This is a genomic window from Pseudomonas sp. S2_C11 (genome assembly GCF_054668395.1).
Genome location: NZ_CP162765.1, coordinates 5,326,189 through 5,382,778 on the forward strand (window position 1 = coordinate 5,326,189; position 56,590 = coordinate 5,382,778).

Below are 56,590 nucleotides of genomic sequence, written 5' to 3' on the forward strand. Positions count from 1 at the left end.
GCCGAGCAAGACAGCGCTACCCGAGACGATTTGCTCAAGCAACTGGAAGCCGGCAAACCGCAGTTCGACGCGGTGCCGGCGAAGATTTTCTTCAATCTGCTGCTGCAAAACACCAAGGAAGGTTTCTTCTGCGACCCGATCCACGGTGGCAATAGAGGCATGGTCGGCTGGACCATGATCGGTTTCCCCGGCGCCCGCGCCGATTTCATGGATTGGGTGGAACGCAACGAGCAATACCCCTTCCCGGCAGTGTCGATTCGCGGCGAGAGGGCGTAAGCATGGCAACGGTAATGAAGAAGGTTGATGCAGTCATCGTCGGTTTCGGCTGGACGGGCGCGATCATGGCCAAGGAGCTCACCGAGGCGGGCCTCAACGTGCTGGCGCTGGAGCGCGGGCCGATGCAGGACACCTACCCCGACGGCAACTATCCACAGGTGATCGACGAACTCACCTACAGCGTGCGCAAGAAACTCTTTCAGGACATCTCCAAAGAGACGGTGACCATTCGCCACAGCGTCAACGACATCGCCCTGCCCAACCGCCAGTTGGGCGCGTTTTTGCCGGGTAACGGCGTCGGCGGCGCCGGTCTGCACTGGTCGGGCGTGCACTTTCGCGTCGACCCGATCGAGTTGCGTATGCGCAGCCACTACGAAGAACGCTACGGCAAAAGCTTCATCCCCAAAGACATGACCATCCAGGATTTCGGCGTCAGCTATGAAGAGCTGGAACCGTTTTTCGACTTCGCGGAAAAAGTCTTCGGCACCTCCGGCCAGGCCTGGACGGTGAAAGGCCAACTGGTCGGTCAGGGCAAGGGCGGTAACCCTTATGCGGCGGATCGCTCCAATCCGTTTCCGCTTGAAGCGCAGAAGAACACCGTATCCGCACAGCTGTTCGGCAAAGCGGCCACAGAAGTCGGTTACAAACCCTACAACCTGCCTTCGGCTAATACTTCGGGGCCGTACACCAATCCCTACGGCGCACAGATGGGGCCATGCAACTTCTGCGGGTTCTGCAGCGGCTACGTCTGCTACATGTATTCCAAGGCCTCGCCGAACGTGAACATTCTGCCGGCGCTCAAGCCCCTGCCGAATTTCGAGCTGCGGCCCAACTCCCATGTGCTGCGGGTCAACCTCGACAGCAGCAAGTCCAAAGCGACCGGCGTCACCTACATCGACGGCCAGGGCCGCGAGATCGAGCAGCCGGCGGATTTGGTGATCCTCGGCGCATTCCAGTTGCACAACGTGCGTCTGATGCTGCTGTCCGGGATCGGCAAACCGTACGACCCGATCAGCGGCGAAGGCGTGGTCGGGCGTAACTTCGCCTACCAGAACATGGCCACCATCAAGGCCTTCTTCGACAAGGACACCCACACCAACAACTTCATCGGCGCTGGCGGCAACGGCGTGGCGGTGGACGATTTCAACGCCGACAACTTCGACCACGGCCCGCACGGCTTCGTCGGCGGTTCGCCGATGTGGGTCAACCAGGCTGGCAGTCGACCGATTGCCGGCACCTCGAACCCGCCGGGCACACCGGCCTGGGGCAGCGCATGGAAACGCGCCACCGCCGATTACTACACCCACCAGGTGTCGATGGACGCCCACGGCGCGCATCAATCCTACCGTGGCAACTACCTCGATCTCGATCCGGTGTATCGCGATGCCTACGGCCTGCCGCTGCTGCGCATGACCTTCGACTGGCAGGAAAACGACATCAAGATGAACCGCTTCATGGTCGAGAAAATGGGCAAGATCGCCCAAGCCATGGGCCCGAAAGCCATTGCAGTGATCGGCAAGCAGGTCGGCGATCACTTCAACACCGCCTCGTACCAGACCACCCACCTCAACGGTGGCGCGATCATGGGCACCGATCCGAAGACCAGCGCCCTGAACCGCTATTTGCAGAGCTGGGACGTGCACAACGTATTCGTCCCGGGCGCCTCGGCGTTCCCGCAGGGCCTGGGCTACAACCCGACCGGGCTGGTGGCGGCGCTGACCTACTGGTCGGCAAAAGCGATCCGCGAGCAATACCTGAAAAACCCCGGCCCGCTGGTGCAGGCTTAAGGAGCGATGACCATGAAAACCCTCGTTATCGCCACCGTCGCCCTGCTCGGCAGCACTGCAATTTATGCGGCCGATGTTGATCAAAATCTGATCAAGCAAGGCGAATACCTTGCCCGCGCCGGCGACTGCGTGGCCTGCCACACGGCCAAGGGCGGCAAGCCGTTCGCCGGCGGTCTGCCGATGGAGACGCCGATCGGCACGATCTACTCGACCAACATCACCCCGGACAAGACCGGTCTGGGCGACTACAGCTTCGAAGACTTCGATCAGGCCGTGCGCCACGGTGTGGCCAAAAACGGCAGCACGTTGTACCCGGCGATGCCTTATCCGTCCTACGCGCGGGTCAACCAGGCCGACATGCAAGCGCTGTATGCGTATTTCATGCACGGCGTCGAACCGGTGGCGCAGGAGAACAAGGCCAGCGACATTCCCTGGCCGTTGAGCATGCGCTGGCCGCTGATGGGCTGGCGCTGGCTGTTTGCGCCGAAGGTCGAGGATTACAAGGCCACATCGGCCGATCCGGTGATCGATCGTGGCGCATACCTGGTCGAAGGCCTCGGCCACTGCGGCGCCTGTCACACCCCGCGTGCGCTGACCATGCAGGAAAAATCCCTGAGCGCGGCGGACGGCAGCGAATTCCTCGCCGGCAGTGCACCGCTGGAAGGCTGGATCGCCAAGAGCCTGCGCGGCGATCACAAGGATGGCCTCGGCAGCTGGAGCGAAGAACAACTGGTGCAGTTCCTCAAGACCGGGCGCAGCGATCGCAGCGCAGTGTTCGGCGGTATGAGTGATGTGGTCACCCACAGCATGCAGTACATGAGCGATGCCGACCTCACCGCGATTGCCCGTTATCTCAAATCACTGCCGGCCAATGACCCGGCGGATCAGCCGCATCAGTACGACGAGAAAGTGGCCAAAGCGCTGTGGAACGGCGACGACAGCCAACGCGGCGCGTCGGTGTACATCGACAACTGCGCAGCCTGCCACCGTACCGATGGCCAGGGCTACACCCGGGTGTTCCCGGCGCTGGCGGGCAATCCGGTGCTGCAGACGGATGACCCGACATCGCTGATCCACATCGTGCTCAAGGGCGGGACTTTGCCGGCAACGCACACCGCGCCATCGACCTTCACCATGCCCGGTTTCGCCTGGCGCCTGTCGGATCAGGAAGTGGCGGATGTGGTGAGTTTCATTCGTGGCAGCTGGGGCAACAAGGGTGCGCCGGTCAGTGCCAAAGATGTTGCACACCTGCGCAGTGAAGACATGCAAACCACCTCTGGTGATGATCTCGGCCAGGTCACCCAGCACAACTAAGAACTAACCCCCTGCATGATGTCTTCATGCAGGGGGTTTTATTTATGGATGTGTGGCAACTACTTCTGCTTATGGATTAATGATGGCCACATAAGCTTTGGCCAATGCGATCAACTCTGCCTTGTCATCGCGATCAATATCGCCGTCGCCATCGACATCTTTCTTGTTCGTGCGAATGGTGAATGTTTGGCCTTTGTCGGCAGATACCGCCACGACGTAGATCGAATCGACCAGAGTCTCGGTGGAAAGCTCTTGCTCCGCGTTCCAGCCCAGTTCCTTGCGCGCCAGCTGTAGCGAAACAATAGTGTTGGAGTCGGTGATGCTGGGCCGCGTCATTTGCAGAAAAACACCACGTTGATTCAAATAAGACATTCAATCAAATCCCTTTAATTAGTTGGCCGGAGTCTGTTGCCGGGAAGTCCAGAGCCTATATAGCGGATTTGAGTTCAGCAATTGAGCATCTGTATCTTCGATTGTCGTCAATCAGCGAAGATTATCTGACGAACAACTTTACCAACGAGCGGCACCGCAATTTCAATAGCGTCGCTGAACGGTACTGGATCATAGCGCACAGCCTCGGATACTGTATGCATATACAGAGCAGAGGTTCGTTCGATGATCACTTCAGTCCCGCCCCGCGGTCGCGGCACCGCAACCAACCCGCACAACCGCTTTGCGCCCAGTCGTTCGGTGGCCGAGGACGATGGCTGGTATCAGGAAGTGCCAGAGACGCAAAACACCGAAGTGATCATCGAGAAGGCCAAATCGATCATCAGCCGCAACACCTCGCCGGATCTGCCCTTCGACCGTTCGATAAATCCCTATCGCGGCTGCGAACACGGCTGTATCTATTGCTACGCACGCCCCAGCCACGCCTATTGGGACATGTCGCCGGGCCTGGATTTCGAAACCCGGCTGATTGCCAAGACCAATGCCGCCCAGATCCTTGAAGAACAACTGAGCAAACCCGGCTATCAATGTGCGCCGATCAATCTCGGCTCCAATACCGACCCGTATCAGCCCATCGAGCGCGAATACAAAATCACCCGTCAGACCCTGGAAGTGCTGCTGCGTTACCGGCATCCGGTGACCATTGTCACCAAAGGTTCGCTGATTCTGCGCGATCTCGATTTGCTGACCGAGTTGGCGCAGCAACGGCTGGTGTCGGTGATGATCAGCTTGACCACGCTGGATGATGAACTCAAACGCATCCTCGAACCGCGCGCCGCAGCGCCCAAGGCACGCCTGCGCGCGATCCGGGTCATGCGCGAAGCAGGCATTCCAGTAGGCGTGCTGTGTTCGCCGATGATTCCGATGATCAATGACAGTGAGATCGAAAGCCTGCTCACCGAGGCCCACGCCGCCGGTGCGCAAAGCGCTGCCTACATGATGCTGCGCCTGCCGCTGGAAGTCGCGCCGCTGTTCGAGGAGTGGTTGCAGGCGCACTATCCGCAACGTGCCGCCCATGTGCTGAGCCTGATCCGCCAGAGTCGCGGCGGCGAACTCTACGACAGCCGTTTCGGTGCGCGCATGCGCGGTGAAGGACCGTTTGCAGACCTGCTCGCACAAAGATTTGCCAAGGCCATCAAAAAGCTTGGCCTGAACAAACGCGAGGGCTATAACCTCGACTGCTCGGCCTTCTGTCCGCCGGGTCGCCAGATGTCGTTGATTTAGCGACAATTGGCTTTGGGTTGACGGGTTGGAATCCTTCCGCCGAAACACGCCAGTCACGTTTTTTGTGACCTGGAACACACGTTCTAGAGCGTTTGATTCAGTTTCAGTTAAGTTTCGGCGGCTACCTTGTTCATCGAGTGACTGACGGGTCGGGATGACCCGGATGGTTTAAACAGCCACTGGCTTCATACCGGAATACCGGGGAAGACTCCCTGAATCCGCACAAGAGGATGAATCATGAGTGACAAGGATAAACAGTCGTTGGCTGCCTCGGCGCAAAGCCCTGAAGCACAATCCGCCGATGCAGCACTGCGACAGATCGTTGATGGCTTTTTACGCTTTCACCATGACGTTTTTCCGCAGCAGGAAGAATTGTTCAAGAAGCTCGCCACCGCTCAGACGCCCAAGGCGATGTTCATCACTTGCGCCGACTCGCGCATCGTTCCCGAGCTGATCACCCAGAGCTCGCCGGGCGATCTGTTCGTTACCCGTAACGTCGGCAACGTGGTGCCGCCCTACGGTCAGATGAACGGCGGCGTCTCCACCGCGATCGAATACGCGGTACTGGCGCTGGGCGTGCAGCACATCATCATTTGCGGCCACTCCGATTGCGGCGCCATGCGCGCGGTACTCAACCCCGACAGCCTGGAAAAAATGCCGACGGTCAAAGCCTGGCTGCGCCACGCCGAAGTCGCGAAAACCATGGTGCACGACAACTGCAACTGCACCGACGAAAAAGAAAGCATGCCGATCCTCACTGAGGAAAACGTCATCGCCCAACTGCAGCACTTGCGTACCCATCCTTCGGTAGCCTCGCGCATGGCGAACGGTCATCTGTTCATCCATGGCTGGGTCTACAACATCGAAACCAGCGAAATCAAAGCTTACGACGCGGACCAGGGTCGTTTCCTGCCTCTCGACGGCAGCCATCCGATTCCTGTGGCGACGCCCAAAGCGCGCTTCTAAATCTTCCCAACAATCTGTGTGGTATGACGCCGGCCGCTGATTCAGCGGCCCGGCCTCGCCACGCCTGAAGAAAACTTCGGGAGAATCGCCATGCGTGCGGCTCAATTGAAAGCTGTGTTGCCACGGGAGCTGCTCGCCTCCGTGGTTGTGTTTCTGGTCGCCCTGCCGCTGTGCATGGGCATCGCGATTGCGTCAGGGCTGCCGCCGGCCAAGGGTCTGATCACCGGCATCATCGGCGGTCTGGTGGTCGGTTGGCTGGCGGGTTCGCCGTTGCAGGTCAGCGGTCCGGCGGCGGGGCTGGCGGTGTTGGTTTTCGAACTGGTGCGCCAGCACGGCATCGAGATGCTCGGGCCGATTCTGCTGCTCGCCGGTTTTCTGCAACTGGTCGCCGGGCGACTGAAGCTTGGCTGCTGGTTTCGGGTCACGGCGCCAGCGGTGGTCTACGGCATGCTCGCGGGCATTGGCGTGTTGATTGTGCTCTCGCAAATCCATGTGATGCTCGATGCCAAGCCGCAGCCTTCCGGGCTGGACAACCTCACGGCGTTCCCGGCGGCCGTGGCGCAGGCCTTGCCATCGTTTGGCTGGCAGGCGGGTCTGCTCGGCTTGTCGACGATTGCGGTGATGTGGCTGTGGGAAAAATTCCGTCCGCATTCGCTGCGCTTCATTCCCGGCGCATTGCTCGGTGTGGGTCTGGCGACGGTGGCGAGCCTGATGCTGGCGTTGCAGGTCAAGCGCGTTGAGGTACCGGCGAACCTGGCCGAAGCGATCGATTGGCTCAAGCCGGCCGACCTGATGAATCTGGCCGACCCGACACTGCTGATTGCCGCGTTCGCCGTGGCGTTCATCGCCAGTGCCGAAACCCTGCTGTCCGCTGCGGCGGTGGATCGCATGCACAGCGGCGTGCGTTCGGACTTCGATCGTGAACTGTCGGCGCAAGGTGTCGGCAACATGCTCTGCGGTCTGGTCGGCGCGCTGCCGATGACCGGAGTGATCGTGCGCAGTTCGGCCAACGTCCAGGCCGGTGCGACCACACGCTACTCGACGATTTTCCATGGCCTATGGCTGCTGGCATTCGTGCTGTTGCTGTCGAGCGTGCTGCAAAGCATTCCGGTGGCGAGTCTGGCGGGTGTGCTGGTGTATACCGGCTTCAAGCTGGTCGACCTGAAAGCCTTCCGTGGTCTGGGTCGATACGGGCGGATGCCGATGTTCACCTACGCCGCTACAGCGTTGGCGATCATCTTCACTGACCTGCTCACCGGTGTGCTGATCGGCTTCGGTCTGACAATGTTGAAGCTGGCATTCAAGGCTTCGCGCCTGAAGATCAGCCTGATCGACTTGCCGCAGGACGGCGAGATGGAACTGCGTCTGGTTGGTGCAGCGACGTTCCTCAAAGTGCCGGCGCTGACCCAGGTGCTGGGCAGCATTCCCCACGGTACGACGGTACATGTGCCGCTGAACAACCTCAGCTACATCGACCACTCGTGTCTGGAGTTGCTTGAGGAATGGGGCCGGGCGAATGCGGCGAAGGGATCGAAGCTGTTGATCGAATCGCGTGGGTTGAAGCGACGGCTGGAAGGCCGGGTGCGGACCAATACCGGGATTGGTGCGGCTGGCTAGATCTTCCTGCCTGAGCACAAACCCTGTGGGAGCGAGCCTGCTCGCGAAAGCGGTGTATCAGCCAACAGAGATGTTGAATGATCGACCGCATTCGCGAGCAGGCTCGCTCCCACACTGGATTTATGACACAAGAAAATCAGGCAGCAGGCTGATCCAGCTCAAGCCCCACACCCAACCGGCGGCTCATGCACGGCCAGCGTTTCCACGCCGCGCCAGTGTCCGGACTGCTGAGTTTTTCGCGGTAGGCTTCTACCGACTCCAAAGCAAAACTCTCTTCGTTGAGCATCTCGTCGATCGCGTGATGCACCGCTTCGTCCAGTTGGTTGGCGAATTCCTCACCGATCAATTGGTGAGCAATCAGGTTGGCGACCGTCATGTCCAAGGGGATCAATGGCTGGCCGAAATGCTTGATGTACAGGTCGTTGACCTCTTCGACAAAACGGTGTGCCAGATAGGCCTCGTCGAGCAGGCTGTCCAGGCCGACGTGCCCAGCCATGATCGCCGGCGGCTGGAGGAAATACTGCTCGGCGATCTTCAGCACCGGTTTGATCTGCGATTCGATTCCCGCTTCCCTGGCGACTTCATTGGCTGCATCCAGCAGGTCCGGCACTTCATCGATGTAGGCGGCGACAAAACGTGTCAGCACGCCCTGGGCGTCGGCTTCCGGCAACTGGATCGCCGGGTGCAGGTGAGGCAGCTTGCTTTCCAGCTGACGGGTCAGCAGGCCGGTGTCTTTTTCGTGCTGTTGGGCTTGTTGGATCTGCTCGCGCAATGCGGCGGTGTTCATGAAAACTCCAGGAAACAAGGCAATGAAATAGGGAAGACATAACTTAGCTGGCTTACGAAAAACGCTAAGACGCATTTGTCATAATTATTTCATCCTTGATGCAGCTGCGTTATATCCATTCGCCACCACTCGTCTGCATCCTTCTCCATTCGGGCACTTGAACGCAAGCGCCGGGTGTTTCAGCTCATTTACGTGCCCGGGTTGCAAATCCCGGGCGCTGTCTATACTCGCCAATGAATGGAGTTAGCTGATGACGCCCGACTGCACCCGCAGCAAGGCCCGGCGATTCAAGTTCGTAGTCTGATGCAGCCGCTCCCTTGCCGCAGGCGATACGCCGGCGGGATAACAAGAACGATAAGGGGAACCCGCAATGATGCGACATCCACATGTCTGGATGGGCCTCCTGTTGTGGTCGATTTTCAGCCCGGCCAACGCGGCCTGGACTGTGAATATGGCGCCTGGAGCGACTGAAATCAGTCACGCAGTATTCGACCTGCACATGACCATTTTCTGGATCTGTGTGGTGATCGGGATCATCGTCTTCGGCGCCATGTTCTGGTCGATGATGGTGCACCGCCGCTCTACCGGCCAGGTCGCGGCCAAATTCCACGAAAGCACCGGCGTCGAGATCATGTGGACCATCGTGCCGCTGCTGATCCTGGTGGCCATGGCCGTGCCGGCCACCGCGACTCTGATCAAGATGTATGATACCAGCGAGCCGGACATCGATATCCAGATCACCGGTTATCAGTGGAAGTGGCACTACAAATACCTGGGCCAGGACGTCGAGTTCTTCAGCAACCTGGCCACCCCCGCCGAGCAGATCCACAACAAGGAAGCCAAGGGCGAGCATTACTTGCTCGAAGTCGACAAGCCGCTGGTGCTGCCGATCGGCGCCAAGGTGCGCTTTCTGGTGACCTCGGCTGACGTCATTCACTCATGGTGGGTGCCGGCGTTTGCGGTCAAGCGCGATGCGATTCCCGGATTCGTCAACGAAGCCTGGACGCGCATCGACAAGCCCGGCCTCTACCGTGGCCAGTGCGCCGAATTGTGCGGCAAGGACCACGGCTTCATGCCGATCGTGGTCGAGGTCAAGGAACAGGCCGATTACGAAAAATGGCTCGCCGAGCGCAAGGCCGAGGCCGCGCAGCTCAAAGAACTGACCAGCAAGGAATGGACCCTCGACGAGCTCAAGGAACGCGGCGACAAGGTCTATCACACCACTTGCGTGGCCTGTCACCAGGCCGAAGGCCAGGGCCTGCCGCCGATGTTCCCGGCACTCAAGGGCTCGAAAATCGCTACCGGGTCGATCAAGGATCACTTGGGCATCGTCTACCACGGCAAACCCGGCACCGCCATGGCGGCGTTCGGCAAACAGCTGTCGGAAGTCGATATCGCAGCGGTCGTGACTTACGAACGTAACGCCTGGGGCAACAATAAGGGCGACATGGTCACGCCAAAAGAAGTGCTGGAGCTGAAACAGGCGGAAAGCAAATGAGCCGGTCAATTGCGTATTCAGTGAACCGGTCGGGGCAGCGCGCCCTGGCCTGCCCCGTCCACTTTCGTGAAGGAGACCGGCCATGAGCGCTGTCATCGATGACCACGGTCACGCCGACCACGCCCACGGCCCCGCCAAAGGCCTGATGCGCTGGGTGCTGACCACCAACCACAAGGACATCGGCACGCTGTACCTGTGGTTTGCCTTCTGCATGTTCCTGCTCGGCGGCTCGTTCGCCATGGTCATTCGCGCCGAGCTGTTCCAGCCCGGCCTGCAGATCGTCCAGCCGGAATTCTTCAACCAGATGACCACCATGCACGGTCTGGTGATGGTCTTTGGTGCAGTGATGCCGGCCTTCGTCGGCCTCGCCAACTGGATGATCCCGCTGATGGTCGGGGCGCCCGACATGGCCCTGCCACGGATGAACAACTTCAGTTTCTGGCTGTTGCCGGCAGCGTTTCTGCTGCTGGTCTCGACCCTGTTCACCCCCGGTGGCGGGCCGAATTTCGGCTGGACGTTCTACGCGCCGCTGTCGACGACTTATGCACCGGAAAGCGTGACGTTCTTCATCTTCGCCATCCACTTGATGGGCATCAGTTCGATCATGGGCGCGATCAACGTAGTCGCGACCATCCTCAACCTGCGCGCACCCGGCATGACCCTGATGAAAATGCCGCTGTTCGTGTGGACCTGGCTGATCACCGCGTTTCTGCTGATCGCAGTGATGCCGGTGCTCGCTGGCTGCGTGACGATGATGCTCATGGACATCCACTTCGGCACCAGTTTCTTCAGTGCTGCCGGCGGCGGTGACCCGGTGCTGTTCCAGCATGTGTTCTGGTTCTTCGGCCACCCCGAGGTGTACATCATGATCCTGCCGGCGTTCGGCGCGGTCAGCCAGATCATCCCGACCTTCGCGCGCAAGCCGCTGTTCGGCTACACCTCGATGGTCTATGCCACGGCGAGCATCGCGTTCCTGTCGTTCATCGTCTGGGCGCACCACATGTTCGTGGTCGGCATCCCGCTGGTGGGCGAGCTGTTCTTCATGTACGCGACCATGCTGATCGCCGTGCCTACGGGTGTGAAAGTGTTCAACTGGGCCAGCACCATGTGGCAGGGCTCGATGACCTTCGAGACGCCGATGCTGTTTGCCGTGGCGTTCGTCATTCTGTTCTCGATCGGTGGTTTTTCCGGGCTGATGCTGGCGATCGCCCCAGCGGACTTCCAGTACCAGGACACCTACTTCGTTGTCGCGCACTTCCACTATGTGCTGGTGCCCGGGGCGATCTTCGGCATCTTCGCCTCGGCCTATTACTGGCTGCCGAAGTGGACCGGGCACATGTACGACGAAACCCTCGGCAAGCTGCATTTCTGGCTGTCGTTCGTCGGCATGAACCTGACCTTCTTCCCGATGCACTTCGTCGGCCTTGCGGGGATGCCACGGCGGATCCCGGACTACAACCTGCAGTTCGCCGATTTCAACATGGTCTCGTCGATCGGCGCGTTCATGTTTGGCGCCACGCAGATCTTCTTCCTGTTCATCGTCATCAAGACCATCCGTGGCGGCGCACCGGCCCCGGCGAAACCATGGGACGGCGCCGAAGGGCTGGAGTGGAGCGTGCCGTCGCCGGCGCCGTATCACACCTTCACCACGCCGCCGGAAGTGAAATGAACACCTCCTGTTTTTTGCAATGTGTACAGAGGCACAGATCCCCAGTGGATGCTCACATATCTTCTGTGGATGTACACAGATCCCCCGTGGCGAGGGGATTTATCCCCGTTGGGCTGCGCAGCAGCCCCAAAATCTGCAATCGGGGTGTATCAGGCACACCGCATGCGCCGGGTTTACGACTGCTGCGCAGCCGGTCGGGGATAAATCCCCTCACCACAGCATCACCGGCCACCAGGGAACACGAGGGAGGCATGAACCATGGCTGACTCGATCTCGCTGGAGAAGCTCGTCACCCGCCTGCTGCTGGTGGTGGTGGCGATGTTCGTCTTCGGTTTCGCCTTGGTGCCGATCTACGACGTGATGTGCAAAGCCTTCGGCATCAACGGCAAGACCGGCGGCCAGTATGCGGGCGAGCAAGTAGTGGACACGTCGCGCCAGGTGCGCGTGCAGTTTCTCTCGACCAACACCGCCGACATGCCGTGGGACTTTTACCCGAAACACGACGAGCTGACCGCCAATCCCGGCGCGGTGAACGAGATGGTCTTCATCGCACGCAATCCCACCGACAAACCGATGAGTGCGCAAGCGGTGCCGAGTATTGCGCCGAGCAACGCCGCGGCGTTTTTCCACAAGACCGAATGCTTTTGCTTTACCCAGCAGGTGCTGCAACCCGGTGAACAGATCGAGATGCCGGTGCGTTTCATCGTTGACCGCGACATGCCCAAGGAAGTGAAGCACCTGACGCTGTCCTACACGCTGTTCGATATCACCGCCCGACATCCGCCGGTGGCTGTTAACACTGGCGGTTGAGCGTGGCCGATAAGGAGAACAATAAATGGCAACTCATGAGCATTATTACGTCCCGGCCCAGAGCAAATGGCCGATCATCGCCACGCTCGGGATGTTCGTCACCGTGTACGGCCTCGCCACCTGGTTCAACGATCTCAAGGCCGCACGCCCGGACTCCCACGGCCCGCTGATCTTTTTCGTCGGCGGCCTGCTGCTGGCGTACATGCTGTTCGGCTGGTTCGGTGCGGTGATCAAGGAAAGTCGCGCGGGGCTGTACAGCCCGCAGCTGGACCGCTCGTTCCGCTGGGGCATGAGCTGGTTCATCTTTTCCGAGGTGATGTTCTTCGTCGCCTTCTTCGGCGCGCTGTTCTATGTGCGCCATGTGTCCGGGCCGGCGCTGGGCGGTGAGGGGCCGAAAGGCATCGCGCACATGCTCTGGCCGAACTTCGAATTTGTCTGGCCGCTGCTGCACACACCTGATCCGAAACTGTTCCCGCCGCCAAAAGAAGTCATCAGCCCGTGGGGCCTTCCGCTGATCAACACCATTCTGCTGGTCAGCTCCAGCGTGACCATCACCATCGCCCACCATGCGCTGAAGAAAGGCCATCGCGGCGCACTGAAACTGTGGCTGGCGATCACCGTACTGCTGGGCATCGCGTTCCTCGGTTTCCAGGCCGAGGAGTACATCCACGCCTACAAAGAGCTGGGCCTGACCCTCGGTTCGGGCATCTACGGCGCGACATTCTTCATGCTCACCGGATTCCACGGCGCCCACGTAACCATCGGCACGATCATCCTGTTCGTGATGCTGATGCGGATCATGAAGGGCCACTTCGACAACGAGCACCAGTTCGGTTTCGAAGCGGCGAGCTGGTACTGGCACTTCGTCGATGTGGTGTGGATCGGTTTGTTCTTCTTCGTTTACGTCCTCTGACTGCTGGCGCTACCAGGGCGCATGGGACACCAACTGGCCGCTATAGAAACCCCAGGCCATCAGGCCGACGGTGACCACGGCCAGTGCCACCCGAACACTCAAGGCGATGACCAGGCGATTGGAGCTGCTGTCGTCCTTGACCAGGAAAAACAGGCCGCTGAACAGGCTGACGACCGTGGCAATCAGCATCAGGACGATCGCTGCTTTGAACATGGCAAGACTCCGGGAGACAGGCGATGCAATTGAGTATAGCGATCGCGATGACTGACTTTATGGCGCGCCCATGAAGCGCTTTCGCCCGGGCGTGATTCCCACTGTCGTGGTGGCGCTGTTGCTGCCGCTGATGGTTGCGCTGGGCTTCTGGCAACTGGGCCGGGGCGCGGAGAAAACCGCGCTGCTGGCCAGTTATGCCGAACGTCGCGTGGCCGAACCGCTGGCCAGCAGTGAACTCCTCGCCAGCGCCGACCCGGCTTACCGCCGCGTGCGCCTGCACGGCCAGTTCGACCCCGCCCATACCCTGTTGCTCGACAACCGCCAGCGTGGCGGCAAGGTCGGCGTTGAATTGCTGCAACCGTTTCAGGATCAACGCAGCGGTCTGTGGCTGCTGGTCAATCGCGGCTGGCTGCCTTGGCCCGACCGGCGTGTGCCGCCGCGATTTACAACACCCGCCGAGGCGCTGACGCTCGATGCCTGGGTCTATGTCGCCCCCGGCGCAACGTTCCAGTTGCACGCCGATCCGGTCAGCAGTGTCTGGCCGCAGACCATCACCGCCGTCGAGCCGGGCAAATTGTGGCAAACCCTGGAGCGCGACGGCTTCGCCTACGAATTACGGGCCGAACCCGGCCCGGTCAGCTATCAGACCGATTGGCCGGTAGTCGCGATGGGGCCGGAAAAACACCTCGGCTACGCCGTGCAATGGTTCGCCATGGCCACGGCCCTGCTCGGTCTTTACCTCTATTTGGGCTGGCACAACGCAAAGGAGAAACGCCATGGGAAGCGCCATGAATCCACCCAGCATGTCTGAGGCCAAACCCGTTCCCAGCCGCCGGCGCGGGCGCATTCAGTTGTTGCTGATCGTGCTTGGCGTGGTCGGGCCGATGCTGCTCGCGACCGGCATGTACAAATTGCAGTTCTGGGTGCCGGAAGGACGCAGCTATCACGGCGAGCTGATCGGCAACGGCCAGACCCGCGCCGACCTCGGCGTGCAGGCCGATGAGCAGCGCTGGCAGATTCTGGTCACGGCGCCGAAGGATTGCGCCGTCGATTGCCAGCAACTGGTTTATCTGGCGCGGCAGATCCAGATCAGCCTCGGCCGCGAAGCCGGGCGCGCCAGCCACGCCCTCGCCGCCGCGCAACCACTGAGCACCGATTACGCCGCCAAGCTCGACCGTGAATATCCGCAACTGCAGCGCTATCCGCTGGATGCCGTGGTGTTCAACAAGACCACCGGCTACAAAGCCGTGCCGCAGCTGTGGATCGTCGACCCACACGGCAATCTGGTGCTGCGTTACGAGCCGAATGTGAAGGGCAAGGATCTGCTTAACGACCTGCGGCATCTGCTGAAACTGTCGAACATCGGATGAGGGCATCGTCATGGCCAAACCTGGATTTCGCCTCGCGCTGTTTGCCACCTTGCTGGCACTGATTGTAGTGCTGCTCGGCGCCTACACCCGCCTGACCCACGCCGGCCTCGGCTGCCCGGACTGGCCAGGCTGCTACGGCTTTATCAGCGTGCCGAAAAGCGAGGCGCAACTGGCCCATGCCGAACTGCACTTCCCTGACGCGCCAGTGGAGGCGCACAAGGGCTGGAACGAGATGATTCACCGCTACTTCGCCGGCACCCTCGGTTTGCTGATTTCAGTGCTGGCCGGGCGCGCGTGGGTCAACCGGCGCCATCCGGGCCAGCCGCTGAAACTGCCGCTGTTTCTGCTGGCGGTGGTCATCGCCCAAGCGGCGTTCGGTATGTGGACGGTGACGCTCAAGCTCTGGCCACAAGTGGTCACCGGACATTTGCTCGGCGGCTTTGCCACGTTGAGTCTGCTGTTTCTGTTGACGCTGAGGTTATCCGGCGTGCTGCCGGCGCTGACGGTACCGAAGCGCCTGCAATATTGGGCGACGGCGGGGCTGCTGCTGGTGATCGGCCAGATCGCCTTGGGCGGCTGGGTCAGTTCCAACTACGCAGCGGTGGCCTGCATCGACTTCCCCACCTGCCACGGCCAATGGCTGCCGCCGGCGGACTTCGCCAACGGTTTCCACCTGACCCAGCACATCGGCCCGAATTATCTCGGCGGACAACTCGATAGCGACGCGCGCACGGCCATTCATCTGACACACCGCATCGGCGCTCTGCTGGTGACGGTCGTACTGCTCGGTCTGGCCTGGCAGTTGAAAGTGGTGGGCATGACCCGACTGGCCGGTTTGCTGCTGATCGCCCTTGCCGCGCAGATCACCCTCGGCATCAGCAACGTGCTGTTTCATCTGCCGCTGCCGGTGGCCGTCGCCCATAACGCTGGCGGTGCGGCGTTATTGCTGACGCTGGTACTGGTCAATTACCACGCCCGCACCAGCCTGCTGCGGGTGAGCCAACCGGTGCTGGCGCGCTGGCGCTTGAGTGCGCACAAACCTGCCGTCGCGCCCATCGCATTGAAAGGAGAAACGCCATGGCGAGTCTGATCGGCGAGCGTGCGGCGCAAGCGCTGTGGCGCGATTATCTGGAGCTGACCAAACCGAAAGTCGTGGTGCTGATGCTGATCACCTCGCTGGTCGGCATGTTCCTCGCCACCCGCGCGGGCGTACCGTGGACAGTGCTGGTGTTTGGCAATCTGGGCATCGCCTTGTGTGCCGGTGGTGCGGCGGCGGTCAATCATGTGGTCGATCGGCGCATCGATGCGGTAATGGCGCGCACGCACAAACGTCCCTTGGCCGAAGGCCGGGTTTCACCTGCGGCGGCGCTGACCTTCGCCTTGGTGCTGGCGCTGCTCGGTCAGGCGCTGCTGCTGACTTTCACCAATCAGCTGACCGCGTGGCTGACCCTCGCCTCGCTGCTCGGTTACGCGGTGGTCTACACCGGTTTCCTCAAGCGTGCGACGCCGCAGAACATCGTCATCGGCGGCCTCGCTGGCGCCGCGCCACCGCTGCTGGGCTGGACCGCCGCCACCGGTCATGTCAGCGCCGAACCGCTGTTGCTGGTGCTGATCATCTTCGCCTGGACCCCGCCGCATTTCTGGGCGCTGGCGATTCATCGCAAGGAGGAATATGCCAAGGCCGACATTCCGATGCTGCCGGTGACCCATGGCGAGCACTACACCAAAGTACACATTCTGCTCTACACCTTCGCGCTGCTGGCGGTGAGTCTGCTGCCGTACGTGATTCACATGAGCGGCGTGTTGTATCTGGTCTGCGCGCTGGCGTTGGGCGCAAGGTTTCTGCAATGGGCCGTGGTGCTGTACCGTGGCACTCGGCCGCACGCGGCGATCAATACCTTCAAGTACTCTATTTATTACTTGTTCCTGTTGTTCATCGCCCTGCTCGTAGACCACTACTTACTGTTGAACCTATGACCCGAACCCAGAAAACCGTCTTCATCCTCGTCGCCGTGATCGCGCTGATCCTCGGGCTTACCGTCAACAAAGTGCTCAGCGGCAAAGGCCAGGGCGACCCGACTGCGCTGATCGACGCCGGAATCATCCTGCTGCCGCAGAGCCGCAACCTGCCGGACGTGACCATGACCGATCAGGACGGCAAACCGGTTGCAATCAATGAGTTGAAAGGCAAGTGGAGTCTGTTGTTCTTCGGCTACACCTTCTGCCCGGACATCTGCCCGACCACCCTGGCGCAACTGCGACAGATCAAGAGTGAACTGCCGAAAGAGGCTGTGGATAAATTGCAGATCGTGCTGGTCAGCGTGGACCCCAACCGCGATACGCCGAAGCAGTTGAAACAGTACCTGGGCTACTTCGATCCGCAGTTCATTGGCCTGACGCCTTCATCTATCGAAGAGCTGCAGAAGGTGGCGAATGCGGTGAGCATTCCGTTCATTCCGGCTGATACCAGCAAGCCGAATTATACGGTGGACCATAGCAGCAATCTGGCGGTGATCGGGCCGGATGGTACGCAGCGTGGGTTTATTCGGGCGCCGTTGAACAATGCCAAGCTGGTGGCGCAGTTGCCGGCGATGCTTGAGCGCAATTGACAGTTCAAAAGCTAAAAAGCCCCTCACCCTAACCCTCTCCCAGAGGGGAGAGGGGACTGGCCGAGGTGTTTATTCGAATTGCGCCGACCTCCAATTGTGAGTCGAACTCAGGCTCGAAAAGCTTGAAGGTCGGCCCCCTCTCCCTCGGGAGAGGGCTGGGGTGAGGGGCAGCTTCAAAGCAGGTCCAAAGCCAGACACCAGACACAAAAAAGGGGACGCCATTGGCGTCCCCTTTTTCATCGCAGCCATCCAAATCAGAACGCCGGCAATACCGCGCCTTTGTACTTCTCGGTAATGAACTGCTTCACTTGCGGGCTGTGCAGCGCAGCCGCCAGTTTCTTCATCGCATCGCTGTCCTTGTTGTCAGGGCGGGACACGAGGATGTTTACGTATGGCGAGTCGTTGCCTTCGATCACCAGCGCATCCTTGGACGGATCGAGCTTGGCTTCCAGCGCATAGTTGGTGTTGATCAGCGCCAGATCGACCTGGGTCAGCACGCGCGGAATGGTCGCGGCTTCCAGTTCACGGAATTTCAGGTCTTTCGGGTTTTGCTCGATGTCTTTGAGGGTCGACAGAATGTTCTTCGAATCCTTGAGCTTGATCACGCCAGCCTTGTCCAGCAGCAACAGCGCACGGCCGCCGTTGGTGGCGTCGTTCGGGATCACCACGTTGGCACCGCCGGGCAGGTCTTTCAGATCCTTGATCTTGCTCGAATATGCGCCCAGTGGCTCCAGATGCACGCCTGTCACAGCGACCAGATCAGTGCCCTTGGCCTTGTTGAACTCATCAAGATATGGCTGGTGCTGGAAGAAGTTGGCGTCGAGGCGTTTTTCCGCGACCTGTACGTTCGGCTGAATGTAGTCGGTGAAGACCTTGACCTTCAGATCCACGCCTTCCTTGGCCAGGGCCGGTTTGACGAACTCGAGGATTTCCGCGTGCGGCACCGGAGTGGCGGCAACGGTCAGGGTCTCGGCGTGGGCCGAAAACGCCGCAACAGCGGCGAAAGCAGCGATCAGTTTTTTCATTCAGCTAACTCCTTGTGAGGGCGCCCGCCAGCGAATGGCCGGCGCCTCTTGATTAAAAAACCGCTTATTTGCGCGAGAAATGCACGACCAGGCGGTCGCCAACCATTTGCAGCACTTGCACCAGAATCAACAGCAGCACCACGGTGACGATCATCACGTCGGTCTGGAAACGCTGGTAGCCGAAACGGATCGCCAGGTCGCCCAGACCACCGGCGCCGACCACACCGGCCATCGCCGTGTAGGACACCAGTGTAATCGCTGTCACCGTAATCGCTGCGAAGATGCCCGGACGGGCTTCCGGCAGCAGGGCGTTCATGATGATCTGCCGCGTGGTCGCGCCCATCGACTGGGTCGCTTCGATGATGCCGCGATCGACTTCGCGCAGCGCGGTTTCCACCAGACGCGCGAAGAACGGCGTGGCGCCCACCACCAGCGGCGGGATCGCCCCGGCCACACCCAGCGAGGTGCCGGTGATCAGCACGGTGAACGGGATCATCACGATCAGCAGAATAATGAACGGCAGCGAACGCAAGATGTTCACCACCAGCGACAGCACGGCGTAGAGGCCACGGTTCTCCAGCAACTGACGCGGGCTGCAGAGAAACAGCAGCACCCCCAGCGGCAGACCGAGCAGCACGGTGAACAACAGCGAACCGCCGAGCATCAGCATGGTGTCGCCAGTCGCCAGCCAGATTTCGTACCAGTCGATATTGGCGAAGAAACTCATCAGGTCGGCCATTAGCGCAACACCTCCATGTGAACGTCAGCGGCGGTGAAGCGGGCGAACGCCGCCTCCATGTCGCCACCGGTGACAGCGAGGGTCAGTTGCCCGTACGGAATGTCTTTGATGCGGTCGATGCGACCGGCAAGGATGCTGTAGTCGACGCCGGTTTCCCGGGCGACGGTGCCGAGCAACGGCGCGTAGGTCGCTTCACCCTGGAAGGTCAGACGCACGATGCGCCCGGGCACGTGGGCGAAATCGTCACGCTGCTCGCTCTCGTCAATCTGCTCGCTTTCCTGGACGAAACGCTTGGTGGTCGGGTGCTGCGGATGCAGGAACACATCGGCCACCGGACCCTGCTCGACGATCACGCCGGCGTCCATCACCGCGACCTGATCGCAGACGCGCCGGATCACGTCCATTTCGTGGGTGATCAGGACAATGGTCAGTTTCAGTTCGCGATTGATTTCGGCCAGCAGTTGCAGGACCGATGCGGTGGTCTGCGGGTCGAGGGCGCTGGTGGCCTCGTCGCACAGCAGAATCTTCGGCTTGGTCGCCAGCGCACGGGCGATGCCGACGCGCTGCTTCTGACCGCCGGACAGTTGCGCCGGGTACTTTTTCGCGTGGTCGGACAGACCGACCCGCGCCAGCAGCTCGGCCACCCGTTGATTGATTTCACTGCCCGACAACTCACCGGCCAGGGTCAGCGGCAGGGCCACGTTGTCGGCGACGGTCTTGGAGGCGAGCAGATTGAAGTGCTGGAAGATCATCCCGACCTGCTGGCGGAAACGGCGCAGTCCGTTGGCGTCCAGTGCGGTGACTTCTTCGCCGTCGACGATGATCTTGCCGCCACTGGAGTCTTCCAGGCGATTGATCAGACGCAGCAGGGTACTTTTGCCCGCACCGGAATGGCCAATCAGGCCGAACACCTGACCGTTCTCGATGGCGAGACTGGTCGGGTGCAGCGCGGGAATATCCTTACCGGCAACGCGGTAAGTCTTGTGGACGTTTTGAAACTCGATCACGTAGCGAACCTTGTGGGGCGCGTTGGAAAAGGATCAGCGGTTAGCCGGGCGCGCATTTTAGCCTGTCCGTATAGAGGTTCTTAGCATTTATTTCGCAATTAACCTTCAATTTGGCAATAACGCGATCAAAGGTCAGATAAACGGAACGGCTGAAACGCTCATCAGTCACTACTTAAGCGACTTGAAACCCCTGGGTGCCGTGCCCGGGAATCACTCAAGGGTCTTCGGAAGGCATCCGGGGCCAAACGAGGAGTTTACGTCTGATGAGCATCAAAAAGCCTGCACCTGATAAAAGCGAAATGGCCGGGACCGATACCCCGGATCGCGCCAACACCAACGCCAAGCTCGACAGCCTGGAAGAATTCCGTTCCGACGCCACCGGTCAGGCACTGCGCACCAATCAGGGCGTGAAGATCGCCGACAACCAGAACACCCTCAAAGCCGGGCCGCGCGGGCCATCGCTGCTGGAAGACTTCATCATGCGTGAAAAGATCACGCACTTTGACCATGAGCGCATTCCGGAGCGTATCGTCCATGCGCGCGGTACCGGCGCCCACGGTTTTTTTCAGACCTACGAGAACCATGCAGCACTGACCAAGGCCGGTTTCCTACAGGATCCGGGCAAGAAAACCCCGGTGTTCGTGCGTTTTTCTACGGTGCAGGGGCCACGGGGTTCCGGCGATACCGTGCGTGACGTGCGTGGCTTTGCGGTGAAATTCTTTACCGACGAGGGTAACTTCGATCTGGTCGGCAACAACATGCCGGTGTTCTTCATTCAGGACGCGATCAAGTTCCCGGACTTCGTCCACGCGGTGAAACCCGAGCCGCACAACGAAATCCCGACCGGCGGCTCGGCTCACGATACGTTCTGGGACTTCGTCTCGCTGGTGCCGGAATCGGCGCACATGGTCATCTGGGCGATGTCCGACCGGGCGATCCCGAAAAGCCTGCGCAGCATGCAGGGCTTCGGCGTGCACACCTTCCGCCTGATCAACGCCGAGGGCAAATCACGCTTCGTCAAATTCCACTGGCGCCCTACCGCCGGCACTTGCTCGCTGGTGTGGGACGAGGCGCAGAAGCTCGCCGGTAAGGACACCGACTACCACCGCCGCGACCTGTGGGAAGCGATCGAGATGGGCGATTACCCGGAATGGGAACTGGGCGTGCAGATCGTCGAAGAAGAGAACGAACACGATTTCGACTTCGACATCCTCGATCCGACCAAGATCATCCCCGAAGAAATCGTCCCGATTACGCCGTTGGGCAAAATGACCCTGAACCGCAACCCGGACAACTTCTTCGCCGAAACCGAGCAGGTCGCCTTCTGCCCTGGCCACATTGTGCCGGGTATCGACTTCTCCAATGACCCGTTGCTGCAAGGTCGGCTGTTTTCCTATACCGACACGCAGATCAGCCGACTCGGCGGGCCGAACTTCCATGAGTTGCCGATCAACCGTCCGGTGGCGCCGTTCCACAACGGCCAGCGCGATGCGCAACACCGCAGCACCATCGACAAGGGGCGTGCCTCGTACGAGCCGAACTCGATCGACGGCGGTTGGCCAAAAGAAACCCCGCCAGCGGCACAGGACGGTGGTTTCGAGAGCTACCCGGAGCGCATCGACGCAGCGAAGATCCGTCAGCGCAGCGAGTCGTTCAGCGATCACTTCTCCCAGGCCCGCCTGTTCTTCAACAGCATGAGCGACCACGAGAAAGAGCACATCATCGCTGCCTACAGCTTCGAGCTGGGCAAGGTCGAACGTGAGTTCATCCGTGCCCGTGAAGTGAACGAGATCCTCGCCAATATCGACCTGACCTTGGCCAAACGTGTGGCTGAAAACCTTGGTTTGCCGGCACCAGCCAAAGGCACGGTCGAAGTGCGCAAGACCTCGCTGGAGCAATCGCCAGCGCTGAGCCAGGCCAACCTGCTGCCAGGCAACATCAAGACGCGCAAAGTGGCGATTCTCGCGGCCAACGGCGTTGATGCTGCAGCCATCGATGCGATGAAGAAAGCACTTGAAGCCGAAGGCGCCCACGCGAAACTGCTCGGCCCGACCTCGGCGCCAGTGAAGACCGCTGACGGCAAGGCATTGCCGGTGGATGCGTCGATGGAAGGCATGCCTTCAATTGCGTTCGATGCGGTGTTCGTACCGGGTGGCGCGGCGTCGATTACCGCGTTGAGCGGTGACGGCGTGGCGTTGCACTACCTGCTCGAAGCCTACAAGCACCTGAAGGCGATCGCGCTGCACGGCGAGGCCAAGCAATTGCAGGACTTGCTGAAGCTGGATGCGGATGCTGGGCTGCTGCAGGGCGCGGATGTAGGGGCGTTGACCAAACCGTTCTTCGCCGCGATCGGCGAGCATCGGGTCTGGGCGCGGGAGCCTAAGGCCAAGGCTATTCCGGCTTAAGATCTTTATTGGCTGAGAGGACGCTTTCGCGAGCAGGCTCGCTCCCACAGGTACGCTGTTGCACCTGTGGGAGCGAGCCTGCTCGCGAAGCTTTTTATGGCTTGCGCGGGCTTAAAACCATCTGCGCCGGAACCGTGCGCAAGATCTGCTTCTCGATCTGCAAATCAAAATCAGGATCGAGCTTCTTGACTCGCTTGCTCAGCAACGTCGCCAGCCACGGATAATCCGCGGTGCGCGGCGCCTGAATGCTGACGGCGCATTCGTAATTCACCACATCGGCGGCGATCGCATCGAGTTGTCGTTGCAGCTTGTGAATATCGCCGATGTTCAACGCAACAGTGGTGCTCTCGGCGGTCGGGTCGATGACCTTGGCTTTCGGCCTGGCTTCGGCAGCCAGCAACGCGGCCTCGGCCTTTTCCAGCTCGGCCTTGCGCGCTTCGGTGATCGCGCCGTTGACGCCGCCGGTCAGCGCTGGCGCCTTGGGCATCAGAGCACGGGCGCGGCTGAGCGCGGTGGCCGCAGCGTTGACATCGCCCTTTTGCAGAACGATCTGGCTGCGGCGCAGGTACGCCTCGGCCAGCTGCCGCTGGTACTGCTCAAGGGATTGATCGTTGGGGGTTGCGGCCTGCAAGGCGGCCAACTGGTCTTCGGCGGTGGCCAGTTCGCTGCTGGCCAGGCTTTGCTCCAGCTGCGCGATGGCCGTAGCCCGCGCATCGGGGACTTCAGCCACCGGCGGCGTGCTTTGGCAGGCGCCCAGCAGCACTGAAAATGCGACAAGGAGCAGATAACGGGAGGCGAACGGCTTCATTCCTGCGACTCTCTAATTGCGCAAAAAGCGGCCAAGTCTACACCCCACGACGGGGCAGAACAAAACTCAACAGAAACAGCGCGGCTGCCGTCACAACGATAGACGGCCCCGCCGGGGTGTCCTTGAACCACGACAACGCCAGCCCGCCGCACACCGCGAGCATGCCCAGCAGGCTCGCGCCCAAGGCCATCTGCTCCGGCGAACGGGCGTGACGCTGTGCCGCAGCCGCCGGAATGATCAGCAGCGAAGTGATCAGCAGCACACCGACGATTTTCATCGCCACGGCGATCACCACCGCGATCAACAGCATCAGCGCCAAGCGCAAACCCGCAACCGGCAAGCCTTCGACCCGCGCCAGTTCTTCGTGCACGGTGACCGCCAGCAGCGGTCGCCACAGCGTCACCAGCAACACCAGCACCGCCGCGGTGCCACCGAGAATCCACGCAAGATCGCTCGGACTGATTGCCAGCAAGTCGCCGAACAGATAGGCCATCAGGTCGATCCGCACTTCATGCATGAAGCTTAGTACCACCAGGCCGAGAGAGAGGGTGCTCGGTGCAAGAATTCCCAACAGGGTGTCGGATGCCAGTGGCTGACGCTGTTGCAGCGTCACCAAGAGCACCGCCAGCAGCAGGCAACCGACCGTCACCGCCACCGTCGGGCTGACGTCCAGCAAAAAGCCCAGTGCCACGCCGAGCAATGCGGCGTGGGACAGGGTATCGCCGAAATATGCCATGCGCCGCCACACCACAAACGAGCCGAGCGGTCCGGCCACCAGCGCCAGGGCCAGACCTGCAAGCAGGGCATACAAAAGAAAATCAGCCATGCTTGCAGCCGTCTCCATGAACATGAGGTTGCCCGCCGAGCGGGCCTTTGACCACCGAACCGTGCAGGTCGTGGGCGTGGTCGTGATGGTGGTGATAGATCGCCAGACTCGGCGCGTTCTTGCCGAACAACTCGACAAATGCCGGATCGCCGCTGACCTGCTCGGGATGCCCGGAGCAGCAGACGTGACGATTGAGGCAGACCACCTGATCGGTGGTGCTCATCACCAGATGCAAATCGTGGGACACCATGAGCACGCCGCAACCGTGGCGGTCGCGCAGACGGGTGATCAGGCTGTACAGCTCGGCCTGCCCGGCCACGTCGACGCCCTGCACCGGTTCATCCAGCACCAACAGTTCCGGCTCACGCAGCAGTGCCCGAGCCAACAGCACACGCTGCATTTCGCCGCCGGAAACGCTCTGCACCGGGCTGTCGATCACGTGTTCGGCGCCAACTTCCTTCAACGCGGCCAAGGCACGCGAACGATCGACGCCAGGCACCAGGCGCAGGAAGCGCAGCACTGACAGCGGCAGCGTCGGGTCAACATGCAGTTTCTGCGGCATGTAACCGACGCGCAATTTCGGCTTGCGCCAGACGCTGCCACTGTTCGGCTTCAACAGCCCGAGCACGGCGCGTACCAGCGTGGTCTTGCCGGCGCCATTGGGGCCGATCAGGGTGACGATCTGCCCCGGCTCGACGCTCAGCTCGATGTTGTCCAGCACGGTCTGCCCGGCAAACGTGACGGCGACCTGCTCCAGACGGATCAGCGCGTTGCTCATCAGGCCCCCTGGCAACCGGCGCACAGACCAACCACTTCGACCGTCTGCGCTTCGACGATGAAACCGACATCTTTGGCGCTGCTGATGATCGCGTCGCTGATCACTTTTTGCTCAAGTTCGATGGCGGCGTGGCACTCGCGGCAGATCAGGAACTGGCCTTGATGCGCGTGTTCAGGATGCACGCAGCCAACGAAGGCGTTGAGCGACGAGATGCGATGGACCAGGCCGTTTTCGAGCAGGAAATCCAGTGCGCGGTACACCGTAGGCGGCGCTGCGCGGCGGCCGTCCTGCTCGCTGAGCACCGCAAGGATATCGTAGGCACCCAGCGGCTTGTGGCTTTGCCAGACCAGTTCCAGCACGCGGCGGCGCAGGGCAGTCAGACGCAAACCTTTCTGCGCGCACAAGGTATCGGCCTCGGACAGAGCGCTGTGCACGCAATGGGAGTGGTCGTGGGGACGGCTGGCAATCGGTGTAATAGGCATGAGCGGCGACGAGATTTGCTGGAGACGTTATTATGTTACCCGTTCTCGCTTCCTTGAGTGGTCATCGTGTCCCGACTTTTTTCTGTTTTTGTGGCTTGTGTTGCCAGTTTTCTGCTGATCGGTACGGCCCAGGCCGAGGTCAAAGTGCTCACCAGTATCAAACCGTTGCAGCTGATTGCCGCTGCCGTGCAGGACGGCGTGGCGATTCCCGAGGTGCTGCTGCCGCCGGGTGCCTCCCCACACAATTACGCCCTGCGCCCATCCGACGTACGGAAGGTGCAGTCAGTCGATCTGCTCTACTGGATCGGCCCGGACATGGAAGGTTTCCTGCCGCGCGTGCTCGGCGGTCGCAGCCTGCCGAGCGTCGCCGTGCAGGATCTGCCGGGGCTCAAGCTGCGGCATTTCGGCGCGGACAACCATTCCCACGCCGAAGAGGCCGATGAGCATGATCACGACCATCGCCCCGGCTCGCTGGATGCACACCTGTGGTTGTCACCGGCCAACGCGCGGGTGATCGCTGACAAAATGGCCGCCGACCTCAGCGCCGCCGACCCGGCCAATGCCCAGCGCTATCAGAGCAATGCCAAAGCCTTCGATGAACGTCTGGATGCGCTGGATCAGCGCTTGAAGAAGCGTCTGGCCAATGTCGAAGGCAAGCCGTACTTCGTGTTTCATGAGGCGTTTGATTATTTCGAAGACGCTTACGGCCTGAAGCACGCCGGGGTGTTCGCGGTGGCCGCTGAAGTACAGCCCGGCGCCCAGCATGTCGCGGCGATGCGCAAGCGTTTGCAGGAAGTAGGCAAGACCTGTGTGTTCAGCGAGCCGCCATTGCGTCCGCGCCTGGCGGAAACCCTGGTGGCCGGTTTGCCGGTGAAACTCGCCGAGCTGGATGCGTTGGGTGGTTATACGCCGGCGACGGCTCAGGGCTATGAGCAGGTGCTGGAAAAACTCAGCAATGATCTGGCCGGGTGCCTGGAGTCGCTGTAACAACACAAACCTTGTGGGAGCGAGCCTGCTCGCGAAAGCGGTTGGTCAGTCAGCAAAAATGCTGAACGGGCCGCCGCCTTCGCGAGCAGGCTCGCTCCCACAGGTTCGTGTTTGCTTGGCGAATCTACTCAGAGGGCGAAGGGCAACGGTGTATTGACCTTCTGCCGCTGCGCCAGGCGCTGCTCGAATTCCTGCGGATCGTGAATCAACACGTCCTGCCCGGCGAACTGCTCGGCGGCGATCAGGCGTGACAGCCAGAACCGCACACAAGCCACACGCAACATCGTTGGCCAGAGCTCAGCCTCCGCCGCCGTGAACGGGCGCAGCGCCGCGTAGGCACCGAGGAATGCCCGGGCGCGCGGGCCATCGATCACGCCCTCCTCGTCCGAACACCAGTCATTCAACGCGATCGCCACGTCGTACAGCATCGGCCCCGAGCAGGCGTTGTAGAAGTCGATCAACCCGGTCAGATGGGTGCCTTCGAACATGGCGTTGTCGCGGAACAGATCGGCGTGAATATTGGCGCGAGGTAGCGCAAGAATCTTCTCTTTGCGCTCGGTGATCTCATCCAGCGCCTTTTGCAGCAAGGCACGCGGCTCATCGCTCAGGTGCGAGAGAAATTCAGTGCCCTCCTCCAGCATCCAGTCCAGGCCGCGATCGGTCTTGCGCTTGATCATGCGCTCGCCCTGGGTTGCCAGATGCAGATGCGCCTGCAACTCGCCGACCTGCGCGCAATGCTGGGCGTTGGCGACCTTGATGTGCTTGCCCGACAGACGCGGTTGCAGCAGCGCCGGTTTGCCTTTGAGCTCACGCAGGGCCAAGCCGTCGGTGGTGCGCAGGGCGTAAGGCACCGGCAGATCGGCTTCGTGCAGCACGTCGAGCAGGTCGATGAAGAACGGCATCTCCTGCACCGGGCCGCGCTCGACCAGGGTCAGGACAAACTCGCCCTGCTCCAGACTGATGAAGAAATTGGTGTTTTCGCTGCCGGCGGCGATCCCCTGGAAATCGAGCAGGCGGCCGAGCCCGTAAGGGGCGAGAAAGGTTTCCAGCTCGGGCCGAGCCAGGGGAGTGAACACAGACATGTCTTGACTGCCAGTACGGGCGCCGCAACGGCGGCGCCACAAGTGAATTAAAAACCTACTTCCATTCGAAGATCTTCCATGACGGGATCAGCATATCCGGCTGGTCCGAGCGGATGAAGTTGGCATCCGTTCCGTCGGCGCGCACCAGAAAGTACGGCGGCGCGCCCTTCGGCGTGACCTTGATCGCATACAGGAAACCGTTCTGACGGTACTCCTGAATAGTCTTGTCGCCCTCCGTGCGGATGGTGACCTCGGGGTCGCCGCCCGGCGCATCATCCGCCGCAATCGCGGCCAGTGGTGAGACAGCGATCAACCCGACCAGCAGCAAGCGATTTAACGTACGCATGATAACCTTGTCCCTTTGTCGTCAACGGTCCCGCTATTCTAGCGCCGGACCCGCCGAAAAGGTTGATCCTGCTCATGAGCCAAGCCCCCCTCGTCCTGGTGGACGGTTCGTCTTACCTGTACCGCGCCTTTCATGCACTGCCACCACTGACCACGTCCAAAGGCCTGCCGACCGGTGCGGTCAAAGGCGTGCTGAACATGCTCAAGAGTCTGCGCAAGCAGTACCCGGACAGCCCCTTCGCCGTGGTGTTCGACGCCAAGGGCGGAACATTTCGTGACGAGATGTACGCCGAATACAAGGCCAACCGGCCGAGCATGCCCGATGACATGCGCGTGCAGATCGAGCCGCTGCACCAGAGCGTGATCGCCCTCGGCTTCCCGCTGCTGTGCGTCGACGGCGTCGAGGCTGACGACGTGATCGGCACCCTCGCCCGCAGCAGTGCGGCGGCCGATCGCCCGGTGATCATTTCCACCGGTGACAAGGACATGGCGCAACTGGTCGACGGCCACATTACCTTGGTCAACACCATGTCCGGTAGCTCGATGGATGTGGAAGGCGTGAAGGAGAAATTTGGCGTCGCACCGGAGCAGATCATCGATTATCTGGCGCTGATGGGCGATTCCTCCGACAACATTCCGGGCGTGCCGGGCATCGGCCCGAAGACGGCGTCCGGCCTGCTGGTCGGCGTCAACGGCGGTCTGACCGAGCTGTACGCCAACCTCGACATCGTGCCGACCCTGCCGATCCGTGGCGCAAAAACCCTGCCGGCCAAGCTCGAAGAGCACAAGGAAATGGCTTTCCTGTCCTATCAACTGGCGACCATCAAGGTCGACGTGCCGCTGGATATCGGCCTCGACGATCTGCAGATGGGTCAGGAAGATCCGGCCAAACTCTACGAGCTGTACACCCTGCTGGAATTCAAGAGCTGGCTCAATGATCTGGATCGCGATGCCAAGCGTCTGGAACTGAGCGCGGCGGCCGAACCTGCGCCCGCCCATGATCTGTTCAGCGCCCCGCAAGCCGAGGCACCTGCTGCCCCTGCCGAAGCCGCCTACGAAACCATCCTCGATCAGGCTCGCTTCGACGTCTGGCTGGAAAAACTGCGCAACGCCAAGCTGATCGCCTTCGACACCGAAACCACCGGCATCGACGCGCAGCGAGCGCAACTGGTCGGTCTGTCGTTCGCCGTACAGGCCAACGAAGCTGCGTACATCCCGCTGACCCACTCCTACATCGGCGTGCCGGAGCAGCTGGATCGCGACACCGTGCTGCGCGCACTCAAGCCGATTCTGGAAGACCCGAGCAAACTCAAGGTTGGCCAGCACGCCAAGTTCGACATGAACATTCTGGCCAACTGCGCCATTGGCGGCGATCAGAGCCAGGGCATCAGCGTGCACGGCATCGCCTTCGACACCATGCTCGAGTCCTACGTACTCAATTCCACCGCGACCCGTCACGACATGGACAGCCTCGCGCAGAAGTACCTTGACCACACCACGGTGAGCTTCCAGGACATCGCCGGCAAAGGTGCCAAGCAACTGACCTTCGACCAGATCGCTCTGGAACAGGCCGGGCCGTATGCCGCCGAAGACGCCGACATCACTCTGCGCCTGCACCAGATCCTGTTCGACAAGCTCAGCGCGATTCCGAGCCTGGCCAGCGTCTTGACCGACATCGAAATCCCACTGGTACCGGTATTGGCGCGCATCGAACGCCAGGGCGCGTTCGTCGATGCCGAACTGCTCGGCATTCAGAGCATTGAGCTGGGCAACAAAATGGTCGCGCTGGAGCGTGAAGCCTTCGAAATTGCCGGGGAGGAATTCAACCTCGGCTCGCCGAAGCAGCTGGGCGTGATTCTCTATGAAAAGCTCGGCCTGCCGGTGCTGAAGAAAACCGCCAAGGGCCAGCCGTCCACCGCTGAAGAAGTGCTGGCGAAACTCGCCGAAGACGATCACCGCTTGCCGAAGGTGCTGATGGAGCACCGTTCGATGAGCAAGCTGAAAAGCACCTACACCGATCGCCTGCCCGAACAGATCAACCCGCGCACCGGGCGCATCCACACCTCGTATCATCAGGCCGTGGCTTCGACCGGGCGCCTGTCTTCCAGTGATCCGAACCTGCAGAACATTCCGGTGCGCACCGCCGAAGGCCGACGCATTCGTCAGGCGTTCGTCGCACCGAAGGGTTACAAACTGCTGGCGGCGGACTATTCGCAGATCGAACTGCGGATCATGGCCCACCTGTCCCGCGACGAAGGCCTGATGAACGCCTTTCGCAACAATCTCGACGTGCACACTGCAACCGCTGCCGAAGTATTCAAGGTCGAGCTTGATCAAGTGACCTCGGACCAGCGCCGCAGCGCCAAGGCGATCAACTTCGGTCTGATCTACGGCATGGGCGCGCAGAAGCTCGGCAAGGACATCGGCGTCGACACCAAGACCGCCAAGGCTTACATCGACACCTACTTCGCCCGTTATCCAGGCGTGCGCGAATACATGGAGCGTACCCGCGCGCAAGCGGCGGATCAGGGTTACGTCGAAACTTTCTTCGGTCGTCGCCTGTACTTGCCGGAGATCAACTCGAACAAGCCGCAGGAACGCGCCGCTGCAGAACGCACAGCGATCAACGCGCCGATGCAGGGCACGGCAGCGGACATCATCAAGAAAGCGATGGTGGCTGTGGATAACTGGCTGGCCACGTCGGGGCTGGATGCCCGGGTCATCCTGCAAGTGCACGACGAACTGGTGCTGGAGGTTCGCGAGGATCTGGTCGAGCAGGTCAGTGCCGAAATTCGTACGCACATGAGCGAAGCGGCGAAACTGGATGTGCCGCTGCTGGTGGAAGTTGGCGTGGGCAACAACTGGGATGAGGCGCACTGAGTTTGTAAAGGTGCCGCGACGCGACGTCGCGGCAAGTCCCGTAAACCGGCTTAGAACGATAAATGCTTGAGGCTATTCCAAAGCTTTTTGAAAAAAATCTGAACTAATCTGTCGACCGAACACTCAGAGATACTGAATGGCTGGTGAAGCCCTTCGATGCTCCTATGTTGTGTTAAGTGTTGGCAGATATCTGAACCCCGCCCTAGCGGTTCGGAACTTGAACCCCGGAACTTCTCCCTCCCCAATGAAGTCCGGGGCTTTTTTTGCCCCAAAACTGGCTGTGATGCCGTCATGCTGCGTTAAAAGCACCGCTAAAAATGCTCATTTAGGTACCCTAAACTCCGCTTTTTAGCGGTGCTTTCGCCTTGCCTGACAGCACCACAGTCAGTTTTGAAATTGTCTTACTCGGCTGCCGCCTCGGTGTTTTTGTCTGCCAGTTCCATCCAGTCGGCCAATACGGTGTAGGCCTCTTCCAGGCCCATGCGTTTTGGTGCGGAGAACAGTTGGATGGTGATCGAGTCGCCCCAGCCTTTGCGGATTTCCGACTGTACTTTCAGCAGGGTGTTCTTGGCTGCGCCGTAGGTGAGTTTGTCGGCTTTGGTCAGCAGGATGTGCATCGGCATGCCAGCGGCGACGGCCCAGTCGAGCATCAGCAGGTCGAAGTCGGTCATCGGATGGCGGATGTCCATCATCAGAATCAGACCTTTCAGACTCTCCCGACCACCGAGGTAAGCCTCAAGGTGGCGCTGCCAGTGTTGCTTGAGCGGGATCGGTACTTTTGCATAACCGTAGCCCGGCAGGTCGACCAGACGGCGATCATCGTCTAGCTTGAAGAAGTTCAACAGCTGTGTGCGACCCGGAGTTTTCGAGGTGCGCGCCAGGCTGGCGTGAGTCAGGGTGTTCAGCGCGCTGGATTTGCCGGCGTTGGAACGACCGGCAAACGCCACTTCGAAGCCTTCGTCGTCAGGGCATTGATCGACTTTGGCGGCACTGAGCATGAACGTGGACTGTTGGCACAGGCCGAGGATGGGATTCTTGAGTTGCATGGGATTTCCGATGTGGGCGGCGCCGGGATTGGGCGCGGAACGCGGTGTCGCTTCCGTTTCAGTGACGCCAGTATATAATGCCGCAGATTTTGTGTGTGCTTTGTCCCAGCGAAGGATGAAGTTCACGAGAGCGACAGACTTTGATTGCGCATTAGAACGCAGAACGCTCTCAACCCTGAAAAGGTCGTTTTATGACGAAATGGCTGCTGGCTGCCGGAGTCTTGATGCCGCTTTACAGCGCACAGGCTACACAGGATCCGGAAGCCGTGTACAACCGTGTTTGTGGTGCCTGTCATTCCGGCCAACTACCCATGGCGCCCGCAAGAGGCGATCAGGAAGCTTGGACGCCGAGGTTGGCGAAAGGTATGGGGACGCTGGTGCAACACGTGACCCAGGGTTTCAAGGCGATGCCGCCGCGTGGTTTGTGCATGGACTGCAGTGCCGAGGATTACCAGGCCATCATCCTGTGGATGAGCGAGAGTAAGCCCGGTCCATAACTTAACCCTTAGCCGTAGTTGGATTAGCTGATGAACAAATTGATCGTGAGTCTGCTGTTGACCGTGGGAATTTCAGGTATCGCCCATGCTGCCGGCGATGCCGCAGCAGGCCAGGCCAAAGCTGCCGTTTGCGGGGCCTGCCATGGCCCGGACGGCAACAGCATGGCGCCAAACTTTCCGAAACTGGCAGGTCAGGGTGAACGCTACCTCGACAAGCAATTGCATGACATCAAGTCGGGCAAGCGCGTGGTGCTGGAAATGACCGGCCTGTTGACCAACCTGAATGATCAGGATCTGGCCGACATCGCTGCGTACTTCGCCAGCCAGAAAGGCAGTGTCGGCGCCGCCGATCCGAAGATCGTCGCTCGCGGTGAAGCGCTGTTCCGTGGCGGCAACCTGGAAAAAGGCCTGCCAGCCTGCACCGGCTGCCATTCGCCGAACGGTGCCGGCAATGCTGCAGCAGGCTTCCCGCACCTGGGTGGCCAGCATGCGCAATACATCGCCAAGCAACTGACCGATTTCCGCAAGGAAGACGGCGGTCGCGCCAACGACGGCGACGCGATGACCATGCGCACCATCGCGCGCAAGCTGAGCGACGAAGACATCGCCGCTGTTTCCAGCTACATCCAGGGCCTGCACTGAGACGCTGAATCGAGGGCTGAGCGAGGCGCGCAGCGCCGGCCACGTTAACGCTCGATTAATCCTTCGCAGCAAGTATAAAAAGGGTGGCTTTGGCCGCCCTTTTTTGTGGCCGCTGCCGTTACACTACAGCACTCATGCCCGCCAGGATCTGTGTCGCAACAGGTCGAGCGAGGCGACCCAAATTGTTCAGGAGTAAAGCATGCGTAATCTGATCATCAGCGCCGCCCTCGTCGCTGCCAGCCTGTTCGGCGTCACCGCCCAGGCCGCTGAAGCCCCTGCCGCCCCTTATGTCGAACTGGCCAATCCGGTGCCGGTTGCAAAGCCTGGCAAAATCGAAGTGGTCGAGCTGTTCTGGTACGGCTGCCCGCATTGCTACGCTTTTGAGCCAGTGATCAATCCATGGGTTGAAAAACTGCCGTCCGACGTCAACTTCGTGCGCATTCCCGCCATGTTCGGCGGCCCATGGGACGCTCACGGCCAGATGTTCCTGACTCTGGAAGCCATGGGTGTCGAGCATCAGGTACACAACGCCGTGTTCAACGCGATCCAGAAAGAACACAAGAAGCTCACCGACAAGAACGACATGGCTGACTTCCTCGCCACTCAAGGCGTGGACAAGGACAAGTTCCTCGCCACTTTCGACTCGTTCGCTATCAAAGGCCAGATCGTCAAGGCCCGTGAGCTGGCGAAGAAGTACGAAATTACTGGCGTGCCAACCATGATCGTCAATGGTAAATACCGCTTCGACATCGGCTCTGCCGGTGGTGCCGAGCAAGCATTGAAGCTGGCTGACGATCTGGTCGCCAAAGAGCGAGCGGCGAACAAGGCTGCTGCCAACTAAGCGCGGCATTCGCCATGCGCCGCTGGAAGTCCGAACGCATCGTTGGCCTGCATGATCCGCAGGTCAACGAGCATCACCTGGCGTCTACGGGCCTGCCCGCAGACCAGCGTCTGCGCTTGCTCAGTTTCAACATTCAGGTCGGCATCAGCACCGAGCGCTATCGGCATTACCTGACCCGCAGCTGGCAGCATCTGCTGCCGCACACCGGGCGTTCCGGCAATCTGCAAAAGATCGGTGACCTGCTCGGCGACTTCGATCTGGTCGCGCTGCAGGAAGCCGATGGCGGCAGCCTGCGTTCGGGCTACGTCAATCAGGTCGAACATCTGGCCCACCTCGGCGCCTTTCCCTACTGGTATCAACAACTCAATCGCAACCTCGGTCGACTGGCCCAGCACAGCAATGGCGTGCTCAGTCGCCTGAAGCCGTGGGCGATCGAGGATCATCCGCTGCCCGGCCCGAAAGGTCGCGGCGCGATCCTGCTGCGCTTCGGCGAAGGTCCGGAAGCGTTGGTGGTGGTAATGATGCACCTGGCCCTCGGCGCGCGGACCCGCAGCCTGCAACTGGCCTACATTCGTGATTTGATCAGCGGCTACAAGCATCAGGTGCTGATGGGCGACATGAATACCCATGCCAGCGACCTGCTCGAACACTCGCCATTACGCGATCTCGGCCTGCTGGCCCCGCAGGTGGAAGCGACCTTCCCCAGCTGGCGCCCACAGCGTTGCCTTGATCATATTCTGCTCAGCCCGACCCTGACCCTGGAAAAGGTCGAGGTACTGGCCCAGCCCATTTCCGATCACCTGCCGGTCGCGGTGGAAATTCGTCTGCCGGGTTCGCTCACGGCCGACGCATTGCCCGCGTTGAGCCCTGCCCCTCGCGGAACCTGTGAATGAGCGACGACGCCCAGCGCTGGAAAGAGAAGTACCTCAAGAGCATCGAACAGCAGGACAAGCTCGAACGCCGCTGGGCCGCGCGACTCGACCTGCTGCGGCGCGGTCTGGTGCGCAGCACGCTGGCGGCCGAAGGCACCGACAAGGCTGTCGATCAGTGCATGAAAGAAATGCGCGAAGTGGTGCGCACCGATGACATGGACGCCGGCCTCGCCGCCCTGCTGCCGCGTCTGGAAAAAGCCGTGCTCGACTCCGAGCAGCGCCGTGAGACCCGCATTGATCAGGTCAGCACCGCGCTGACCGCGCTGGTCACCCAGTTGCAGGCTTTGCCATTGCCGCGCGAAGTCGCGCAACCGCTGAAGAAATTCGCCAAACAACTGGACAGCCGCGTCGGTCAGGCGCGGGAAATGCCACTGCTGCTGAGCGAGCTCAGTGGCTTGCAGGGCAAGGCCTTGAGTCAGTTGGAGACGCCTGCCGAGCCGGGTCGGCCGGGGTTGTTGCAGCGTTTGTTTGGTAGTCGCGACAGTGAAGAAACCGTTGCACCGGCGGCCGACATACCAGCAACACCAGTGCCGCAGCTGGTCGAAGCTCAGCAGCCTGAACCGGAGCCTGCGCAATCGGCACCGGTGGCCAACGCGGAGCCAGCGATCGCAGCGCCCGAGACCATCATCGAAACGTCCGCCCAGACGCCGCCTGATGAGCCGCAAGTCGTTGCGTTCGCTGCGCCTGTGGTCGTCGTTGAAGCCGAGCCAGCGCAAGTTGAACCCGCCGCGGACGCCGAGATGACCGTCGCTGCGCCAGCAACCGAGGCGTTCAACCCCGATGAATTGATCCACCCCGGCGATCCCTCGCCGCTGCTCCTCGACAGCCTGCCCTTGCCCGAGCCAATCGCTCAAGCATTGGCCGCTATCGACCCGGAGCAGTCGGAACACGACATCCTCTTCGCTCTGCCGGATTCCCCGGAGCCGTCCTACAGCTCCGTGGCCAGACACATCGAAGACACGCTGATCGGCCTGCTCGACGACCTGACCCTGCCCGAGCGCCACCGGCCGCAAGCCGAAGCCATGCGCGAACGGCTCAAACACGGACTGAACTGGTACGAGCTGCTACCGATCCTCGACGATCTCGCAACCTTGATGCTGGCGATTACCGATAGCGGTCAGCACGAATTCGAAGCCTATCTGCAACAGCTCAACGAACGCCTTGAAGCGTTCCAGAGCAACCTGCAAGCGGCCAGCGAAGGGCATGCCGACAACAGCTCGGCGGCGCGGGCCATGGACACGCAGATTCGCGAGCAGGTCGACGGCTTGCAGAGCAGCGTCCAGCAAGCAGCCGACCTCGATGACCTCAAGCATGTGCTGGAGAATCATCTGGAAGGCCTGCTGGGAACGATGGATCAGCACCAGAAGCAGCGCGACGCCCGCGAGCAGGAAGTCGCCGCCAGGTTGAAGAGCCTGTCGGAGCGCGTGGCGCATATGGAGCAGGAAGCCATGGGCTTCCGTGAACATCTTGAAGAGCAGCGGCAGAAAGCCCTGATCGATCCGTTGACCGGCCTGCCTAACCGCGCGGCGTGGAGTGAACGCCTGGAGCATGAAATCCAGCAATGGCAGCAGCACGGCAACACCCTTAGCCTGGCCATGCTCGACCTCGATCATTTCAAGCGCATCAACGACAGCTACGGCCACCTGGCCGGCGACAAAGTCCTGAAGATCATCGCCACAGTGCTGCGCAAGCGCCTGCGCGGCTCGGATTTCATCGCCCGTTTCGGCGGTGAAGAGTTTGTGCTGTTGCTGCCGGCGACGCCGCCAGCGGTTGGCGCAAAACTGCTGGAAACCCTGCGCGCGGCGATCGAAGCCTGCCCGTTTCATTTCAAGGGCGAGCGAGTGACCATTACGATTTCCATGGGACTGGCATCGTTCAAGGTCGGAGAACACAGCGATCTAGTGTTGAAAAGAGCCGATCAGGCGCTGTATCGGGCAAAAAACGCCGGACGCAACCGAGTGGAGCTCGGCTAAGGCAATTGTTCCATTTTGTTTAATTCCGCCCGCTGGCGGACGCTGGCCAAACCGGTACGTTACACTGTTGCATTACTGTCTTCTGCGTATTGTCCTCTGCCATGAAATTCTTTGCCCTTGTTGCCTCGCTGTTCGTCCTCGCTGGTTGCGCCAGCGGCCCGCGTTACGACACCAGCCATCCTTCGGCCAATTACGACAGCCGCATCCAGTTTGTCGTGGTGCATTACACCTCGGCGTCACTGGAGCGTTCGCTGCAATTGCTGACCCATGGCGACGTCAGCAGCCATTACCTGATCGGCGATGACAAGAACGCCACAATCTACAAGCTGATGGACGAAAACCAACGGGCCTGGCACGCCGGCGAGAGTCAATGGCAAGGCCGCACCTGGTTGAACTCCAGCTCCATCGGCATCGAAATCGTCAATCCCGGCTACAAGGACACCCCGACCGGGCGCCTGTGGTATCCGTACAGCGAAGCGCAGATCGAATCGTTGATCACCCTGCTCAAGGACATCAGCAAGCGCAACGGCATCAGCCCGCGGCACATCATCGGTCACAGCGACATCGCGCCGCTGCGCAAGCTTGATCCGGGGCCATTGTTTCCGTGGAAACGTCTCGCTGATGAAGGCTTGGGACTGTGGCCGAACGAGCAAGCGGTAGCGCGTCAGCAAGCCGTGTTCAACAGCAGTCCGCTGCCGGAACCAGGCTGGTTCCAGGCGCAACTTGCGCGCCTGGGTTACGACACGCCGCAGACCGGCGAGCTGGACGTCGCCACGCGCCACGTCCTCGCCGCGTTCCAGATGCATTACCGCCCTGCTCGCTTCGACGGGACGCCGGATGCGCAAACCGCGGCACTTCTTCTGGTCCTCAATCAGACAAAATAATGACGCCCGCCCGACGGTCAGGGCGAAATCGCAATCAGCAGCTATAACTCATGGTAATTCTTCGGAAAATCCTTGATGGCTGCGACCCGAGAGACGCTGCGTAGCTGGTTTTATCGCCCTGCTTTTTTGGCGATGATCGCGGCTGTCCTCAGCGCCAGTCTGTTGATCGCCGGCGGTATGTTCGCGGCGATACGCCAGATGGAAATGCGCGAGAGCCAGGAAATGAACGCCCAGGGCGAGCGTTTCCTCGCTCGCCTCGAACAATTGTTCGGCCAGTTGCGCGAAAGTCTCGACGACCTTGAAGCCCAGCCCTTGCGCGGCTGCGACGAAGAAATGATCGCGACCCTGCAGCAAGTCACCTTCAACTACCGCTTCGTCTATGAAGCGGCATATATGGACGCTTCGCGATTCTGCTCCAACCGTCCGCGCCAGGAAGGTCTGTCGTTGGTGCGCGCGCCGGACATTCAGGGCCCGACCTACAGCTATTGGCTCAACACCACCACCGAACCCGATGAAAACCGCGCGGCGCTGATGCTTGGCCGCGGCAACTTCCGTGTCGCTACCTCGCGCGGACATTTGACCGACATGGTCGATCTGTCGCCCGGCAGCAGCCTGCTGGTGGTACTCGATCACGGCACTCGCGCGATTCCGGTGCTCGGCACCGCACAGACCTGGCCACCGACCGAACCCTGGCCACCGAAGAGCCGTGATGCGCTGCAAGTCACGCAAACGCGGCTGATCTATCGCATGCCCACCGACAACCCGGAATATCAATTGGTGCTGATCACGCCGCGCACGGGCATGCACGTCCCGGCTGTGTGGTGGTGGCTGTTGCCGGTGTGCCTGATCGCCGGCGCCGTTGTCGGCTTTCTGACCTTGCTGCTGGTGCGTCAGCGCCAGTCACTGGATGCCGAGCTGCACGGAGCGATCCGCCGGGGTGAGTTGCAGGTGCTGTATCAGCCGATCTTCGACCTCGACAGCCGTCACTGCGTCGGCGCCGAAGCGCTGCTGCGCTGGCGGCGCCCGGACGGCACCCTGACCAGCCCCGACCTATTCATTCCCATGGCGGAGAACACCGGGCAGATCCGGCAGATGACCGACTTCGTGTTGCAGCGTCTGCTCGAACAACTGGGCCAGTTACTGCGCGCCAATCCGCAGCTGTATATCTCGGTGAACCTCGCGGCCTGCGACGTCATGGTGCCGCGCATCGGCCAGGTCATGGCGCGGCTGCTTGCCCTGCACCGTGTCGCCGCGCGGCAGATAGCCTTCGAAGTCACCGAGCGCGGCCTGATCGATGTAGTGGTGGCGCGGGAGAACCTGCAAGCCTTGCGCGACGTTGGCCATCAGGTGCTGATCGATGATTTCGGCACCGGCTATTGCAGCCTTGCCTATCTGCAGACCTTGCCGGTGGACTGCCTGAAGATCGACAAGGCGTTCATCGATGCGCTGGGCCATGACGCGGCGAGCAGCGGCGTCGCTCCGCACATCATTCACATGGCGCAGGCGCTGGATCTGAAAGTGATTGCCGAAGGCATCGAGCTGGAATCCCAGGCAGCGCTGCTCAGCAGTGAGGGGGTCAAGTTCGGTCAGGGCTGGCTGTTCGCCCACGCCTTGAGCGCCGTGCAATTCATCGAACTGATCACCCGAGGTCGACGCCTGGCCGGGCGGCGTATGGACGACGAGGCTTAAACGGCCAGCGCCATGTAGAACTGGGTGCCCTGCCCAGGCCGCGAGTAGACGCCCATGCGCCCGCCGTGCAACTGGACGATTTCCTTGCACAGCGCCAGGCCGAGCCCGGCGCCGCCCTTCTTGCGCCCGACCTGCACGAACGGCTCGAAAATCCGCCCCTGCTGGCCGTAGGCAATGCCTTCGCCATTGTCTTCGACGCTGATGATCACCCGCTCGCCATGGCGGCGCGCCTGCAGACGGATCTGCCCGTCGCGGGCGGTATGGCGCAAGGCGTTGTCGATCAGATTGTCGAGGACGCGATCGAGTTGCGCCTGATCAGCCTGCAACCTCGGCAGCGGGCCTTGAATCTCGACGTTCAGCGCAACACCTTTGGCCGCAGCCACGTCGGCAAAGCGCAGTTGCGCCTGCTCCAGCAGGTCCTCAATGGAACATGGCGCCAGGGTGAGTTTCTGTAGACCGTTCTGGTAGCGCGAGAAATTCAGCAAGTCGTTGATCAATTGCATCAGCCGCTGCATTTCTTCGTTGACCGTATCCAGCAGGTCAGCTTCGCGCGATTCAGCCGGGAATTTCGCCCTCTCGCGAAACAGTCCGAAGGCCATGTGCATGCCTGTGACCGGCGTGCGCAGTTCATGGGAAGCGCGCAAAACAAACTCACTGCGCACGCGCTCGAACGCGCGTTGCTCGGTGACGTCGTGCAGCACCATCACCGCACCGAGAATATGCCCTTGGGTATGACTGACCGGCGTCAGGCTGTAAGTCAGCAGGCGCGATTCGCCATCGACTTCGATGCTCAGATCTTCCGGCGCCCGCTCCAGCGTGCCGCCGCGCAGGACCAATTGCAGTTGTGCATCCAGTTCCGGGCGGCCGAGCGCGGTGCCCAAGCCTTGGCCCAGTCGATCGTCTTCCCAGCCCAACTGGCGCTGAGCAACAGGGTTGAGGTGCTCAAGCTGGCCCTGGCGGTCAATCATCAACAAACCGTCGTCGATGCTGTCGAGCACCGCTTGCAAGCGCTGCTGGCCGGCCAACAGTTCGTCGACATTCATCGCCTGGTGTTCGCGCAACGCCTCGGCCATCAGGCCGAAGCGCCGCGACAGCAGATTGACTTCCATGGCCGTGGAAATCGGCAGAGTCACGTCATAGTTACCCTGGCCGATGTTGTCCGCAGCCTTGGCCAGCGCTTCGATCGGTGCGCCGAAGCGCCGAGCAATGCCCTGCGCCGTGACAAAACCGATGATCAGCACTGCCAGCCCGACCAGGCCAAGCAGCCCGGCTATCAGCAGGGCGCGTTCGCGAGCGGCATGCTGCACCTCATTGATACTGTCCAGCGCGTGCTTGTGCTCAGCAATTAACCCATTACGCAGAATATTGAAGCGCTCGCGGAAATCCGCGCTGGTGCTGGCGTTCTTTGCCGCTTCGGCAGTCACGTCGAATGAGGCGAGGAAGCTCAGGTAATCGGCCTTGGCCTGGCGGAAACCGTAAGGCTGGTCATCGCCCTCCTGCTGTTGGGCGATGCCTTGGTCGAGCAACTCGAAGTAGTGCTGCTTGGACGCTTCGAACGCGACGGGGTCGGGTTTTTCGGCGAGCATGATGATCAATTGATCACCGAGGGTCTGGCGCAGCTTGAGCCCCAGATCCAGGGTGACAAAGTTGCTGCGCACCAGCGCTTCCTGCGACCCGGCCATCTGCATCACGCTGACCAGCCCGAGCAAGAGTCCGAGCAAGGCCACCGTGATCAACGCAGAAATGCTCAGGAACAGGCGCGTGCGCAGCTTGATCGCCAGTTTCATCGCGCAGTGCTCACAGGTTGTACTGCTTGCGTTTGCGATACAGGGTCGAGGCGTCGATGCCGAGGGTTTTCGCCGCTTGATCCAGGGTGCCGGCGGTGGCCAGAACCGCGCCGATGTGCGCTTTCTCCAGCTCGTCCAGGCTCAGTGCCGCGCCGACCCGTGGCGCGTTGTTGGCCGGTTGTTCGGCCATGCCCAGGTGGCTGATTTCCACGCGTTCCTGCGGGCAGATGATGCTAGCTCGCTCGACCACGTTGCGCAGTTCGCGAATGTTGCCCGGCCAGCGATAACCGAGCAGCGCTTCGCGCGCCTCATCGCTAAAGCCGCGCGCTGGGCGTGCGTACTCTTTGACGAAGCGTGCGAGGAAGCGATCGGCAAGGGTCAGGATGTCTTCGGCGCGCTCGCGCAATGGCGGCAGATGCAGGGTGATGACGTTGAGGCGATAGAGCAGGTCTTCGCGGAAACGGCCGTCACGGACCATGTCTTCGAGGTTGAGGTTGGTGGCGGCGAGGATGCGCACATCGGCGCGGCGAGTGACCGGATCGCCTACCCGCTCGTATTCCTTGTCCTGGATGAAGCGCAGCAATTTTGGTTGCAACGTCAGAGGAAAGTCGCCGATCTCGTCGAGAAACAGCGTGCCGCCATCAGCCTGATTAACACGCCCCAAGGTGCTTTCACTGGCACCGGTAAACGCGCCACGACTATGGCCGAACAGTTCGCTTTCCATCAGCTCGGCAGTCAGCGACGGGCAGTTGATAGTGACGCAGGATTTCTTCTCGCGCTTGCTCCAGCCGTGGATCGCACGGGCCAGTTCACCTTTACCCGTACCGGACTCGCCAAGGATAAGAATGTTGGCGTCGGTGCTTGCGACCTGCCGTGCGGTTTCCAGCACGACTTTCATCGCCGGGCTGTGGGAATCGAGACCGTCTTTCGGTTTGCGGATCTCGCCTTCGAGCGCTTCAAGGCGTGCGGAGAGCTGGCGCACTTCCAACTGCTTGGCGGTGGCCAGGCGCAGTTGATCAGGGCTGCACGGCTTGACCAGATAATCGGCGGCGCCAGCCTGGATGGCATCAACCGCGGTGTCGACCGCCGAGTGGGCGGTGACGATCACTACGCGCATCCACGGCGCCTGAATGCGCATCTGCGCGAGGACGTCGAGACCGTTGTCCTCGCCCAGACGCAAATCGAGGAAGCACAGGTCGAAGACCTGACGTTGCAGCAAAGCATCGGCTTGGGCCGCGCTATTGGCGGTGGCTACCGTATAGCCTTCGTCTTCGAGGCAATAACGAAACGTACGCAGGATGGCGGATTCATCGTCCACCAGCAGAATGCGGCCTTGTTGCTCAGTGGCAGATTCCATTTTTCCTACGCTCCATAGTGATTAGTCTTGGGTTAGTCCCGGAAAAATCGGGCAAGTTGCATGGTTGATTCTGAACGATACCAGCCATAGGAGGGTAGCTCTCTACTGCCATAACGGCCAATTCATTGATTTCGTTGAGTTTTAAAACATTCGGCGTTTTGCAGGGCAGATCCTGCGTCCTCTTCTGACATCTGCGTACCGGTAGCAATTCCATATCATCGAAATTTCCCACGAAATAATCGTGCATTGCGCACGACCGCAGAAGAGCCATCGTGCAGGATGCGTCGCAGGAAATTTCCGAAGAGTACGTAACTTATTGTTTTTATTGATAATTTCTGACATCAAAAAACTGGCATGCAGGCTGCAATACCTCACTCAGCCCGGGCAGAACAGCACTGCCCCAACAGAACAAGCGTGAGGAACACAGGATGACTCGCCCAATCGCCGCCCAAGTACGTATTTCGCCACTGCAGATCCAGCAAGGTCTGTTCGGTGTACTGGCGTTGCTGATCACCCTGATCGTCTGCCAGCAGTACATGAGCTGGGAAAACAGCCGTAAACCCGAGCCATTGATTTCGATGCAGCACAGCACTCAGACGCACTTCAGTGCCGTGAGCAGCAGCCAGGCTGAAAACGCTTCGATGCACATGATCGATGTCGACCAGGCGCAACCGCTGGATCAATTGCCACGGGAAGAGCGCTGGGTTTTCTAAGTCAGTGAATACATTCGGGCGCGTAGCGCCGGAAACCGGAAACACCCCTAAATAGAGAAGTAAGGAGAATCACCATGTTGAGCTGGGCAATTACATTCTTGATCATTGCCATCATCGCCGCCGTTCTGGGCTTCGGTGGTATCGCGGGCACCGCCACGGGTATCGCCAAGATTCTCTTTGTCGTGTTCCTGGTGATGTTCATCGCTTCCTTCTTCTTTGGCCGTCGCGGCCGAGGTTAACGATGATCGGTCTCAAGACATTGGCCGCCGCCCTGTTTCTGGGCGGCAGTGCCATGGCCATGGCGGCCAATGACGGCCAGACCCGGGTCAACGAACTGCTCGCCTCCGACGCGCAGTACCGTGAAACCTGGGAAGGCGTGATCAAAAAGGAAGAGCGCGTACCGGAATGGGTGATCAACCTGTCCGGCACTTCCGAGCAACAGATGCACGCCGTTACGGAAGATGGTGATCAGTATCTGGTCGGCCCGCTCTGCGAGAGTCAGGACAAGTGCCTGAATCACCGGTTGATCGTGGCCTTCAGCTTCGACAAGGATGACGCCTACGCCATGCTGGTCGATGTGCCGGAAGGTCTGCCGCAAGACAAGTCGCCGACGCGACACGCGACTTATCGCTTCTTCGGCAAACCTGATCAGGGCATGCAGGATCTGCTGATGGAAACCCTGAAGAAAGATCCGAAGTGGTACTGACGCAGGACGCGCAAAGGTTTCGAACACGAAAGCAGCGCCCCGCTGCTTTCCACTGCGCCGCCCGATGAGGGTCGGTGCATGACCAGGGGGCCGGGACGTTCTGACTGATGCAGAGTCGGAGTGACCTACGGGTACAGGGAGTACCTGCGCAAGGGCCGGGTCAGGGTAAAAGCTGCGCCGCAGGTTCGTCGACCCGATGGTCTGACGAATCTGCGCTGGGCTTTGAATCAGCTAAACCATTGATCCAGCGCGCCAATCCCCTTCTTAGAATCGTCGACACTGTGCGGAAAAACATTTCGCGGTGTTTCCTGACGACCGTATATCGACAAAGATCGCGCTCGATTCGTGTGACTCCTAGTCTTTCGATTTGGAGTTTTTCCGGAAATTTCCGCCAATTCCCGCTGTACAAAATTTGACCGCCCTAAGCTGTAATGGCCGGTTCACGGCACTTATGCCGGCTGAAATGTCACAATCGAACCGCTTGGGACGCCAGTTTCAATTGAAAAAGCTCATGCCGATTCGGCATAGGGTAGGCGTTTACGGCATTAGACGGCGCCACCTTGCATCGGAATAGTTGCGCCTTTTTTCGCCTGCCGAAGAGCCGTAAACACGCGCTTCGGGGCACCTTATACGGAGGCAGATGCACAGACTTTTCCGCTGATGAGCGTTCCAGTTCCTGCATGTGCCTGAGTCAAACGCAAGTAAGGGTAAAGATAATGAAGAAGGCAAAAATCAGCCTCGCCTGGCAGATCCTCATCGGTCTGGTTCTGGGGATTGCACTGGGTGCGTTGCTCAATCACTTCAGCGCCGAGAAGGCCTGGTGGATCAGCAACGTCCTGCAACCGGCAGGCGATATCTTTATCCGTCTGATCAAGATGATCGTGATCCCGATCGTCATTTCCTCGCTGATCGTCGGCATCGCCGGCGTGGGCGACGCCAAGAAGCTCGGGCGTATCGGCCTGAAGACGATCATCTATTTCGAGATCGTCACCACCATCGCCATCGTCGTCGGCCTGGTGCTGGCCAACGTGTTCCATCCGGGCACCGGCATCGACATGAGCACCCTGGGCACGGTGGATATCTCCAAGTACCAGGCGACCGCCGCCGAAGTGCAGCATGAACATGCGTTCATCGAGACCATCCTCAACCTGATCCCGTCGAACATCTTCGCGGCCATGGCTCGCGGCGAAATGCTGCCGATCATCTTCTTCTCCGTACTGTTCGGTCTCGGCCTGTCGAGCCTGCAGTCGGACCTGCGCGAGCCGCTGGTAAAGATGTTCCAGGGCGTTTCGGAAAGCATGTTCAAAGTCACCCACATGATCATGAACTACGCTCCGATTGGCGTATTCGCACTGATCGCGGTGACCGTCGCCAACTTCGGCTTCGCTTCGCTGTTGCCGCTGGCAAAACTGGTGATCCTGGTTTATGTCGCCATCGCCTTCTTCGCCTTCGTCGTGCTGGGCCTGATCGCCAAGCTGTTCGGCTTCTCGGTGCTCAAGCTGATGCGCATCTTCAAGGATGAGCTGGTGCTGGCCTACTCCACCGCTTCTTCGGAAACCGTGCTGCCACGTGTCATCGAGAAGATGGAAGCCTATGGCGCGCCGAAAGCCATCTGCAGCTTCGTGGTACCGACCGGTTACTCGTTCAACCTCGACGGCTCGACCCTGTACCAGTCGATCGCGGCGATCTTCATTGCCCAGCTGTATGGCATCGACCTGTCGATCAGCCAGCAACTGCTGCTGGTGTTGACGCTGATGGTCACCTCCAAAGGCATCGCCGGCGTACCGGGCGTGTCCTTCGTGGTGCTGCTGGCCACTCTGGGCAGCGTTGGCATCCCGCTCGAAGGCCTGGCGTTCATCGCTGGTGTCGATCGCATCATGGACATGGCGCGTACTGCACTGAACGTGATCGGTAATGCCTTGGCAGTGCTGGTTATCGCGCGCTGGGAAGGCATGTACGACGACGCCAAGGGCGAGCGTTACTGGAATTCCCTGCCGCACTGGCGCAGCAAGGAAAAACTGCCGGCTGGCGAGATTTCCAAGAACTGATGCAAAACCCTGTGGGAGCGAGCCTGCTCGCGATAGCGGTACACCAGACAACAGAGATGTTGAATGGGCCGGCCTCTTCGCGAGCAGGCTCGCTCCCACAGTGATTGATGCAAGCCCCACCAACAAACCCTGGAGAAATCCGGGGTTTGTCGTTTCTGGTGACCCCGCTATCATTCGCCGCATTCTTCGGGGGATTTGACTGATGCTTAATGGCCTGTGGCTTGGCTTCTTCATCGTGGCAGCCGTGTCGGCGCTGGCGCAGTGGCTGATCGGCGGCAACGCCGGGATCTTTGCGGCGATGGTGGAAAGCATTTTCGCCATGGCCAAGCTGTCGGTCGAAGTCATGGTGCTGCTGTTCGGCACCCTCACCCTGTGGCTGGGCTTTCTGCGCATCGCCGAAAAGGCCGGGATCGTCGAGTGGCTGGCCAAGGTGCTCGGTCCGCTGTTTCTGCGGCTGATGCCGGAAGTCCCGGCCGGCCACCCTGCCCTTGGCCTGATCACGCTGAACTTCGCCGCCAACGGTCTGGGCCTGGACAACGCCGCCACGCCGATCGGCCTGAAAGCCATGAAAGCGCTGCAGGAGCTCAACCCCAGCGCCACCATCGCCAGCAACGCGCAGATCCTGTTTCTGGTGCTCAACGCCTCGTCGCTGACCCTGCTGCCCGTGACCATCTTCATGTACCGCGCCCAGCAAGGCGCGCCGGATCCGACGCTGGTGTTCCTGCCGATTCTGCTGGCGACCAGTTGCTCGACTATCGTCGGTTTTCTCTCCGTAGCTTTCATGCAACGCCTGCGCATCTGGGACCCGGTAGTCCTCGCCTATCTGCTGCCCGGCGCGCTGATCCTTGGCGGCTTCATGGCCCTGCTCGGCACCCTTTCCGCGACAGCACTGGCGGGATTGTCGTCGATCCTCGGCAATCTCACGCTGTTCGGCCTGATCATGCTGTTTCTGCTGATCGGCGCGCTGCGCAAGGTCAAGGTGTACGAGGCGTTCGTCGAAGGCGCGAAAGAGGGCTTCGATGTGGCGAAGAACCTGCTGCCGTATCTGGTCGCGATGCTATGTGCGGTTGGCGTACTGCGCGCCTCTGGTGCGCTGGATTTCGGCCTGGACGGTATTCGCCATCTGGTCGAGTGGGCCGGTTGGGACACGCGCTTCGTCGATGCGCTACCGACGGCGATGGTCAAACCGTTTTCCGGCAGCGCCGCGCGGGCGATGCTCATCGAGACCATGCAGACTTCCGGCGTCGACAGCTTCCCGGCGCTGGTCGCGGCGACGGTGCAGGGCAGTACCGAAACCACGTTCTATGTGCTGGCGGTGTACTTCGGCGCGGTGGGGATTCAACGCGCACGGCACGCGGTGGGGTGTGCGTTGCTGGCTGAGTTTGCTGGTGTGGTCGGCGCAATCGGCGTCTGCTACTGGTTCTTCGGCTAACCACAAATCCACTGTGGGAGCGAGCCTGCTCGCGAAGGCGTCATGTCAGCCACATCAATGTGAATGACACTCCGCATTCGCGAGCAGGCTCGCTCCCACAGGGGTTGTGTCGGGCTTAAGGTTTTGGGGGGCGAGCTTTTGGCCTTGGTCGACGGCCCACGCGACGACCTTGGTGGTCAGGCGATCACTGGCCTGGCCAAAGCCGGCGACCACCGCCGGTACTCGCACATCGCTCAACGACTGGCGCTCTTCAAAACGGCGGCTGGCGAGGATGCGCTGGTCGTAACCACGCACCAGCAACGCATCGACCCGCACCACAACGCCGGCCTGCGTGCCCTGATATTCGGTCTGAAACGCCTGCAAACTGCCGCCCAGTTCCAGATCCGCCTGGAAGTTGCTGTCGTCGGTGCTCAGCAACGTCACTCTGCCGTCACGCTGAAATCCATCGAGCAGGCGATTGCGCAGCAGCACCGGCGCCGGATCACTCCAGCGCGAGCCCTTGTAGCTGCTGATCACATCGCCCTGCGGGATCACGGCAATGCTCGGCCGGTTCAGTGCTTCGCTGGCCTGCAATTTATTCAAGCGCAGCGACCATGACTGCGTCGCCGCCGGGCTGGCCGAGGCGGGCGCTTGCGCGGCGGGCAGGCGGTAGACGTCCGAGGGTTCCGACTTGGGCAAGATCGAGCACGCGCCGATCAGGATCAGGCCAGCGCCGAGCAGGGCGATTCGAGTCAGCTTCATGGGGTGAATTCCTTGTTCTTGTCGCTGCCCAGCAGGTAGCCGCTGGGGTTGGCCTCGAGGCGTTGGGAAATGGCGCGCAGCGAGGTCAGCGTCTCGCGCAGTTCGCGAATCGCCGGGGCCAGGCCGTTGAGGCCCTGCATGCCGTTATCCAGCGAATTCTGGTTTTTGCTGAGCAAGCCGTTGATGGTCACGCTGCTTTGCTCCAGCGACTTCATCGCCTGCTCGGCGCTGCCAAGGGCCTGTTTGCCCTGATCGTTGAGCAGGCCGTTGGCGTTGCGCATCAGCAGTGAGGTCTGCTCGAGCATGCTGCCGGCCTGTTTGCCGACCGTTGCCAGTTGCTGCATGGCTTGCTTGATGTCGCCGCGCTGGTCATTGATGGTGCCGGTGGTCTGTTCCAGATGGGCGAGGGTCTTGCTCACGCGCTCGACGTTTTCCGCGGAGAACATGTTGTTGGCGTTTTGCAGCAGGGCGCTGATGCCGGTCATCAAGTCGCTGCTGTCGTTGAGCAGACGCGAAATAGGCGAGGGCGAGGCGACCAGCGTTGGCAGCTTGCCGTCATGCCCGCGCAATTTCGGGCTCTCTGGCGTACCACCGCTGAGCTGGATGATCGACGTGCCAGTAATGCCGGTCAGTGCCAGCTTGGCCTGGGTGTCTTCCTTGACCGGCGTGTCGCCCGCCAGACGAATCCGCGCCAGCACCCGGCGCGGGTCCTGCGGGTCGAGGCGCAGGCTGACCACGTCTCCGACCTTGATGCCGCTGTACTGCACCGAGCTGCCCTTGGACAGACCGCTGACCGCCTCGTTGAACACCACTTCGTAATCCTTGAATTCGGTGTCGACGCTGGATTTGGCCAGAAACAGGCCGAAGAGCAGGGCGCCGGCCACGACGATCACCGTGAACAGGCCGATCAACACATGATGGGCTCGGGTTTCCATATCAGACCTCGTTGAGCAGTTTGGCGGCGTCCAGCGCCGAGCGGCCGCGCGGGCCGTGGAAGTATTCGTGAATCCACGCGTCGGCGGTTTCCGAGACGACGTCGATAGGGCCGGCAACCAGCACTTTCTTCTGCGCCAGCACCGCCACGCGATCGGTGATGGTGTACAGCGTGTCGAGGTCGTGGGTCACCAGAAACACGCTCAGCCCCAACGCATCGCGCAGGGTCAGGATCAATTGATCGAACTGCGCCGCGCCAATCGGATCGAGTCCGGCGGTGGGCTCATCGAGAAACAGAATGTCCGGATCCAGCGCCAAAGCCCGCGCCAGCGCCGCGCGCTTGATCATGCCGCCGGACAGCGACGCAGGGTATTTGTCCGCCGCCGACAACGGCAGCCCGGCCAGCGCCAGTTTCACCGCCGCCAGATGCTCGGCGTCGTGACGGCTGAGGCCGGCGTGTTCGATCAGGGGCAGGGCGACGTTCTCGGTCACGGTCAGCGACGAGAACAGCGCGCCCTTCTGGAACAGCACACCAAAGCGCCTTTCGATCAGCGAGCGCTCATGCTCGGGCAGATTCGGCAGGTTCTGGCCGAAGACCTTGACCATGCCCTCGCTGGGCCGATTCAGCCCGACGATGCTGCGCAGCAGCACCGATTTGCCGGTACCGGAGCCGCCAACCACGGCGAGGATCTCGCCCTTGTACACGTCCAGATCAAGGTTCTCGTGCACGCTCTGCGGGCCGAAGCGATTGCACAGGCCACGGACTTCGATCACCGCCTCCGAGGGCGCGCGGGGTAGACGACTCACCAGCCCATCTCCATGAAAAACAGCGCGGCCACCGCATCAAGCACGATCACCACGAAAATCGACTGGACCACGCTGGAGGTGGTGTGCGCGCCGACCGATTCGGCGCTGCCGCTGACCTTGAAACCTTCCAGGCAACCAATTGCCGCGATCAGGAAGGCGAAGATCGGCGCCTTCACCAGCCCGACCAGAAAATGCTGAATGCCGATGTCCGATTGCAGTAGCGAAAGGAACATTGCCGGCGAAATGTCCAGCGACACCGCACAGACCACACCGCCGCCGACGATCCCCGAGAGCATCGCCAGAAACGTCAGCATCGGCAGCGCCACCAGCAGCGCCAGCACACGCGGCACCACCAGCAATTCGATCGGGTCGAGGCCAAGGGTGCGGATCGCGTCGATTTCTTCGTTGGCCTTCATCGAGCCGATCTGCGCGGTGAATGCACTGGCGGTGCGCCCGGCCATCAGGATCGCCGTGAGCAACACGCCGAATTCGCGCAGGAACGAGAAGCCGACCAGGTCCACGGTGAAAATCGTCGCGCCGAAACTGGCCAGTACCGTGGCGCCAAGAAACGCCACCACCGCACCGACCAGAAACGTCAGCAAGGCCACGATCGGCGCAGCGTCGAGGCCGGTCTGCTCAATGTGCGCGATCATCGGCGTGATGCGCCAGCGCTTGGGCCGCAACAGACCACGGGCGATGACTTCGAGGATCAGGCCGACGAAACCGAGCAGTTGCAGCGTGTCGGTCCAGACCTTGTCCACCGCGCGGCCGATGCGCGTCAGCAGTTGCACGCTGACGCTGACTTCCGGCTCCTTGATCGGCACGCAGAAATCACTCAGCGAGCAGTACACGGTTTGCAGCAAGGCGCGGTCGGCAGTTGAAAGGGTGCAATCGGGGTGTTCGGCGGTTTTGCCCAAGCGCTCGGAACCGAGCAGCTCGACCAGCAACGAGGCGCCGGCGGTGTCCAGGGCTCCGAGGCCGTTCAGATCGATGGAAGTGTTGGCGTCGTACTGGCCGCGGAGCTTTTCGCTCAGATGCTTGAGCGCGGTGTAGTGGGCGAGCGTCCAGTCGCCGCTGACCCGCAGACGGGCAGGGCTGAGCGCGGTGTCCAGGTGGGCACTGCCGGGGGTTGGGCTGCTGGTCATAAGCTCCGTGCTTGTACGGCCGTTACGAGATCCTACGTAATAGCACGAACCGGATTACTTTTCTTTGGCCGGTGTGCTGTCGGTAATTGCGAAACGCAGCACGCCGATCAACTGGCCATCCTCGGTCAGCACCCGCACCTGCCACTTGCCCTCCGGGTTGCCGGGGAAATTCTGTTTGTGCGTCCACGCCCGGTAGCCTTCCTTGCGCCCGCCATGGATGTCGAGGGCGATGCGGTCGACCTCTTTGCCGTTGAAGGTCCACACGTGATAAATCCGCTCGTCGAGACCGCGCGGCGCGTTGATCGCAGTGTAGGCGTAGAGCCCGCCGCTGCGGATCTGCTCGGCACTGACGGTGTCGAGGCTGGCGCCGGGGGTGCGATCCTGCAATTGCGTGCTGATCGCTACGTCGGTCATCCACAGCGTTGCCGGCGGCACCCACGAACGCAGCGCCCAACCGACGCCGCCGATGCCGAAGGTAATGAACAGAATCGCCAGGGCATTGCGCACTGTGCGGATCGGGAAGATTGACGCCAGGCTCGGGAACGACAGCAGCACGGCAATTCCCAGCGCCCATTTGAAACTCTGCGCGGTGGTAAGGTGCATGATCACCGGCAACGCAGTGAGCAGTGCGGCGAACAGGGTCAGGGTGTGCAGCGCGAGAAACGCCCAGCGCCGTGGCGCCAGCCATTTGTAGTACAGCGGATCGACGATGGAGATCAGTGCAGCAACGCTGAGCAGCCCCGTGAAGACAAACTGGCCGCTGTTCCACGTGGTGGTGATGAAGAAGAATGGCAGAACGAAAAACAGGCTTTCCTGATGGATCATCTGCGTCGCGTAGCGCAGCAGCGGCTGGGGAATCTCGCGCTTGAAGATCCGTGTGAACAGCCCGGTCAGGGTGTTTTCCAGCATCAGCCAGATCCAGCTGAGCAGCATGATCACCGTGATCCAGCTGGCCAGACCCTGTTGGCGATCGACGAGGATGAAACTGCCGACCCCGGAAATGAAACCACCCGCCGCGATCAACCCGGGGTAGCGCTTCATCAGCTCGAGAAGGCGCTGGATAAGGAGGGTCAGTTTTGGCATTTTGGCGGTTCACGACGATATGGGGAAAATCCCGGAAAGGTTAACGCCGCATGACCCCTGTGGCGAGGGGATTTATCCCCGATCGGCGGCGCAGCCGTCGTAGATCCTGCGAGCGAATTTTGTCTGGATATACCGAGCTGCCCTTATCGGGGCTGCTGCGCAGCCCATCGGGGATAAATCCCCTCGCCACAAGTGCTCACTCACCACAGGATTAATGGCTTCCAGCAATTTTGTGGCGACGATACACACGCCAGCCGATCAACATCAGCAGCACCAGCCCCACCCCGCCTGCAGCCAGCCACAACACCTGATCATCACTGATCAACGGCTTCTCGATTCGAATATACCCCGGCTGCAGCAACAGCTCGCGCATCGCCTTGTTCGCCGCTTCCAGCGTCACCCCTTGCAGCTCGCGCGCGGGATTGGCAAAGCGGCCATCCTGATAGTCGGCCAGCGCGCTCCAGTAATAGTCAGCCAGTGCGCTGTTGCCCTGCACGGCCCAGGCCTGGTGAGCGATGGCGGCTTGCTTGATGCGGGCGAAGGTGCTCGGGTCGAGGCCGTTTTTCAACAGGTCGGCCTTGAGGTCATCAAGCACTTGAATGGCTTCGTCGACGTCATCGCGATCCAGGTCAGCGTTGAGGCTCATGAAGCCGACACCGCCGAACACTTCGCGCTCGGCCCACGGCCCGTACGACAAGCCATGGTTGAGACGAATCTGCCTGTACAACGCCCAGTCGAGGTAATCCTTGAGAATGTCGAACGTCTGGTCGTACTGATCGTCGAGCACCGGTTCCGGCACCAGCCAGTGCAGCTTGGCGCTGTCGCCGATAAAGCCACGGGTGAGGGTGCGTTCATGGGCGGCACTGGTGCGGATGTCCGGCAGCGGCCGATGTTCGCTCGGCTCGACCGGCTCCAGCTCACCCCAGGTACGCTCGAGATAGGCCGGCAGCAGTTTGTCGAGTTCGCCGACGACGATCAGGGTCATGTTGTTCGGCGCATACCAGGCCTTGCGCACCTTCTCCAATTGCTCCTGGGTCAGATGGCCGACCTCGGCGCGCTGCGGGCATTTCAGTCCCAGCTCGACAGCCAGTTGATTGCTCGCGGTATGACCGAGGTCCTGACGGTCGAGGAAACGTTGCAGCCTGGTGTAGTGCCCGCCGTCCTCACGCTCGACCACCCGTTTCGCCGCGTTGATTGCGTTGTCGTCGATGCGTGTCTGGGTCAGCAGCGCGAGCAGCAGGTCGAGCACCTTGCGCTGGTTTTTCGCCGGGGCCTCGATGACGAACGTGGTGTCGGCGTTGCTGGTGAACGCGTTCCAGTCCCCGCCCAGCGCCTGCATACGCTCTTCCAGACCGCCTTCGCCAGTGGCGTCGATACCGCTGAACAGCAGGTGTTCGAGCAAATGCGGCAGCTCTTTCTCGTCGCAGTCGAAGTCATCCAGGCCGACGCCGACCACCAGCCGGATCGCCACATGCCCACGCTCGGTGCCGGGTTTGAGCATAAGTTGCAAACCGTTGGGCAGCGCATAGCCTTCGACCTGAAACCGATCCAGGGCAAAAGCGGGCAGGGAACCGAGCAACAGACAGGCGAACAACAGGCAACGCATAACAGGCTTCCATACGGCTGATTTGGAGATCCGTGTCGTCAGTCAGGTCCCCATCGCTGGCAAGCCAGCTCCCACAAGGATCTGCGGCACTTACAAAACCCTGTGGGAGCTGGCTTGCCAGCGATGACGGTCTCAAGGCTGAACCACTGTAACTGACTGACCCCAGCCTCAGACGTTCAAGGCGAATGCGTAATGTCGGCCATGTCATCCACGGCCAGCGCGCCGGTGTCCGCCGTTTCCAGCACCACATAGGCGCTGCTGCAGAACAGCGAATTGAGCCGTTTCATGTCGGCGATCAACTCCAGATGCAGCGAGCTGGTCTCCAGGCTCTGAACGATCTTGCGTTGCAAACGGCTGACATGCGCATGGGCCAGACGCCGTTCCTGCGCACGAAAGCGGCGTTTCTCCCGTAACAACTGCCGCGCGCTTTCGCGGTCGCCGCTGAGAAACACCGACAGGCCCAGGCGCAGGTTGGCGATCAGTTGCTGTTGCAGCCCGGCAAGATCTTCCAGGCCTTCTTCGGAAAACGAACGACGCTGCGAAGTCTTCTGCTGCTGGATCTTGCGCAGCATGCGCTCGATCAGGTCGGCGGCGAGTTTCAGGTTGATCGCCAGTTCGATGATCTCGGCCCAGCGCCGACTGTCGTGCTCGCCGAGATCCTCGCGGGGCATCTGCGCCAGATACAGCTTGATCGCGCTGTACAGCGCTTCGATGTCGTCGGTCAGTCGGCGCATCTCCTGGGTGACGGCGGTCTGCTTGCCGCGCAACACATCGAGGGAGGCGTCGAGCATGTTGTCGAGCAGATCACCCATGCGCAGGGTTTCCCGCGCGGCATTGGCCAGCGCCAGGCTCGGCGTGACCAGCGCGGTCGGGTCGAGATGGCGCGGCTTGGCGGCGCCGTTGACCTCCGGCCGCTCCGGCAGCAGCCACGCACAAAGCCGCGCCATCGGCCCGACGCTCGGCAGCAGGATCAGGCAGCGCGCGGTGTTGTAGAGCAGGTGGAAGCCGATGACCATTTCCTGCGGGCTGAAATCAAGGCTGTCGATCCAGTGCACCAGCGGATCTAGCACCGGGATGATCAGCAGCAGGCCGATCAATTTGTACAGCAGACTGCCCAGCGCGACCTGGCGGCCGGCGGCGTTCTGCATGCTGGTGCTCATGAAGGCGAGAATGCCGCTGCCGATGTTGGCGCCGATCACCAGACCGATCGCCACCGGCAAACTGATCACCGCAGCCCCGGCCAGCGTGGCGGTGAGCAGCACGGCGGCGAGGCTGGAGTAGGAAATCATCGCGAACAGGGCGCCAACCAGGGCGTCGAGGAGGATGTCGCCGGTCAGCGAGGCGAAAATCACCTTCACCCCCTGCGCATGGGTGATCGGCGCAGCGGCCTCGACGATCAATTGCAGGGCGAGAATGATCAGCCCCAGCCCGATCGACACCCGGCCCATCTGCCCGAGCCGCGTCTGTTTGCGCGACAGAAAGAAAATCACCCCGAGGAAAATCAGCAGCGGCGACAGCCATGACAGATCGAGGGTCAGCACCCGCGCCATCAACGCGGTACCGACGTCTGCGCCAAGCATGGTCGCCAGCGCCGGGGTCAGCGCCATCAGGCCCTGACCGACAAACGATGTGACCAGCATCGCCGTGGCGTTGCTGCTCTGCACCATGGCGGTGACGAGAATACCGGCGATGAACGCCAGCCATTTCTTCGACATGTTCTGGCCGATGACATGTCGCAGATTGGTGCCATAAACCCGCAGGATGCCGGTTCGGACGATGTGCGTGCCCCAGATCAACAGGGCGACGGCGGACAGCAGATTGAGCAGGGTGAGCATGCAGACCCCCTGTAGTAGCAGCGCCCCAGAGGGGCAAGTGGAAGGCACCGCGCGGTTTCTACGTTCTTGATACTTAAGCTGTAGTTGGCTAACGGCCTCGGCGCCAGCATTGCACAGCTAAAGCGTGGATTGAAACAAAAGTGTCATGAGAAGCGCTTCATACACTCCCATTTAAATCAACGCCGCCCCTGTGGGAGCTGGCTTGCCAGCGATGGCGTCGGCACAACCAACATTGATGTCGCCTGACACTCCGCTATCGCTGGCAAGCCAGCTCCCACAAGGTCCGCAGTGACTGAATGTTGCACAAACAACTGTGGGAGCGAGCCTGCTCGCGAAAGCGGTGGGCCAGCCAACATTGTTGTCGACTGGCACTCCGTCTTCGCGAGCAGGCTCGCTCCCACAGGGGTGTAGCGTGCTGCCGGGACTACCGGGTTATTGGCCCGGCACATCCTTGCGCAGTTTCACCGGATCCTGCTGTTTCTTTTTCCGGGCCATCGCGCCGCGCAGTTTGATGTTGATAGCCTCAACCGCCAGCGAGAACGCCATGGCGAAGTAGACGTAGCCTTTTGGCACGTGCACGTCGAACGATTCGGCGATCAGCACGGTACCGACCACCAGCAGGAACGACAGCGCGAGCATTTTCAGCGACGGGTGCTTGTCGATGAATTCGCTGATCTTGCCCGACGCCAGCATCATCACCAGCACCGCCACGATGATCGCCGCGACCATCACCGGCACGTGGGAAACCATGCCGACGGCAGTGATCACCGAGTCCAGCGAGAAGACGATATCGATGATCGCGATCTGGATGATGGTGTAGAGGAAGTTGCCGCCCTTGCCCGATGGCGCGTCGTCGCTTTCATCTTCACCTTCCAGCGCGTGGTACATCTCCTGCGAACTCTTCCACAACAGGAACAGGCCACCGAAGAACAGGATCAGGTCGCGGCCGGAAATGCCCTGGCCGAACACTTCGAACAGGTCGGCAGTGAGGCGCATGACCCAGGTAATCGACAGCAGCAACAGGAT

The 56,590-nt window shown here is 60.9% G+C and carries 53 protein-coding genes (2 of these 53 running past the window's edge); 30 read left to right on the forward strand and 23 right to left on the reverse strand.

The features are described from left to right. The 3 genes in view from AB4N48_RS23900 to AB4N48_RS23910 are tightly spaced (at most 12 nt apart) and all read left to right on the forward strand, a layout consistent with a single transcriptional unit that may run on beyond the window. Positions 1-276 carry the final stretch of a gluconate 2-dehydrogenase subunit 3 family protein gene (locus AB4N48_RS23900; RefSeq protein WP_460094415.1) on the forward strand. The gene continues 471 nt to the left of window position 1, outside the view, so 276 of the gene's 747 nt are visible here — the last part of the coding sequence; the start codon falls outside the window, past its left edge; it ends in the stop codon at positions 274-276. Positions 277-278: 2 nt separating this feature from the next. Beyond that, positions 279-2,063 carry a GMC family oxidoreductase gene (locus AB4N48_RS23905; RefSeq protein WP_024015017.1) on the forward strand — a complete coding sequence of 595 codons (1,785 nt, stop codon included), beginning with the start codon at positions 279-281 and terminating at the stop codon, positions 2,061-2,063. A 12-nt stretch (positions 2,064-2,075) separates the two neighbouring features. Then, on the forward strand, positions 2,076-3,377 hold the full coding sequence (locus AB4N48_RS23910) for a c-type cytochrome (RefSeq protein WP_460094416.1): 1,302 nt from the start codon (positions 2,076-2,078) through the stop codon (positions 3,375-3,377). 69 nt (positions 3,378-3,446) lie between these two features. Here the strand turns inward: AB4N48_RS23910 and AB4N48_RS23915 are convergent, their stop codons facing one another. Next, on the reverse strand, positions 3,447-3,749 hold the full coding sequence (locus tag AB4N48_RS23915; protein WP_460094417.1) for a hypothetical protein: 303 nt from the start codon (positions 3,747-3,749) through the stop codon (positions 3,447-3,449). Positions 3,750-3,992: 243 nt separating this feature from the next. On the opposite strand from AB4N48_RS23915, the gene AB4N48_RS23920 reads away from it, so the two are divergent. From AB4N48_RS23920 to AB4N48_RS23930, 3 genes are all read left to right on the forward strand, one after another. Next, positions 3,993-5,051 (forward strand): PA0069 family radical SAM protein, encoded by a 1,059-nt coding sequence (locus AB4N48_RS23920; RefSeq protein ID WP_236167899.1) that lies wholly within the window; start codon positions 3,993-3,995, stop codon positions 5,049-5,051. 237 nt (positions 5,052-5,288) lie between these two features. Then, the gene (locus tag AB4N48_RS23925) at positions 5,289-6,017 is read left to right on the forward strand and encodes a carbonic anhydrase (RefSeq protein WP_460094418.1); all 729 of its coding nucleotides are present in this window, start codon (positions 5,289-5,291) and stop codon (positions 6,015-6,017) included. 90 nt (positions 6,018-6,107) lie between these two features. After that, positions 6,108-7,634, forward strand: a complete 1,527-nt coding sequence (locus AB4N48_RS23930) for a SulP family inorganic anion transporter (RefSeq protein ID WP_125927300.1) — start codon at positions 6,108-6,110, stop codon at positions 7,632-7,634. Positions 7,635-7,770: 136 nt separating this feature from the next. Here AB4N48_RS23930 and AB4N48_RS23935 read toward each other — a convergent pair whose 3' ends face one another. Then, positions 7,771-8,421 (reverse strand): hypothetical protein, encoded by a 651-nt coding sequence (locus AB4N48_RS23935; RefSeq protein WP_041476468.1) that lies wholly within the window; start codon positions 8,419-8,421, stop codon positions 7,771-7,773. A 370-nt stretch (positions 8,422-8,791) separates the two neighbouring features. Between AB4N48_RS23935 and coxB the strand changes: the two genes are divergently transcribed. The 4 genes from coxB to AB4N48_RS23955 all read left to right on the forward strand — a co-directional run bounded on the left by coxB (position 8,792) and on the right by AB4N48_RS23955 (position 13,311). Continuing rightward, on the forward strand, positions 8,792-9,919 hold the full coding sequence (gene coxB / locus AB4N48_RS23940; RefSeq protein ID WP_423521934.1) for a cytochrome c oxidase subunit II: 1,128 nt from the start codon (positions 8,792-8,794) through the stop codon (positions 9,917-9,919). A gap of 82 nt (positions 9,920-10,001) precedes the next feature. Further along, on the forward strand, positions 10,002-11,588 hold the full coding sequence (gene ctaD, locus AB4N48_RS23945; protein WP_016772327.1) for a cytochrome c oxidase subunit I: 1,587 nt from the start codon (positions 10,002-10,004) through the stop codon (positions 11,586-11,588). 258 nt (positions 11,589-11,846) lie between these two features. Further along, the gene (locus AB4N48_RS23950) at positions 11,847-12,398 is read left to right on the forward strand and encodes a cytochrome c oxidase assembly protein (RefSeq protein WP_460094419.1); all 552 of its coding nucleotides are present in this window, start codon (positions 11,847-11,849) and stop codon (positions 12,396-12,398) included. Positions 12,399-12,423: 25 nt separating this feature from the next. After that, positions 12,424-13,311: a cytochrome c oxidase subunit 3 gene (locus tag AB4N48_RS23955; RefSeq protein ID WP_095182286.1), complete on the forward strand. Its 888-nt coding sequence runs from the start codon at positions 12,424-12,426 to the stop codon at positions 13,309-13,311. 9 nt (positions 13,312-13,320) lie between these two features. Here the strand turns inward: AB4N48_RS23955 and AB4N48_RS23960 are convergent, their stop codons facing one another. Continuing rightward, a complete protein-coding gene (locus tag AB4N48_RS23960) occupies positions 13,321-13,524 on the reverse strand; it encodes a twin transmembrane helix small protein (protein ID WP_016772330.1) in 204 nt (67 codons plus the stop codon). Positions 13,525-13,594: 70 nt separating this feature from the next. Between AB4N48_RS23960 and AB4N48_RS23965 the strand changes: the two genes are divergently transcribed. Genes AB4N48_RS23965 through AB4N48_RS23985 form a run of 5 tightly spaced genes read left to right on the forward strand, consistent with a single transcriptional unit; the run spans position 13,595 to position 17,503 of the window. After that, a complete protein-coding gene (locus tag AB4N48_RS23965; protein ID WP_460094420.1) occupies positions 13,595-14,335 on the forward strand; it encodes an SURF1 family protein in 741 nt (246 codons plus the stop codon). Further along, positions 14,301-14,894, forward strand: a complete 594-nt coding sequence (locus AB4N48_RS23970; RefSeq protein WP_460094422.1) for a hypothetical protein — start codon at positions 14,301-14,303, stop codon at positions 14,892-14,894. Before AB4N48_RS23965 ends, AB4N48_RS23970 begins: the two co-directional genes overlap by 35 nt. Before the next feature lie 10 nt (positions 14,895-14,904). Next, complete coding sequence (locus AB4N48_RS23975; protein ID WP_056791248.1) at positions 14,905-15,984, forward strand: COX15/CtaA family protein; 1,080 nt, start codon at positions 14,905-14,907, stop codon at positions 15,982-15,984. Beyond that, complete coding sequence (gene cyoE / locus AB4N48_RS23980; protein WP_076564838.1) at positions 15,972-16,871, forward strand: heme o synthase; 900 nt, start codon at positions 15,972-15,974, stop codon at positions 16,869-16,871. Before AB4N48_RS23975 ends, cyoE begins: the two co-directional genes overlap by 13 nt. Next, a complete protein-coding gene (locus AB4N48_RS23985; protein WP_460094423.1) occupies positions 16,868-17,503 on the forward strand; it encodes an SCO family protein in 636 nt (211 codons plus the stop codon). The genes cyoE and AB4N48_RS23985 overlap by 4 nt, the downstream gene beginning before the upstream one ends. Positions 17,504-17,757: 254 nt before the next feature. On the opposite strand, the gene AB4N48_RS23990 is transcribed toward AB4N48_RS23985, so the two are convergent. The 3 genes from AB4N48_RS23990 to AB4N48_RS24000 all read right to left on the reverse strand — a co-directional run bounded on the left by AB4N48_RS23990 (position 17,758) and on the right by AB4N48_RS24000 (position 20,274). Beyond that, a complete protein-coding gene (locus tag AB4N48_RS23990) occupies positions 17,758-18,528 on the reverse strand; it encodes a MetQ/NlpA family ABC transporter substrate-binding protein (protein WP_460094424.1) in 771 nt (256 codons plus the stop codon). 64 nt (positions 18,529-18,592) lie between these two features. After that, complete coding sequence (locus tag AB4N48_RS23995; protein ID WP_016772337.1) at positions 18,593-19,267, reverse strand: methionine ABC transporter permease; 675 nt, start codon at positions 19,265-19,267, stop codon at positions 18,593-18,595. After that, entirely contained in the window at positions 19,267-20,274 is a 1,008-nt protein-coding gene (locus tag AB4N48_RS24000; protein WP_095182291.1) for a methionine ABC transporter ATP-binding protein, read from the reverse strand. Before AB4N48_RS24000 ends, AB4N48_RS23995 begins: the two co-directional genes overlap by 1 nt. A 263-nt stretch (positions 20,275-20,537) precedes the next feature. On the opposite strand from AB4N48_RS24000, the gene katE reads away from it, so the two are divergent. Then, entirely contained in the window at positions 20,538-22,679 is a 2,142-nt protein-coding gene (katE, locus tag AB4N48_RS24005; protein WP_252885092.1) for a catalase HPII, read from the forward strand. Between the two features lie 94 nt (positions 22,680-22,773). Here katE and AB4N48_RS24010 read toward each other — a convergent pair whose 3' ends face one another. The 4 genes from AB4N48_RS24010 to AB4N48_RS24025 are packed head-to-tail and all read right to left on the reverse strand — an operon-like array spanning position 22,774 to position 25,573. Then, on the reverse strand, positions 22,774-23,487 hold the full coding sequence (locus AB4N48_RS24010) for a PA5502 family lipoprotein (RefSeq protein ID WP_016772339.1): 714 nt from the start codon (positions 23,485-23,487) through the stop codon (positions 22,774-22,776). A 37-nt stretch (positions 23,488-23,524) separates the two neighbouring features. After that, a complete protein-coding gene (gene znuB, locus AB4N48_RS24015) occupies positions 23,525-24,313 on the reverse strand; it encodes a zinc ABC transporter permease subunit ZnuB (protein WP_016772340.1) in 789 nt (262 codons plus the stop codon). Then, positions 24,306-25,091 carry a zinc ABC transporter ATP-binding protein ZnuC gene (gene znuC, locus AB4N48_RS24020; RefSeq protein ID WP_024014991.1) on the reverse strand — a complete coding sequence of 262 codons (786 nt, stop codon included), beginning with the start codon at positions 25,089-25,091 and terminating at the stop codon, positions 24,306-24,308. Before znuC ends, znuB begins: the two co-directional genes overlap by 8 nt. Beyond that, positions 25,091-25,573 (reverse strand): Fur family transcriptional regulator, encoded by a 483-nt coding sequence (locus tag AB4N48_RS24025; RefSeq protein ID WP_024014990.1) that lies wholly within the window; start codon positions 25,571-25,573, stop codon positions 25,091-25,093. Before AB4N48_RS24025 ends, znuC begins: the two co-directional genes overlap by 1 nt. Positions 25,574-25,639: 66 nt before the next feature. On the opposite strand from AB4N48_RS24025, the gene znuA reads away from it, so the two are divergent. Then, the gene (gene znuA / locus AB4N48_RS24030; protein WP_460094425.1) at positions 25,640-26,560 is read left to right on the forward strand and encodes a zinc ABC transporter substrate-binding protein ZnuA; all 921 of its coding nucleotides are present in this window, start codon (positions 25,640-25,642) and stop codon (positions 26,558-26,560) included. Between the two features lie 128 nt (positions 26,561-26,688). Here znuA and AB4N48_RS24035 read toward each other — a convergent pair whose 3' ends face one another. Both AB4N48_RS24035 and AB4N48_RS24040 read right to left on the reverse strand, forming a co-directional pair. After that, positions 26,689-27,642, reverse strand: coding sequence for a homoserine kinase (locus tag AB4N48_RS24035; RefSeq protein ID WP_460094426.1), 954 nt, complete (start codon positions 27,640-27,642; stop codon positions 26,689-26,691). Between the two features lie 55 nt (positions 27,643-27,697). Continuing rightward, on the reverse strand, positions 27,698-27,988 hold the full coding sequence (locus AB4N48_RS24040) for a DUF2782 domain-containing protein (RefSeq protein WP_041476480.1): 291 nt from the start codon (positions 27,986-27,988) through the stop codon (positions 27,698-27,700). Positions 27,989-28,062: 74 nt separating this feature from the next. Between AB4N48_RS24040 and polA the strand changes: the two genes are divergently transcribed. Further along, positions 28,063-30,867: a DNA polymerase I gene (polA, locus tag AB4N48_RS24045; RefSeq protein WP_150743224.1), complete on the forward strand. Its 2,805-nt coding sequence runs from the start codon at positions 28,063-28,065 to the stop codon at positions 30,865-30,867. Between the two features lie 401 nt (positions 30,868-31,268). On the opposite strand, the gene yihA is transcribed toward polA, so the two are convergent. Next, positions 31,269-31,913, reverse strand: coding sequence for a ribosome biogenesis GTP-binding protein YihA/YsxC (gene yihA / locus AB4N48_RS24050; protein WP_056791221.1), 645 nt, complete (start codon positions 31,911-31,913; stop codon positions 31,269-31,271). Between the two features lie 191 nt (positions 31,914-32,104). Here yihA and AB4N48_RS24055 point away from each other — a divergent pair, with 191 nt between their 5' ends. The 7 genes from AB4N48_RS24055 to AB4N48_RS24085 all read left to right on the forward strand — a co-directional run bounded on the left by AB4N48_RS24055 (position 32,105) and on the right by AB4N48_RS24085 (position 39,371). Then, positions 32,105-32,410, forward strand: a complete 306-nt coding sequence (locus tag AB4N48_RS24055; RefSeq protein WP_016772347.1) for a c-type cytochrome — start codon at positions 32,105-32,107, stop codon at positions 32,408-32,410. Positions 32,411-32,440: 30 nt separating this feature from the next. Further along, positions 32,441-33,052: a c-type cytochrome gene (locus AB4N48_RS24060; RefSeq protein WP_056791217.1), complete on the forward strand. Its 612-nt coding sequence runs from the start codon at positions 32,441-32,443 to the stop codon at positions 33,050-33,052. A gap of 199 nt (positions 33,053-33,251) precedes the next feature. After that, positions 33,252-33,893, forward strand: coding sequence for a thiol:disulfide interchange protein DsbA/DsbL (locus tag AB4N48_RS24065; RefSeq protein ID WP_016772349.1), 642 nt, complete (start codon positions 33,252-33,254; stop codon positions 33,891-33,893). 14 nt (positions 33,894-33,907) lie between these two features. Then, positions 33,908-34,786 (forward strand): endonuclease/exonuclease/phosphatase family protein, encoded by an 879-nt coding sequence (locus tag AB4N48_RS24070; protein ID WP_024014985.1) that lies wholly within the window; start codon positions 33,908-33,910, stop codon positions 34,784-34,786. Further along, positions 34,783-36,798: a GGDEF domain-containing protein gene (locus tag AB4N48_RS24075; protein WP_095182297.1), complete on the forward strand. Its 2,016-nt coding sequence runs from the start codon at positions 34,783-34,785 to the stop codon at positions 36,796-36,798. The genes AB4N48_RS24070 and AB4N48_RS24075 overlap by 4 nt, the downstream gene beginning before the upstream one ends. A gap of 101 nt (positions 36,799-36,899) precedes the next feature. After that, on the forward strand, positions 36,900-37,682 hold the full coding sequence (locus AB4N48_RS24080) for an N-acetylmuramoyl-L-alanine amidase (protein ID WP_095182298.1): 783 nt from the start codon (positions 36,900-36,902) through the stop codon (positions 37,680-37,682). A gap of 75 nt (positions 37,683-37,757) precedes the next feature. Next, positions 37,758-39,371 (forward strand): EAL domain-containing protein, encoded by a 1,614-nt coding sequence (locus tag AB4N48_RS24085; protein WP_095182299.1) that lies wholly within the window; start codon positions 37,758-37,760, stop codon positions 39,369-39,371. Here AB4N48_RS24085 and AB4N48_RS24090 read toward each other — a convergent pair. After that, positions 39,368-41,158 (reverse strand): ATP-binding protein, encoded by a 1,791-nt coding sequence (locus AB4N48_RS24090; protein WP_095182300.1) that lies wholly within the window; start codon positions 41,156-41,158, stop codon positions 39,368-39,370. The genes AB4N48_RS24085 and AB4N48_RS24090 overlap by 4 nt on opposite strands. A gap of 10 nt (positions 41,159-41,168) precedes the next feature. Further along, a complete protein-coding gene (gene algB / locus AB4N48_RS24095; RefSeq protein WP_024014980.1) occupies positions 41,169-42,515 on the reverse strand; it encodes a sigma-54-dependent response regulator transcription factor AlgB in 1,347 nt (448 codons plus the stop codon). Between the two features lie 428 nt (positions 42,516-42,943). On the opposite strand from algB, the gene AB4N48_RS24100 reads away from it, so the two are divergent. From AB4N48_RS24100 to AB4N48_RS24120, 5 genes are all read left to right on the forward strand, one after another. Then, positions 42,944-43,228 (forward strand): hypothetical protein, encoded by a 285-nt coding sequence (locus AB4N48_RS24100; protein WP_024014979.1) that lies wholly within the window; start codon positions 42,944-42,946, stop codon positions 43,226-43,228. A 74-nt stretch (positions 43,229-43,302) separates the two neighbouring features. Then, on the forward strand, positions 43,303-43,467 hold the full coding sequence (locus AB4N48_RS24105; protein WP_003177151.1) for a DUF1328 domain-containing protein: 165 nt from the start codon (positions 43,303-43,305) through the stop codon (positions 43,465-43,467). Between the two features lie 2 nt (positions 43,468-43,469). After that, entirely contained in the window at positions 43,470-43,934 is a 465-nt protein-coding gene (locus tag AB4N48_RS24110) for an inhibitor of vertebrate lysozyme family protein (protein WP_130899314.1), read from the forward strand. A 716-nt stretch (positions 43,935-44,650) separates the two neighbouring features. Then, positions 44,651-45,982, forward strand: a complete 1,332-nt coding sequence (gene gltP, locus AB4N48_RS24115) for a glutamate/aspartate:proton symporter GltP (RefSeq protein WP_039757150.1) — start codon at positions 44,651-44,653, stop codon at positions 45,980-45,982. Between the two features lie 202 nt (positions 45,983-46,184). After that, a complete protein-coding gene (locus tag AB4N48_RS24120) occupies positions 46,185-47,414 on the forward strand; it encodes a nucleoside recognition domain-containing protein (RefSeq protein WP_071173947.1) in 1,230 nt (409 codons plus the stop codon). A gap of 54 nt (positions 47,415-47,468) precedes the next feature. Here AB4N48_RS24120 and AB4N48_RS24125 read toward each other — a convergent pair whose 3' ends face one another. The 8 genes from AB4N48_RS24125 to AB4N48_RS24160 form a co-directional block, all read right to left on the reverse strand. Beyond that, positions 47,469-48,155 carry an ABC-type transport auxiliary lipoprotein family protein gene (locus AB4N48_RS24125; RefSeq protein ID WP_460143621.1) on the reverse strand — a complete coding sequence of 229 codons (687 nt, stop codon included), beginning with the start codon at positions 48,153-48,155 and terminating at the stop codon, positions 47,469-47,471. Further along, the gene (locus AB4N48_RS24130; RefSeq protein ID WP_150637292.1) at positions 48,152-49,090 is read right to left on the reverse strand and encodes an MlaD family protein; all 939 of its coding nucleotides are present in this window, start codon (positions 49,088-49,090) and stop codon (positions 48,152-48,154) included. Before AB4N48_RS24130 ends, AB4N48_RS24125 begins: the two co-directional genes overlap by 4 nt. Before the next feature lies 1 nt (position 49,091). Beyond that, complete coding sequence (locus AB4N48_RS24135; protein WP_071173945.1) at positions 49,092-49,895, reverse strand: ABC transporter ATP-binding protein; 804 nt, start codon at positions 49,893-49,895, stop codon at positions 49,092-49,094. Continuing rightward, positions 49,892-51,040: an ABC transporter permease gene (locus tag AB4N48_RS24140; protein WP_076564805.1), complete on the reverse strand. Its 1,149-nt coding sequence runs from the start codon at positions 51,038-51,040 to the stop codon at positions 49,892-49,894. Before AB4N48_RS24140 ends, AB4N48_RS24135 begins: the two co-directional genes overlap by 4 nt. A 54-nt stretch (positions 51,041-51,094) precedes the next feature. Next, positions 51,095-52,123 (reverse strand): DUF5924 family protein, encoded by a 1,029-nt coding sequence (locus tag AB4N48_RS24145; RefSeq protein WP_460094428.1) that lies wholly within the window; start codon positions 52,121-52,123, stop codon positions 51,095-51,097. Between the two features lie 211 nt (positions 52,124-52,334). Next, positions 52,335-53,729 (reverse strand): M16 family metallopeptidase, encoded by a 1,395-nt coding sequence (locus AB4N48_RS24150; protein ID WP_460094429.1) that lies wholly within the window; start codon positions 53,727-53,729, stop codon positions 52,335-52,337. A 176-nt stretch (positions 53,730-53,905) separates the two neighbouring features. Continuing rightward, the gene (locus AB4N48_RS24155) at positions 53,906-55,564 is read right to left on the reverse strand and encodes a Na/Pi cotransporter family protein (protein WP_056791186.1); all 1,659 of its coding nucleotides are present in this window, start codon (positions 55,562-55,564) and stop codon (positions 53,906-53,908) included. 432 nt (positions 55,565-55,996) lie between these two features. Next, a protein-coding gene (locus AB4N48_RS24160) for a TerC family protein (protein ID WP_041476497.1) crosses the window boundary here: on the reverse strand, positions 55,997-56,590 show its 3' portion. It continues 174 nt past the right edge of the window; only the last 594 of its 768 coding nucleotides appear in the window; its start codon lies beyond the right edge, outside the window — the gene reads right to left on this strand; its stop codon occupies positions 55,997-55,999.

Bases quoted from the DNA above. Each gene is read 5' to 3' on its own strand.
- cyoE (WP_076564838.1), top strand. From the start codon at position 15,972: ATGGCGAGTCTGATCGGCGAGCGTGCGGCGCAAGCGCTGTGGCGCGAT.
- AB4N48_RS24075 (WP_095182297.1), top strand. From the start codon at position 34,783: ATGAGCGACGACGCCCAGCGCTGGAAAGAGAAGTACCTCAAGAGCATC.
- znuC (WP_024014991.1), bottom strand. From the start codon at position 25,091: ATGAGCAACGCGCTGATCCGTCTGGAGCAGGTCGCCGTCACGTTTGCC.
- AB4N48_RS24125 (WP_460143621.1), bottom strand. From the start codon at position 48,155: ATGAAGCTGACTCGAATCGCCCTGCTCGGCGCTGGCCTGATCCTGATC.
- AB4N48_RS23915 (WP_460094417.1), bottom strand. From the start codon at position 3,749: ATGTCTTATTTGAATCAACGTGGTGTTTTTCTGCAAATGACGCGGCCC.
- AB4N48_RS23905 (WP_024015017.1), top strand. From the start codon at position 279: ATGGCAACGGTAATGAAGAAGGTTGATGCAGTCATCGTCGGTTTCGGC.
- AB4N48_RS23910 (WP_460094416.1), top strand. From the start codon at position 2,076: ATGAAAACCCTCGTTATCGCCACCGTCGCCCTGCTCGGCAGCACTGCA.
- AB4N48_RS24130 (WP_150637292.1), bottom strand. From the start codon at position 49,090: ATGGAAACCCGAGCCCATCATGTGTTGATCGGCCTGTTCACGGTGATC.
- AB4N48_RS23920 (WP_236167899.1), top strand. From the start codon at position 3,993: ATGATCACTTCAGTCCCGCCCCGCGGTCGCGGCACCGCAACCAACCCG.
- yihA (WP_056791221.1), bottom strand. From the start codon at position 31,913: ATGCAACTCAAGAATCCCATCCTCGGCCTGTGCCAACAGTCCACGTTC.
- AB4N48_RS23930 (WP_125927300.1), top strand. From the start codon at position 6,108: ATGCGTGCGGCTCAATTGAAAGCTGTGTTGCCACGGGAGCTGCTCGCC.
- AB4N48_RS23965 (WP_460094420.1), top strand. From the start codon at position 13,595: ATGAAGCGCTTTCGCCCGGGCGTGATTCCCACTGTCGTGGTGGCGCTG.
- AB4N48_RS24140 (WP_076564805.1), bottom strand. From the start codon at position 51,040: ATGACCAGCAGCCCAACCCCCGGCAGTGCCCACCTGGACACCGCGCTC.
- coxB (WP_423521934.1), top strand. From the start codon at position 8,792: ATGATGCGACATCCACATGTCTGGATGGGCCTCCTGTTGTGGTCGATT.
- gltP (WP_039757150.1), top strand. From the start codon at position 44,651: ATGAAGAAGGCAAAAATCAGCCTCGCCTGGCAGATCCTCATCGGTCTG.
- AB4N48_RS24100 (WP_024014979.1), top strand. From the start codon at position 42,944: ATGACTCGCCCAATCGCCGCCCAAGTACGTATTTCGCCACTGCAGATC.
- AB4N48_RS24090 (WP_095182300.1), bottom strand. From the start codon at position 41,158: ATGAAACTGGCGATCAAGCTGCGCACGCGCCTGTTCCTGAGCATTTCT.
- AB4N48_RS24010 (WP_016772339.1), bottom strand. From the start codon at position 23,487: ATGAAGCCGTTCGCCTCCCGTTATCTGCTCCTTGTCGCATTTTCAGTG.
- AB4N48_RS24080 (WP_095182298.1), top strand. From the start codon at position 36,900: ATGAAATTCTTTGCCCTTGTTGCCTCGCTGTTCGTCCTCGCTGGTTGC.
- AB4N48_RS24110 (WP_130899314.1), top strand. From the start codon at position 43,470: ATGATCGGTCTCAAGACATTGGCCGCCGCCCTGTTTCTGGGCGGCAGT.
- AB4N48_RS23995 (WP_016772337.1), bottom strand. From the start codon at position 19,267: ATGGCCGACCTGATGAGTTTCTTCGCCAATATCGACTGGTACGAAATC.
- katE (WP_252885092.1), top strand. From the start codon at position 20,538: ATGAGCATCAAAAAGCCTGCACCTGATAAAAGCGAAATGGCCGGGACC.
- AB4N48_RS23960 (WP_016772330.1), bottom strand. From the start codon at position 13,524: ATGTTCAAAGCAGCGATCGTCCTGATGCTGATTGCCACGGTCGTCAGC.
- AB4N48_RS24055 (WP_016772347.1), top strand. From the start codon at position 32,105: ATGACGAAATGGCTGCTGGCTGCCGGAGTCTTGATGCCGCTTTACAGC.
- AB4N48_RS23955 (WP_095182286.1), top strand. From the start codon at position 12,424: ATGGCAACTCATGAGCATTATTACGTCCCGGCCCAGAGCAAATGGCCG.
- AB4N48_RS24025 (WP_024014990.1), bottom strand. From the start codon at position 25,573: ATGCCTATTACACCGATTGCCAGCCGTCCCCACGACCACTCCCATTGC.
- AB4N48_RS24070 (WP_024014985.1), top strand. From the start codon at position 33,908: ATGCGCCGCTGGAAGTCCGAACGCATCGTTGGCCTGCATGATCCGCAG.
- AB4N48_RS24065 (WP_016772349.1), top strand. From the start codon at position 33,252: ATGCGTAATCTGATCATCAGCGCCGCCCTCGTCGCTGCCAGCCTGTTC.
- znuB (WP_016772340.1), bottom strand. From the start codon at position 24,313: ATGGCTGATTTTCTTTTGTATGCCCTGCTTGCAGGTCTGGCCCTGGCG.
- AB4N48_RS24120 (WP_071173947.1), top strand. From the start codon at position 46,185: ATGCTTAATGGCCTGTGGCTTGGCTTCTTCATCGTGGCAGCCGTGTCG.
- AB4N48_RS24085 (WP_095182299.1), top strand. From the start codon at position 37,758: ATGGCTGCGACCCGAGAGACGCTGCGTAGCTGGTTTTATCGCCCTGCT.
- ctaD (WP_016772327.1), top strand. From the start codon at position 10,002: ATGAGCGCTGTCATCGATGACCACGGTCACGCCGACCACGCCCACGGC.
- AB4N48_RS24035 (WP_460094426.1), bottom strand. From the start codon at position 27,642: ATGTCTGTGTTCACTCCCCTGGCTCGGCCCGAGCTGGAAACCTTTCTC.
- AB4N48_RS23970 (WP_460094422.1), top strand. From the start codon at position 14,301: ATGGGAAGCGCCATGAATCCACCCAGCATGTCTGAGGCCAAACCCGTT.
- AB4N48_RS23990 (WP_460094424.1), bottom strand. From the start codon at position 18,528: ATGAAAAAACTGATCGCTGCTTTCGCCGCTGTTGCGGCGTTTTCGGCC.
- AB4N48_RS24105 (WP_003177151.1), top strand. From the start codon at position 43,303: ATGTTGAGCTGGGCAATTACATTCTTGATCATTGCCATCATCGCCGCC.
- algB (WP_024014980.1), bottom strand. From the start codon at position 42,515: ATGGAATCTGCCACTGAGCAACAAGGCCGCATTCTGCTGGTGGACGAT.
- AB4N48_RS23935 (WP_041476468.1), bottom strand. From the start codon at position 8,421: ATGAACACCGCCGCATTGCGCGAGCAGATCCAACAAGCCCAACAGCAC.
- AB4N48_RS23950 (WP_460094419.1), top strand. From the start codon at position 11,847: ATGGCTGACTCGATCTCGCTGGAGAAGCTCGTCACCCGCCTGCTGCTG.
- polA (WP_150743224.1), top strand. From the start codon at position 28,063: ATGAGCCAAGCCCCCCTCGTCCTGGTGGACGGTTCGTCTTACCTGTAC.
- AB4N48_RS24040 (WP_041476480.1), bottom strand. From the start codon at position 27,988: ATGCGTACGTTAAATCGCTTGCTGCTGGTCGGGTTGATCGCTGTCTCA.
- AB4N48_RS23985 (WP_460094423.1), top strand. From the start codon at position 16,868: ATGACCCGAACCCAGAAAACCGTCTTCATCCTCGTCGCCGTGATCGCG.
- AB4N48_RS24150 (WP_460094429.1), bottom strand. From the start codon at position 53,729: ATGCGTTGCCTGTTGTTCGCCTGTCTGTTGCTCGGTTCCCTGCCCGCT.
- AB4N48_RS24155 (WP_056791186.1), bottom strand. From the start codon at position 55,564: ATGCTCACCCTGCTCAATCTGCTGTCCGCCGTCGCCCTGTTGATCTGG.
- AB4N48_RS23925 (WP_460094418.1), top strand. From the start codon at position 5,289: ATGAGTGACAAGGATAAACAGTCGTTGGCTGCCTCGGCGCAAAGCCCT.
- AB4N48_RS24060 (WP_056791217.1), top strand. From the start codon at position 32,441: ATGAACAAATTGATCGTGAGTCTGCTGTTGACCGTGGGAATTTCAGGT.
- AB4N48_RS23975 (WP_056791248.1), top strand. From the start codon at position 14,905: ATGGCCAAACCTGGATTTCGCCTCGCGCTGTTTGCCACCTTGCTGGCA.
- AB4N48_RS24145 (WP_460094428.1), bottom strand. From the start codon at position 52,123: ATGCCAAAACTGACCCTCCTTATCCAGCGCCTTCTCGAGCTGATGAAG.